This is a genomic window from Thermoanaerobaculia bacterium (genome assembly GCA_035593605.1).
GTDB lineage: Bacteria > Acidobacteriota > Thermoanaerobaculia > UBA2201 > DAOSWS01 > DAOSWS01.
Map to the genome: position 1 here is coordinate 57,672 of DAOSWS010000005.1, position 57,671 is coordinate 115,342.

40 protein-coding genes (2 of these 40 cut by a window edge) are annotated in these 57,671 nt (G+C 53.8%); 13 read left to right on the plus strand and 27 right to left on the minus strand.

Annotation, left to right across the window (positions count from 1 at the left end; genetic code table 11):
- From PLD04_03605 to PLD04_03645, 9 genes are all read right to left on the minus strand, one after another.
- On the minus strand, window positions 1-767 hold the 5' portion of the coding sequence (locus tag PLD04_03605; protein HXK67403.1) for a hypothetical protein. It extends 1,258 nt beyond the left edge of the window; 767 of the gene's 2,025 nt are visible here — the first part of the coding sequence; it begins with the start codon at window positions 765-767; its stop codon lies off the left edge, out of view.
- Between the two features lie 78 nt (window positions 768-845).
- Window positions 846-4,046, minus strand: a complete 3,201-nt coding sequence (locus tag PLD04_03610) for a S41 family peptidase (protein HXK67404.1) — start codon at window positions 4,044-4,046, stop codon at window positions 846-848.
- A 92-nt stretch (window positions 4,047-4,138) separates the two neighbouring features.
- Complete coding sequence (locus PLD04_03615; GenBank protein HXK67405.1) at window positions 4,139-4,720, minus strand: peptidylprolyl isomerase; 582 nt, start codon at window positions 4,718-4,720, stop codon at window positions 4,139-4,141.
- A 250-nt stretch (window positions 4,721-4,970) separates the two neighbouring features.
- Entirely contained in the window at window positions 4,971-5,894 is a 924-nt protein-coding gene (locus PLD04_03620; GenBank protein ID HXK67406.1) for a hypothetical protein, read from the minus strand.
- Window positions 5,881-6,303, minus strand: a complete 423-nt coding sequence (locus PLD04_03625; GenBank protein HXK67407.1) for a hypothetical protein — start codon at window positions 6,301-6,303, stop codon at window positions 5,881-5,883. The genes PLD04_03620 and PLD04_03625 overlap by 14 nt, the downstream gene beginning before the upstream one ends.
- 180 nt (window positions 6,304-6,483) lie before the next feature.
- The gene (locus tag PLD04_03630; protein ID HXK67408.1) at window positions 6,484-6,981 is read right to left on the minus strand and encodes a TlpA disulfide reductase family protein; all 498 of its coding nucleotides are present in this window, start codon (window positions 6,979-6,981) and stop codon (window positions 6,484-6,486) included.
- Window positions 6,982-7,015: 34 nt separating this feature from the next.
- Window positions 7,016-7,765, minus strand: a complete 750-nt coding sequence (locus PLD04_03635; GenBank protein ID HXK67409.1) for a TIGR01458 family HAD-type hydrolase — start codon at window positions 7,763-7,765, stop codon at window positions 7,016-7,018.
- Window positions 7,749-8,648: a hypothetical protein gene (locus PLD04_03640; protein ID HXK67410.1), complete on the minus strand. Its 900-nt coding sequence runs from the start codon at window positions 8,646-8,648 to the stop codon at window positions 7,749-7,751. Before PLD04_03640 ends, PLD04_03635 begins: the two co-directional genes overlap by 17 nt.
- Window positions 8,636-10,480, minus strand: coding sequence for a M1 family metallopeptidase (locus PLD04_03645; GenBank protein HXK67411.1), 1,845 nt, complete (start codon window positions 10,478-10,480; stop codon window positions 8,636-8,638). Before PLD04_03645 ends, PLD04_03640 begins: the two co-directional genes overlap by 13 nt.
- A gap of 57 nt (window positions 10,481-10,537) precedes the next feature.
- Here PLD04_03645 and PLD04_03650 point away from each other — a divergent pair, with 57 nt between their 5' ends.
- Together PLD04_03650 and PLD04_03655 are read left to right on the plus strand one after the other, a co-directional pair.
- A complete protein-coding gene (locus PLD04_03650) occupies window positions 10,538-10,972 on the plus strand; it encodes an NfeD family protein (GenBank protein ID HXK67412.1) in 435 nt (144 codons plus the stop codon).
- Between the two features lies 1 nt (window position 10,973).
- Window positions 10,974-11,924 (plus strand): SPFH domain-containing protein, encoded by a 951-nt coding sequence (locus PLD04_03655; protein HXK67413.1) that lies wholly within the window; start codon window positions 10,974-10,976, stop codon window positions 11,922-11,924.
- A gap of 105 nt (window positions 11,925-12,029) precedes the next feature.
- On the opposite strand, the gene PLD04_03660 is transcribed toward PLD04_03655, so the two are convergent.
- The 4 genes from PLD04_03660 to PLD04_03675 form a co-directional block, all read right to left on the minus strand.
- A complete protein-coding gene (locus PLD04_03660; protein HXK67414.1) occupies window positions 12,030-13,481 on the minus strand; it encodes a nitronate monooxygenase in 1,452 nt (483 codons plus the stop codon).
- 287 nt (window positions 13,482-13,768) lie between these two features.
- Window positions 13,769-14,206, minus strand: a complete 438-nt coding sequence (locus PLD04_03665; GenBank protein HXK67415.1) for a YciI family protein — start codon at window positions 14,204-14,206, stop codon at window positions 13,769-13,771.
- A gap of 155 nt (window positions 14,207-14,361) precedes the next feature.
- Window positions 14,362-15,237, minus strand: a complete 876-nt coding sequence (locus tag PLD04_03670) for an arginase family protein (GenBank protein HXK67416.1) — start codon at window positions 15,235-15,237, stop codon at window positions 14,362-14,364.
- Window positions 15,238-15,305: 68 nt separating this feature from the next.
- Complete coding sequence (locus tag PLD04_03675; GenBank protein HXK67417.1) at window positions 15,306-16,574, minus strand: transglutaminase domain-containing protein; 1,269 nt, start codon at window positions 16,572-16,574, stop codon at window positions 15,306-15,308.
- A gap of 118 nt (window positions 16,575-16,692) precedes the next feature.
- Between PLD04_03675 and PLD04_03680 the strand changes: the two genes are divergently transcribed.
- Window positions 16,693-17,811, plus strand: coding sequence for a BamA/TamA family outer membrane protein (locus tag PLD04_03680; protein HXK67418.1), 1,119 nt, complete (start codon window positions 16,693-16,695; stop codon window positions 17,809-17,811).
- Window positions 17,812-17,832: 21 nt separating this feature from the next.
- Here the strand turns inward: PLD04_03680 and PLD04_03685 are convergent, their stop codons facing one another.
- The 3 genes from PLD04_03685 to PLD04_03695 are packed head-to-tail and all read right to left on the minus strand — an operon-like array spanning window position 17,833 to window position 21,474.
- Window positions 17,833-19,266 carry a sodium:solute symporter gene (locus PLD04_03685; protein HXK67419.1) on the minus strand — a complete coding sequence of 478 codons (1,434 nt, stop codon included), beginning with the start codon at window positions 19,264-19,266 and terminating at the stop codon, window positions 17,833-17,835.
- Between the two features lie 31 nt (window positions 19,267-19,297).
- Window positions 19,298-20,635, minus strand: coding sequence for a hypothetical protein (locus PLD04_03690; protein ID HXK67420.1), 1,338 nt, complete (start codon window positions 20,633-20,635; stop codon window positions 19,298-19,300).
- 50 nt (window positions 20,636-20,685) lie between these two features.
- Window positions 20,686-21,474, minus strand: a complete 789-nt coding sequence (locus PLD04_03695) for a hypothetical protein (GenBank protein HXK67421.1) — start codon at window positions 21,472-21,474, stop codon at window positions 20,686-20,688.
- Window positions 21,475-21,702: 228 nt separating this feature from the next.
- Between PLD04_03695 and PLD04_03700 the strand changes: the two genes are divergently transcribed.
- Window positions 21,703-22,497, plus strand: coding sequence for a hypothetical protein (locus PLD04_03700; protein ID HXK67422.1), 795 nt, complete (start codon window positions 21,703-21,705; stop codon window positions 22,495-22,497).
- A 57-nt stretch (window positions 22,498-22,554) separates the two neighbouring features.
- Here PLD04_03700 and PLD04_03705 read toward each other — a convergent pair whose 3' ends face one another.
- From PLD04_03705 to PLD04_03740, 8 genes are all read right to left on the minus strand, one after another.
- The gene (locus tag PLD04_03705) at window positions 22,555-24,162 is read right to left on the minus strand and encodes a carboxyl transferase domain-containing protein (protein HXK67423.1); all 1,608 of its coding nucleotides are present in this window, start codon (window positions 24,160-24,162) and stop codon (window positions 22,555-22,557) included.
- Window positions 24,149-24,550, minus strand: coding sequence for a Zn-ribbon domain-containing OB-fold protein (locus PLD04_03710; GenBank protein ID HXK67424.1), 402 nt, complete (start codon window positions 24,548-24,550; stop codon window positions 24,149-24,151). Before PLD04_03710 ends, PLD04_03705 begins: the two co-directional genes overlap by 14 nt.
- A complete protein-coding gene (locus tag PLD04_03715) occupies window positions 24,547-25,707 on the minus strand; it encodes a thiolase domain-containing protein (protein HXK67425.1) in 1,161 nt (386 codons plus the stop codon). Before PLD04_03715 ends, PLD04_03710 begins: the two co-directional genes overlap by 4 nt.
- 14 nt (window positions 25,708-25,721) lie before the next feature.
- Window positions 25,722-26,777 carry a hydroxymethylglutaryl-CoA synthase gene (locus tag PLD04_03720; protein HXK67426.1) on the minus strand — a complete coding sequence of 352 codons (1,056 nt, stop codon included), beginning with the start codon at window positions 26,775-26,777 and terminating at the stop codon, window positions 25,722-25,724.
- 116 nt (window positions 26,778-26,893) lie between these two features.
- Window positions 26,894-27,400 carry a DUF99 family protein gene (locus tag PLD04_03725; GenBank protein HXK67427.1) on the minus strand — a complete coding sequence of 169 codons (507 nt, stop codon included), beginning with the start codon at window positions 27,398-27,400 and terminating at the stop codon, window positions 26,894-26,896.
- A gap of 37 nt (window positions 27,401-27,437) precedes the next feature.
- Window positions 27,438-28,505 (minus strand): thioredoxin domain-containing protein, encoded by a 1,068-nt coding sequence (locus tag PLD04_03730; protein ID HXK67428.1) that lies wholly within the window; start codon window positions 28,503-28,505, stop codon window positions 27,438-27,440.
- Between the two features lie 178 nt (window positions 28,506-28,683).
- Complete coding sequence (locus tag PLD04_03735) at window positions 28,684-30,192, minus strand: DnaJ domain-containing protein (GenBank protein ID HXK67429.1); 1,509 nt, start codon at window positions 30,190-30,192, stop codon at window positions 28,684-28,686.
- On the minus strand, window positions 30,189-31,025 hold the full coding sequence (locus PLD04_03740; GenBank protein ID HXK67430.1) for a universal stress protein: 837 nt from the start codon (window positions 31,023-31,025) through the stop codon (window positions 30,189-30,191). Before PLD04_03740 ends, PLD04_03735 begins: the two co-directional genes overlap by 4 nt.
- Window positions 31,026-31,249: 224 nt before the next feature.
- Between PLD04_03740 and speD the strand changes: the two genes are divergently transcribed.
- The 3 genes from speD to PLD04_03755 all read left to right on the plus strand — a co-directional run bounded on the left by speD (window position 31,250) and on the right by PLD04_03755 (window position 33,199).
- Complete coding sequence (speD, locus tag PLD04_03745) at window positions 31,250-31,630, plus strand: adenosylmethionine decarboxylase (protein HXK67431.1); 381 nt, start codon at window positions 31,250-31,252, stop codon at window positions 31,628-31,630.
- A gap of 3 nt (window positions 31,631-31,633) precedes the next feature.
- Window positions 31,634-32,527: a polyamine aminopropyltransferase gene (gene speE, locus PLD04_03750; protein HXK67432.1), complete on the plus strand. Its 894-nt coding sequence runs from the start codon at window positions 31,634-31,636 to the stop codon at window positions 32,525-32,527.
- A gap of 147 nt (window positions 32,528-32,674) precedes the next feature.
- Window positions 32,675-33,199 carry an FHA domain-containing protein gene (locus PLD04_03755; protein ID HXK67433.1) on the plus strand — a complete coding sequence of 175 codons (525 nt, stop codon included), beginning with the start codon at window positions 32,675-32,677 and terminating at the stop codon, window positions 33,197-33,199.
- A 24-nt stretch (window positions 33,200-33,223) separates the two neighbouring features.
- On the opposite strand, the gene PLD04_03760 is transcribed toward PLD04_03755, so the two are convergent.
- Window positions 33,224-38,869: a PAS domain S-box protein gene (locus tag PLD04_03760; protein ID HXK67434.1), complete on the minus strand. Its 5,646-nt coding sequence runs from the start codon at window positions 38,867-38,869 to the stop codon at window positions 33,224-33,226.
- Between the two features lie 140 nt (window positions 38,870-39,009).
- Here PLD04_03760 and speB point away from each other — a divergent pair, with 140 nt between their 5' ends.
- From speB to mutL, 6 genes are read left to right on the plus strand one after another with little or no spacing between them, the layout of a single operon-like run.
- Window positions 39,010-39,825, plus strand: coding sequence for an agmatinase (gene speB, locus PLD04_03765; GenBank protein ID HXK67435.1), 816 nt, complete (start codon window positions 39,010-39,012; stop codon window positions 39,823-39,825).
- The gene (gene recO, locus PLD04_03770) at window positions 39,826-40,569 is read left to right on the plus strand and encodes a DNA repair protein RecO (protein HXK67436.1); all 744 of its coding nucleotides are present in this window, start codon (window positions 39,826-39,828) and stop codon (window positions 40,567-40,569) included.
- A complete protein-coding gene (locus PLD04_03775) occupies window positions 40,566-41,423 on the plus strand; it encodes a glycine--tRNA ligase subunit alpha (protein ID HXK67437.1) in 858 nt (285 codons plus the stop codon). The genes recO and PLD04_03775 overlap by 4 nt, the downstream gene beginning before the upstream one ends.
- Entirely contained in the window at window positions 41,398-43,491 is a 2,094-nt protein-coding gene (gene glyS, locus PLD04_03780; GenBank protein ID HXK67438.1) for a glycine--tRNA ligase subunit beta, read from the plus strand. Before PLD04_03775 ends, glyS begins: the two co-directional genes overlap by 26 nt.
- Before the next feature lie 10 nt (window positions 43,492-43,501).
- Window positions 43,502-46,192 (plus strand): pyruvate, phosphate dikinase, encoded by a 2,691-nt coding sequence (ppdK, locus tag PLD04_03785; protein ID HXK67439.1) that lies wholly within the window; start codon window positions 43,502-43,504, stop codon window positions 46,190-46,192.
- A gap of 42 nt (window positions 46,193-46,234) precedes the next feature.
- Complete coding sequence (mutL, locus tag PLD04_03790) at window positions 46,235-47,935, plus strand: DNA mismatch repair endonuclease MutL (protein ID HXK67440.1); 1,701 nt, start codon at window positions 46,235-46,237, stop codon at window positions 47,933-47,935.
- A gap of 72 nt (window positions 47,936-48,007) precedes the next feature.
- On the opposite strand, the gene PLD04_03795 is transcribed toward mutL, so the two are convergent.
- Together PLD04_03795 and PLD04_03800 are read right to left on the minus strand one after the other, a co-directional pair.
- The gene (locus PLD04_03795; GenBank protein ID HXK67441.1) at window positions 48,008-53,662 is read right to left on the minus strand and encodes a hypothetical protein; all 5,655 of its coding nucleotides are present in this window, start codon (window positions 53,660-53,662) and stop codon (window positions 48,008-48,010) included.
- Between the two features lie 404 nt (window positions 53,663-54,066).
- Window positions 54,067-57,671 carry the final stretch of a hypothetical protein gene (locus PLD04_03800; protein HXK67442.1) on the minus strand. Its footprint extends 5,866 nt past the window's final position, so only the last 3,605 of its 9,471 coding nucleotides appear in the window; the start codon falls outside the window, past its right edge — the gene reads right to left on this strand; the stop codon is at window positions 54,067-54,069.

Below are 57,671 nucleotides of genomic sequence, written 5' to 3' on the forward strand. Positions count from 1 at the left end.
ATCTTTTGCCGGGCGAGACCCTTATCGTCGGCATACTGGGCTTTCAGCTCATCTCTTAGGCCCCAGTGGGAGATCAGTTTCAGATCCGCCGGAAAGAGAGATTTACCGTCTTCGGTCCGGAGGTTCCCCATGTAGATGTTGTAGTCCGCAATATAGGTGTCCGCGTCTGTCGTGACCTGGGAGATCTTCTGGTAGACCTCGGCGGGTACCCGGGATATATACTCGTCCCCGACACGGGCATAGGCCCAGTCCAATCGTGACCATTTGGGATACGTTTCAGATTTTTCCTCCAGGGTCATGAAGGGAAAGTTGAGAACGACCATAAAGGCAATCTTGTTCTGGAAAAGATCCTCGGTCAGATGGGCGGCCGGGTTGTACTGGCCGAAGAGCATATCGATCGGAAGGATGTCTCCCGTATCCAGATGAAGAGGGATCTTAAGATCGAGAAGCATCTTGTTAAAGTGGCCGCTCAGGACCTCCTCATGCTGCTGAAGGTGGAGGAAAGTCTGTTTCAGCTGATCTTTATCGCCGATGAAATTTTCCGAACAGAAGGTTACAAAATCATCAGGAGTTCCATCCTGCTCCCGCCAGAGGGCCGCCACACCCTTCACTCCCTTTTGGATGCGCGCCGATTCTGCAGGGAAATGACTTACAATCGTGTTCATGGCGCGCAGAATCGTTGCGTCATCCACGGCGGAAGGCCCTCCGAAGAGAGGAATCCAGGTCAGCGTAACGAGTAGAGAGACAATGAACATGGTTCGAAACATGGGTCACCTCGAAAATTGGGTTCATTCGTGCGAGTCGATGCATACCGTTCACTCAGAAATACGATGGAATCGTCCTCCCTAAAATACGGGTCCGGGATTCGCCGCCACTTCCGTAAGGAGAACGTCGACCGCTTTATCCACCTGCAGATCCTTGTGATCCTTACCCCAGATTTCAGGAGGGTTCACTACGATGTAGTCGGGAACCGCCCCGTGGTCCTCCATGTTGATCCGGTCCTTGTATGTGTACCAGCCCCGTGTGGGGATCCGGAAATAGGAGCCGTCGAGCAGGGCTGTGCCGTCGGTGGAGATGACGGAGCCGTTGGTTTCGACACCGACGAGTTTGGCAAGTCCCAGGGTTTTGATTGCGTGGGAAAAGATCTCCGCGTTGGAAAAGCTGTCCTGGTTGCAGAGAACGATAAAGGGTTTTTTCCAGGTAAATATTTGTTTGCGTTCGATGTCAGGGTATCCCTTCCCGCCGCCGCGGGGAATCGTTACGGCATGGGGTTTCTGAGCCAGATGGTTTAATACCAGATCGGTTGTCCATCCACCGCCGTTATTTCGCACGTCGATCAGGATTCCGTCCTTGTCATAGGCTTCCGCATAGAGCTCGGCGCTGAAAAGGTCAAGATTATCCTGGTCCATGTAACGCATGGCGATATATCCAAGTTTCCCGCCGGATTTATCATGGACGTAGGCTCTCATCTGGTCGACGTAGTCCTGAAAGAGAAGTTCACGCAGAGCACCGGAGGAAATCGGGATGAATGCCATCATGAGTTCTTTCCCGTCCCGCTGAACGCCAAGGGCCACTCTCTGCCCGGCTGTTCCCTGGAAGGGATGGAAGAAATTGTCTTCGGCTGTGAAGGTGTGATCGTTGACTGAGGTGATTACGTCACCGGCCTTCAGGGGGGATACGGGATCATCTGCCGGAGATTTGGGAAGGACGCGAAGAATTTTGAACCCGGCACCCGAATACGCTGGATCAAGGTCGATCCCCAGATATCCAGTCCCGGGATAGGGACTGTCGTCATCCGGCGGATAGATACCCAGATGGGAAGCGTTAAGTTCCCCCAGCATATGCAGCATGACGGTGTCGAAGTCCCTTCGAGCCACGGCCTGTCGTGCCAGGGGAAGGTACTTCTCCAGCATCGCCTTCCAGTCCACACCGTGGAATTTTGGATCATAAAACCAGTTATTCAGAATCGACCAGCCCTCTTTGAACACTTCAGCCCGTTCTTCGGGAAGGTCGATCATCATTCCCGCTTTGAACGCGATCGATTCGTTTTTGGAACCGTCTGCGGAGATCTTGTTGATGGATCCGCCCTTGGCGAGAAAGTAGATGAAGCTGCCGTCCTTCGTGAAGGCCAGGTGAGACGGCTCTTTTCCTCCGTCGGTGAGTTTTTTCTCGTTCTTTCCGGTCCGGTCGATGATGTATAAATCCTTCTTGCCGTCGTTGTCGGAAACGTAGGCAATCTTTTTGCTGTCGGAAGAGATCGCAATGTCCGTCTCTTCGCCGGGAGTTTCGGTCAGCCGACGAACGCGTTTCCAGATATCGTCTTTGTCTATCTTCACTGTGACAGCGGGTTTTTCATCTTTCTTTTCCTTATCTTTATCCTTGTCTTTTTTCTTCTTGTCCGTTCCCTTTTCGTCGTCTTCTTTGGCAGGTTTGGACTTGGCGGCTTCTTCTTCATCCAGCCTCTGTTCTTCCGTCTTGATGTCTTCTTCCTTCGTCAGCCAGACGTAGAAGACATCGTATTTATAGCCATAGCGGTTTGAGATGAAAGCAAGGTACTTTCCGTCGGGGGACCATCGGGGTCTGGAGTCGTACGCGGGATGGCGGGTCAGGTTGAAGGGGGTTCCATCTCCCTCGACCGGAAGGATGAAGATATCTTCATTAAAATCATTGTCTTCACGTGAAAAGGCGATGAACTTTCCATCGGGAGACCACGAGAAGGTTTTCACGTTCCAGCCGTCGACGAGGCGCCGCTTGTTGGCTCCGTCCTTCCCCATCACCCAGAGTTCTCCCGTACCCACAACGTAGAGGATCTTCTCCCCATCGGGGGAAAGGAGAAAGGAATGGTCGTCGTGGTCTTCCTCGGTAAGCGCTGTGGTTTTCGTCTTCAGGGCGTAGGCCAGGCGGGGTTCTTTGGGATCATCCGAGGTCATGGCGTAGATGTTCTGGGAGCCCTCACGGTCCGAAACGAAGTAAAGGGTCTTTTCATCCGGGGAGAAGGCGACATCATCATCCCGGGTGGATGACGCGGTCAGGCGCTGGGTCTTCGCGTCTTCGAGTAGTCGTTCTGCAAAGATATCACCCCTCACGCTGAGTGCGATCTGTGTTCCTTCTTCTCCAATCGCAAAGGAAGAGGCCTCCGATGTGAAGGTTTTGTAGATCTGCGGATTTTCTCCCGGATCTCTTCCTACCGTGACGTTCAGGGGGCGGGTCTCTCCGGAAGCCGTGTCGAAGAGGTGGATCCCCCCTTCGTATTCATATGCGATGAGTGAGCCATTTCGCGCGATCCGGGGAAAGGTGATATCCCCCGTTGTATAAAAAGTTTTCTGTGTTGTGGTTCCTGACGCGAGATCCACAAACCATAGGTTGGACACGCGGTCGTGGTCGCTGATGTAATAGAACCCGGAGCCGTCAGGAAGCCACATGGCATGGACATCATCACCCTTCCAATCGGTAATTCGACGGTGGGTACCCGCGGATCGGTCCCACATAAAGATGTCCATCTGTGCAGCCCCCATGTATCCCTTGGTGAAGTAGTAATTGGTTCGGGGTACATAGGTGATGGTGGAGGAGGTCGGCCCATAGGTGGCATAGGCTCCGAAGTCCTGGAGAATTCGAAACGGAGTCCCGCCCCGGACATCGACTTCATAGAGGCTGGGCTGCCAGTGGTATCCGAAATCTCTCCAGGCATAAAAGAGCAGGTTCTTTCCGTCCGGAGACCAGTCGCAAAGCAGATCACGTGAAGAAGCAAAGGTGTGACGCTTCAGCTCCAGGCCTTCCCTGCTGATGGAGAAGAGATCGTCGTTCCCATAGCGATCGGATGAGAAAGCCAGGCGGGAACCGTCCGGGGACCATACGGGATTTGAATCGTACCCCGGGTTGGACGTCAGACGGACCGCCGTTCCACCTGCCGCATCCACGATCCAGAGATCACCCCGTGCGGAAAAGGCGATGGCCGTACCGTCGGGTGAGGGTGCGGGGAATCGAAGGTAGTCCGCGTAAGTTGCGGTAGAGAGAAATAGAATCACCAATGCCCTGAGTACATTCATGCAAAACCTCCTCTTTCAGGGAGTCGTCGACTCCTTCTGTTCAGGGTTATACGTTGAATAGGGGGCCGGGGTTCCGGCCACAGGATCGTCAACTATTGTGTAGCTGCCGCCTTTTTGGACACCGTTACCTTCTTGATGATGACCTGCTCCACGGGCCAGTCACTGTGGGGGCCATGGTTCCCGGTCTTCACCTTGGCGATCTTGTCCACGACGTCCATGCCCTCGACGACCTTACCGAAGGCCGCGTAGCCCCAGGTTCGTCCCGAGTCTTTGGACTTATGGTTCAGAAAGGTGTTGTCCACCAGGTTGATAAAAAACTGGCTCGTGGCGCTGTGAGGGTCATTGGTGCGAGCCATGGCGATCGTACCCCGGGCATTGGAAACACCATTGTCGGCTTCGTTTTTAATCGGAGCATGGTTTTCCTTTTCGACGCCCTTCAGGTCGAATCCGCCGCCCTGAATCATGAATCCATCGATGACACGATGGAAGATCGTATTATCGTAAAAGCCCTCCTTCGCATAGGTAAGGAAGTTCTTCACCGTTTCGGGAGCTTTATCGGGGTAGAGTTCGATGACGATGGTGCCCATACTGGTCTCCAGCGAAACTTTCGGGTTCTCGGCAAAGACGGCTCCGGCGACGAGAGAAAAGGCGAGGAGAAGCAGAAATACTTTCATGATGACCTCCAGAAATAGTGGATGGGGAATAGTGTATCACTTGTTGCCTGCAGGGGGAAGAAAGGAATGGTGTCCGACTGTTCTGTGGGGGAAATACCTGGACTATTTTTAGAACTGGCGGCAATCCTTTCAAGATTTGTCAACATTCAGTTTCCGACCCCGTTCTCTACTCAGACCCTTCTACAAGGATTAACCTTCCTCACCTGACAGTTCCACAGTCATAGCGAATGTTCCTGAGAATTGCTGACGGTTATGGTTTATGGAAGGGTATATCGTGCTTGTGATTGACCAGTTGGAATACAGATATGTGTGGATCATAGGGAATATATAGAAACGCATATACTCGATCTTCTTGAGAGTTATACACCAATCTTGACCCACTCATGTCATCTTTGGACTGCACAATCTCGATTAAATACTCCCAAGAATAGTTATGAAAGAGAAGAAGATGCAAAGTTGTGACGTATAGGATACCTCCGTGTGCTGGTGAAAACACGCTTGCGAAATACTGATTGATAGGCGTACTCGGAGGATCAATTTCTGTCCATGTTGCTCCATCCCACATCCAGACATCAAATGCAGTGGGACCTCGTGGCAGAATGCATTTGTCAATAATGGGATCGTAGGAAAAAGCGGGATTTTCAGGTATTATAGTATCGAGATAGGTTGTAAGTATGGAAAGATCGTACTCCCATGTTTGGTAATAACCTGAATAGCCCATTCCGGGAAGAATATATACACCTCTATTTGAATCATATGCTACTACTTGTCCGCTTAGAGATAATTCCTCATGCAGTATCCAGTTCAATGCCTCATAATCCCAAATTAATACGTGGGTTTTAGCAATGGGATAAAGAGGACGTGAGCGGAAATCTACCATTGTCTGAAGCGTGGGATCAAAGAACATAGACATATCCAGCATGTCGTATCTGACAGAACCGCTATTCAATAGTGTCAACCTTCTTCCTTCCAGCATCCATGTGTCCACTCCGTCTGTACCATTCTGCACAGTAAGAATAAAGTGATTTTGGGCGGGATTAAACGCAACATGAAATCTGCCTGACTTCACCATGGAATCACTTCCGAATGTGGTTACCTGCTCCCATTTCCATTCAGCAGACAGGAAGGTAGAGGCTAATAGGAGGATGATTAACAGAATCTTACGGTTGAGCATTCTCTTCCTTTTTCCGTTTCCTATATTCTAGCCAAGATGTAACCCAGTATATGACTGCAGTGATACCCAAGATGCAGTAGAAAATCGGATTCAGCAGTGCTCCGTCTATTATCTGAAGGTTTTGAAACATTATAAGAAAGGCTATGGAAAAGAATATAGCACCTAATAAGTAGAAGGAGAGGAAGTTACCTTCACTGATATCCCCCCAATAGCGAAGAGGGAAATATAGCATCAGGTAAATTCCTGCCATGATGATAAACCCACCATACGGGGTTGACCCAGTAACCATCTCTTTAGGAACAATGTTCATCCAGTGCAGAATCATCAGTGCCAGCCCTGGGTAACAAAGGACAAGACAGAAAATCAGGATTATTCGAACTTGTTTGTGGGTATGAATTTCTTCTCCCATGGCAGGTCAATGATATCAGAGTCTCGTTTTTGATCTACAATTCCGGCGACACGATACCTATTTCTTGGATTTTCTTCCTGTGGCTATTGCTGGGTCTCTTCGAATCCAGTTTCCATGGTTGGGGTTCATCCTGCAGTTTACTAATCTGGCTGCCCCGCTGGAGTGCTGGATCTCCTGATTTCAGACGGTGGTCTTCTTTGACTCCAGGTGGCGTTCGATCAGGTAGACGAGCTGGTCTTCCATCGTCGAGTCATAGCCGGAGAAGGTCATGATCAGAGAGCCCTTTGAATCCTGAACAAAGGTCGTGGGCAGGCTCTCAACACCTGCGGAGGAACTTCCCTCCATCAATCGATAGGCAGGCAGGGCTTCCAAGTCCTTCTTTTTAAGAAATTTCGTCACCACGGAAGATTTCGCGTCAAGACTGATGGTGATGAGCCGGACACCCCGGTCCCTGTAACGTTCGGCCACCTTCATCAGGACCGGAAGCTCCACACGGCATGGAGGGCACCAGGTGGCCCAGAAATTTACGATGGTGATCGTTCCCTGGAGATCCTCCAGCCGGTAAGTTTTCGTACCGTCCAGGTTGATCAAACGCATGCCGTTCAGGTTTGACGAAGCGCACAGGGAGGAAAATACGAGGAAAATCGAGAGTGTAATCAGAAGAATACGATGACGCATGGAGGAATTATAGCACGGGGCCATTTGCGCGGAGTCAGCCCAGAAGGTCGACGATTCCGCCTACCGTGGGAATCACATGGTCCGGCCGGACTCCAGATTTTATTACGCGTTCCTCCCTGTATTTCCCGGTCTTGACAAGGATGCCGGTCATCCCCAGCCGCTGTGCGGCGCCTACATCGCTTTCGATATCGTCCCCCACCATGGTGGTAGTCTCCGGCGTTCCTCCGAGGAGGTCCATTGCGATTTTGAAATAGTCCGGGGAAGGCTTTCCAACGATTCGAGCTTCTGTCTGCGAGGCATATTCAAGGAGGGAGACATAGCCGCCCAGATCCAGATGAAATCTTCCGCCCGCCTGCCAGTATCGATTCTTATGGAGGGCGATCAGAGTGGCTCCTTCGAAGAGAAGGTGAAAAATTTCTGTCAACCTCTGATGAGTAAAATCGCTTTGCAGATCGGCCAGTACAACCACCTCCGGAGGATCGGTTTCGCAGATCCCTGAAAAATCGGGTCTGAGGTTGTCCGGGATATAGAGCCTGCATCGCTTTCCATTTTCGAGCAGGAGCTGCCTTGCGACACGTCCGGGCGTCACGATACGATCACGGGTAATGCCCGGATCGATCGGCCTCAGACGTTCCAGGATCTGCTCCGTGGAGTAAAGGGTTGTATTGGTCAGATAGAGAAAGGAAATACCTTTCTTTTTGCAGGCGGCAATGGCATCCTTCGAACCGGGAATCGGAGCCCAGTCCTCCAGGAGTACGCCGTCGATGTCAAAGAGATAGTTCATCCAGAGAGCGGAGAAAGGTCAAACCCTTCCACCATGCCAGGGTCATCCATATCCTTAGAATCATGAAGACCTCCTGTCCTGCAAAGCCAAATCCCGTCATTTCCAGAAGCTCCCGGCTGAGGGACCAGAGGATGTGGAGACCTGTCACCAGAAAAAGAATTGTGGCCAGGTAGAGGAGGGCCGAAGGGAAACGGCGAAAGGACGTTGCGATTCCATCCACGGCCGACACCCAGAATCCGTGGCTGTCGGGAGAGGCAATCGCCACGCGGGCAAAATCGAGTATGATTTTCAGCCATAGCATCAGGAGGAGGAAGAGAATCACGGGAATCCAGTGGAAGATGAGGTAGAGGAATTCCGTGGGTGCCGGGTCAAAGAGGTTTGAAATCAGTTCTCCGCCCCGGATCAAGACAATCTGGTAAAGAAGAATCAGAAGAAAGAGCTGCAGCAGAAAAATGAGAAAATATGACGGAAAGAGACGCATGCAGTCACACCCGAAGTCCTTCAGGTTGAGCCGGGTTCCACGTTGCCAGTGTCCGAGGATTCCACCAAGAATAAGGGCCCAGAAGATAAGGTAGAGGACTACGGTCACCGCTATGGAAGAAGGAATGGTTCCGTTGCGGAAAAAATCCCCGAGTACCTGCAACCCCTCAAAGGAGAGAAACTGCTGGAGAGGTTCCAACGACCCCAGTGCCTGTGGATCCCTGTCCATCATCAGGGAAAGGGTGTCACCGTTGACCTGGGTTCCCGGGTGGGGAGCCAGAGTGTGATGGGCGTAGGCGTTCCAGAGGAGTGCGGGTACGGCGGCCAGGAGGATGTTACCCACAAGGACCAGGAGGATGAAACGGACTTTGAATGCCAGGAGGATCTCTCTCAGAATACGCATGAGGCAACCTCCATGACGTTCTGGACGGTAAAGAGGATCCAGCGGGTAAAGGTGAAGCCTGCAATTCGAGCCGGTCGGAACCTCTGGGAATTGTTGAGAGGATTATCATCCAGAAAGAGTATTCCGTCCGGGTCGATTTCGACACTGTGAAACGTCGCGTCGCTGTTGAGGCGATACCGTATCCACCGTGCCTGTCCGTTCCACCGTTTCTTAATTCTTCGTCCGTCCGAGAGCGTGAAGGTGATGTCCACGGGTAATGTGATATCGCCCGTTCTCACAATCAGGGCTTCCGTCGGTTTCAGATCTTCCACCCGGAGATCAAACCCGTTCCTTGAACTCACGAGGGTGCGGAACAGTCTCGCCCACGAGTTTCCGGCCTTTTCTCCAACGATCCGGATGAAATCTTCCGGCGCAGGATGGGAAAAAGCGTAGCGTTGCGCGTAGGTGGAAAGAATGTCGATCATTACCTCTTCGCCTGCGAGGTTTTCAAGGGTCCGCAGGGCCATGGCCGGACGATTGTAAGCATTGGCACGGTAGGAAGGCCAGTTGGCCATCCTGAATCCTGAGGTGTCCATCGTGTCGGTTTTCGGATCTTCGTAATATCTGGAATTGATACGCCGGAAAGGGTGCATGGGAAAGGCAGAAAAGGATACGGGGAATTCCCAGATTCTCAATGCGGGGGTGAGTTCCGGTTTCAGGCTTTCCATCAGCCGGGCTGAGGTGTAGGTTGTCAGTCCTTCATCCAGCCAGGGATGTTCCACCTCATCTGAACCCACGATGCCATAGAAATATTGATGTCCGAACTCATGGGCCACGACATAGGCAGGATCCAGGTTTCCTTCCGACAGAAGATGACGGGTGGCGGCAATGATCATGGTCGGATATTCCATTCCGCCGCTGCCCCGTGTCGCGTGCCAGGGAGGAACCACAATGGAGAAGTGATCGTATGGATAGGGACCGACCCAGCGTGCATAGTGATCCATGCTGGCTTTGATGGCCCGGATGTACTCCTCCTCCTGGTAGCGGTACTCTCCCGGCATCAGGAGGGTGATTAGAATTGAATGCCCGGATAGGGGGGCATACTCGAGGGAGGTGGTTTCCAGACCCTTGCCGCATACCCATGCAAAATCATGGATGGAATCCTGGGCGATGGTGACAAGTTCCAGCCCGGACTCCCCTGAACTCCGGCCGGTCACCTTTCCGGTAGCCGCCAGAACGTAGTCTCTGGGGATCTGGAGTGAAACCTGATAATCGGCATAGTCAGCAAAGAATTCGGTGGAAATATGGTACTGGTGACAATTCCATCCCTGATCTGAGAATACTCCCATTTTGGGGTACCACTGGGTGACCTGAAAATAGTCCTTTGCGTACCCGGAACGAAGGAGAATGGATGGCAGGACTGCGGTCCACTTGATATGCAGGGAAATTGAATCTCCAGGCAGAACCGGACGGGGAGGGATGACTTCCATGACGGTTCGATCCGCTGGATTTCCATCGTCGGGTGAAATGAAACTGTATTCGAGGGGGTCGCCTTCCGTCTGTCGAACCTCATGAAGATCAATCCTGCCAAACCTTACGGCTCCGTGAGCTCTCATGTCCAGCCATGAGCCAGCCTCGACAGCCATGGTCGATTCGCCGTCGGCAAAGGCGTTCAGGTAGAGGTGAAGTCGAAGCGTTCTTGCCGGAATTGTGGCTGTGTTTGTCCAGACAATCTCTTCGTCGCAATCGAGACTATGAGAATCGACGTCGAGCCGGGCGTGAATCTCGTACGAAAGCGGGAGGATGCTGGACGCGGCCATAAACAGGAAAAGAGAGAATAGAGCCCGTACCATAAGCGTAGTGTAACACATGGAGTGCAATGATCGTGGAAAAATTTCGGAGGTGAATTCATGAACTACACCCTTTGGGGCTGGTTGATCCTGGCCGCGCTTTTCTTTGTCGCGGAGATGTTCACGGCCGGGTTCTTTCTTGCCTGCTTTGCCGTTGGATGCCTGGGGGCGGCGGGATTGGGAGCCCTGGGAGTCGGGCTCTGGTGGCAGGTCGGCGCCTTTGCCGTTCTTTCGTTGATCACCTTCTTCTTTACCCGACGGATTGCGGAGAGGGTCACCGGTGATCAGCCGATGGGAGTTGGCATTGACCGTGTCCTGGGTAAGCAGGGGCTGGTCCTCGAGACGATTGACACCGTGAGGGCAAAGGGAATGGTCCGTGTCGATCGAGAAGAGTGGCGCGCAATTACTGAAGATGGGAGTGTGATCGAAGCTGAATCGGTCATTCGGGTTACCGGCGTTGACGGTACCAAGCTTGTTGTCAAAAAGGAGGAATAAGATGCCTGTCATTTTCGCGTTTGCCCTATTCGTCATTTTCTTTGTCATGATGGGGGTCCGGGTTGTGAAACCCTTCCAGAAGGGTGTTGTAGAAAGGCTCGGGAAGTACAGGAGAACCGCACATCCGGGAATTACACTGCTCATTCCGATCTTTGACAAAATGCATAAGATAGACATGCGGGAGCAGGTGGTGGACGTTCCGCCCCAGGAAGTCATCACGAAAGACAACGTTGTTGTAACCGTGGATGCCGTGGTCTATTACGAGGCCACCGACCCGGTCAAGCTGGTGTATAACGTCGCGGATTTTTATATGGCGGCTACAAAACTTGCCCAGACCAACCTTAGAAATGTTGTGGGTGATATGGAACTGGATCAGGCCCTCACCAGCCGGGATGCGATCAATACGAAACTGAGAGAAGTCCTGGATGACGCCACCGATAAGTGGGGAACCCGGGTTGTACGCGTCGAGATTCAGCGTATCGATCCTCCGGGAGATGTCACCCAGGCCATGCACCGCCAGATGAAGGCCGAGCGGGATAAACGTGCCCAGGTTCTCGAAGCGGACGGTGAAAAACAGGCGAAAGTCTTGCGTGCTGAGGGAGAAGCCGAAGCCATTCGAAAGGTCGCAGAAGCCAACCGTTTCAAGCTCCTTACCGAAGCCCAGGGTGAAGGGGAGGCGATCACGACGGTTTTTTCTGCTATTCGAAAGGCGGAACCCGATGACAAGCTGATTGCGATCCGCTATCTCGATGCCCTGAAGGTGATCGCGGATGGAAAAGCCAATAAGCTTTTTCTCCCCTATGAAGCTTCAGGGATCCTGGGAGCCCTGGGAGGAGTCAGGGAGATTTTTAAGGACCAGGATGAAGGAATGCCGACTCCTCCTGTACCTGAAAATAAGGGACAGCGTCAGAAGAAAAGCAGGGAAAGCTACAATTTCGAAGGGGAAAGTTGATTCAATCGTCAGGCAAACACCGAACGGGGCCGCCGTGTGCGGCCCCGAATCGTTTCTGCCTGCCGAATGGTTAAGAAGGAGAATTGCCCGTCCGGGAATTCGGATTTATTCTTTACCCGCCTGAATCGGGTAGGGGGATAGAAGAAAGTCAATTACATCAGAGGCGGAATATGTGTATTCGCCGGGCCGGACAAGTTGCTGAATACTGGAAAAATCTTCTCCGCTCGTAAGCAGGGGAAGCTCGTCCTTATGGTCTTCCCGGACCTGTGCCATTCCAATGTTGGCCATGAGGCCATTGCAAAGGCACTTTCGTCCTACCGTATCTTCTCGCCTCCCTCCCTTGCGGACATAGGACTCAGGATCTTCGGCCGGGCAGCGCCATACCAGCGTTCCATCCGGAAGCTCGATGGCCTCCCGGAGGTAGCCCAGATCGCAATGACGATAGCGCTTCTGGTAGATGTTTGATTCAGAGAGGGTACCCTTCAATACGAGAACTTTAAAGGGAAAGCCTGCCGGGGATGCGATAGGATCCGTAAAGACCCGGAGTTGTCCCTGAAGGGCTCTCTGTATGATGTCGCGTTTAAGATCTTCTCGTAAACCGGACTCCTCACAGAACGCAAAGAGAAGACCTACCTGAACTCCACTGGCACCTGCAGCGGTGGCTTCCTGAAGTTTTCGCGGGCTTCCGTAGGAACCGGCAAGCCAGAAGGGAAGTTCCAGAGACTGGATCGCTGTGAGGTCGATTTCATCCCGGACCCCGTATACGGGCTCACCCTCAGAACTGAGCTTTGGATGGCCTCGCGGCGGAGCGTTATGACCACCCGCTGAGGGCCCCTCAATGATCAAGCCGTCCACCTTGCCCGAGCATTTTTTTATCAGCATGTTGGCCAGGGTGACCGAAGATAAAATGGGGAAAAACCCGGGGCGTCGTAAAGAAGGCACAGGACCGTCGAAGAAGCGTTTCGGATCAAACGTCATGGTGTGTTTCTGTTCGCCCTCCGCACCCCTGACAGTAAGTTCCAGGCTCGCTGACTCCAACCGGCACAGGTTATCCAGGATCCCGGGAATTGCAACAGGAATTCCGGCACCCACGATGATATAGTCAACCCCTGCCAGAATGGCTCCGTAGAGGGAGGGTAACAGCGGTGTCTGAATCTTGTTCAGATAGTTGATCCCCACAACGCCATCATGACCCTCTTTTGCGAGATAGACCTCCACAAAGTTTGCGGCAACCAGTAACTCCTCCAGGTGACGGCCAGGTTTAAGACCCACCATGGGTTTGCCTGCAAAAGGTTGATCGGGAGCCTTCCCTCCGGGAATAAAATATTGATCGAGGATGCGCCGGGCCACATTGGGATCCGGAAGAGCGGAGAGGGCACGGCGCATATGACCGCCAGGGTCGCCTAACTGGAGGCGCCGGGTCAGGATTAGATCGATTACCGTTCCTGAAACCACACCCAGCTGACCTCGCATGGAAACCGCACGGGCGAGCTGCCAGTTTGAAACTCCCGCCCCCATCCCCCCCTGAATGATTCTCGGGAAAATTCTGTCTACCATAGACAGGGATTGTCGATACCCGGAGTGTTCGCTTCGACCGTTCTTCTGCTCAAGCGAAAAAATTTAATGGATTGTGCAGATTCCTTTTGAATACAGACACAGTCCTGTCGTGTACAAAGGATCGTGGGGACATTTCGGTGAGTGCACCTCCCATACCGTAACATGGATTCAGTCTACCGATGGGAGTGCAAGAAGTCAATCTGTGATTGAATTTCAGGGCCAGGGTTCGCCTCCTGAGGTCCATTATTTCTGGCTAATTCAGATGATGTTAATGGAGTCCTTTTCTGTCAGTCCTGAAGACTCCCCTTCACCGGCGTGCCCATGAGGGCGACCCTGTAAGGGTGGAGTCTGGCGAGAAAAAGGCCGCTTTTCACCGCAGGATCTCCCTCCATGATGGACCGGGCTTCCTCTTCGGTCTCGACGTTCAGAAGAACCAGCCCCATCGACTCCGCATCCTGTGTGCGTCCTGCGAGAATTAAAAGCCCCGCGGCCTGGAGTGACTTAAGGTAGGTCACATGCTGTTCCACGGTCTGGATCTGAGATTCGGTCCATGCCGACTCGTCAAGGGGGTCAACCGTGGAGGAGAGCACGATAAGGTACTGGATGGGAGGCCTTTCGGCTTCACCTTTTACAATACCCGGCTTTGAGTCCGGTGGGGAGTCGATGCATAACAGCGGAAACGTAACCATCAGGATAAAAAGAAAAATGAATGTTGCTCGCAGCATGTCCATAATCTCCCGTAGTGAAAATTCAGTTCTGCGCTTCAATGAAAGGTAACTTACCTGAATCCTTAATATTACCACTTGCAGGTGTTTCTATCGGCTCGAAATTGAATCATGGAAGGGCGCGTGGATCAAAGGACCCGGAAATGGATCCCGTGTCAGTGTCGAAGAGTCCCGATAGCTCGTGAAAGCAGGTTGGAAATCTGAATTCCTGCCTTCAGGTTACTGTCCATCCTGGGGTGATAGCAGGTCACATCCATGCCGAGAACTCTTCCCGAGCAGAGAATTATTTTCATAAAGGTTTCGGCTTCGTCAAAGGAAAGCCCATCAAGCTCCGGAAAGCAGACCGGGACCAGCCGGGGGTCCAGGACATCGACATCGAAGTGAAGCCAGATATTTTCGTTTTTGTTGGAAAGGAAATCCAGTGCCCTTTCAGCGGCTACCTCAACACCATCCATTTTCATTCTGGCACGGTCTAGAACGGCAATGGAAGTACGGTCGACAAGATCTCTCTCCCGGATTCCGGCAATCACGATGTCACTGTCATCCAGCAGAGGGAAGTGACCCGGCCAGAGATGGCTCTTCGCCGGACCTCTTCCCGTAAGTAAGGTGGTGATAAGTTCTGCAGCCTCTCCCGAGGGGGAGAGATCCGGCATTCTGCAATCAGCATGAGCGTCAAAATAGACCAGTCCCGGTTTCCGATCCAGGAGAGCCAGGCCGGCTATGATGCCGTAGAGAATAGCGCAGTCGCCTCCCAGAATGAGAAGAAAGTCATCTTTTTTCATCAGACGGGACGTTTCCTTGGCCAGATGTTGCGAAAATTTTTTCCATGCGCTGACGTGGAGGATTCTGGAATCAGGATCCCTGAATCCATCGCACTCCGGAACGGAGAGGTCTCCTTCGTCAATCACCGTAAGATCTTCTCTCTCGAGGTATTTCAGAATACCTGCCTCACGGAGTCCATACGCTGGATTTTCCTCCCTGGGTGATGTTCCATCACTGTTAAAGGGTGCGCCAAAGACTCGAACCTTCATGATCGCCTCTCCTCGGTTGAATTTCAGCCTGATCCCTGTCTATATTGTGCCCGCGGCCTGGTTTGAAGTCAACTTCCGCCGGACGGATAGGTCAATAGAGCTTCGTAGAGATTCCCGGGACGAAACTTCGCATAAACCGTAACGTCGCCGGAAGTGAGGCGGACTTTCCCCTCGAAGAGTTCTCCACGCTGAACCAGAAAATGCCGTTTTGCCCCGGAAAGGACGATAACTTCCATGGCTTCGGGAATAAAAATCTTGAAGTTTTGAGTTGTGTGGCCTGCCAGAGGAGCAAAGAAAGGAGAAATCAGCCGGGCCGCATGGGTGTGAAATGGCTCGAAATCCAGGGGAAAACGGCGATCTGCTGGTTTATCCGGGGAGGCTTCGATCCGGTAGTCCAGGGTCCATTCAAGGATACCGGAACTGTCCCGGGGGCGTGAGAAGATGCGCAGGGTAAATACTCCGACATGAGGGGGGAGAACGTGAATATCGTAGCCATCCCGGTTCCTCTGAGAAAAGATGTACCCTCGAGCCACTTCCCGATCTCCGGAGAGAAGAGAAGAAGTCAGGATGATTTCTTCGGGTACGCGAAGGTGTAATAAGAGCTGGTCCGAAACGCGGAGACTGGCTGAAGTATGACTGTCCAGTTCAATCCCGTAATGAAATAAAGGTGGTTTGACATAGACAAAGCGCTCAAACTCCTCCCTTGTCACGGGGGGAGTAAGGAGCTGCCATGCCGGATCTTCGGGAAAGTGGGTCAGGATGAGGGCTTCCGGTCTGGCAAGAAAATAAAAATCTTCAAATCTCCGAACATAGGTTCCCGTTTCATCCAGATACCCCGATCCCCATGTGACATCGATGAGCTTCCAGGCTCCATCGATTCGAACGGCATTCCAGGCGTGGTTGGTCTGGTCTTGCGTGGATTGTCCGACCTGGTATCCGTACCCCTTGGAGAAGCCTCGGATCGTAACGGCCTCCAGTCCTGCCTCCGTCGCCAGGCGCTCAAAGAGATTTGCAAAACCTCCACATACAGCTTTGCGCGTCTTCAAAACATCCTCAGCAGACACAGGCAATCTCTGTGAATGTAACAATCCCTCCAGGTCATAGGAAAGGTTGTTCGTGATCCATGTGTAAAGGGCCCGGGCCTTTTCATTGTCGTTTTTTGCCGGAGTGATCAGGTAGAAAGCAAGGCTGTCAATTCTCCGGGTAACTTCGGGGGGAGTCCCGGCGGCCCACTGGTCGATCGCCTGATACTCTCCGGCAGGAAGAGATCCTCCCCACATGATGATCAGGAGGATCATTCCTCTCAGGATGTAGGACATCGTCTTTTCCGCCTGCATTCGCACCTCTGTTCCTGCATTACTCTTTCCCGGATTGACATTGAAATGTCCGGGAAAAGAAATCTGTTATCATCCGCAAGTTCTTAATGAGCCAAGTTCAGAAAGTGAGGTTCTTTTCATGAAGATTATACGGTACACCCCCCTGGCCTGGTTTCTTGCCCTTCTGCTGGGGCTGCCTTCCCTGCCGGTCCTGGCCGGGATGTCCGACCCTGCTGAAGAAGAAATCACGGAAGAAAAGAGTTCAAGCTGGATCGTTCTGCCTGTCCTTTTTCGTACTCCCGAGACGGGTTTCGCGGCAGGGGTCATGGTAAACCACATCTTTCGCCTCTCACCCGCATACACGGACGGAAAACCCTCCTCTATGTTACCCATGGTCATTTACACGGAAGAGGAGCAGATGATCGCCCAGATGTTTGCGAATCTTTACCTGGCCAATGACGCTTATTGGATCAGGGGGCATGTCGGATATTATGATTTTCCCTCCCTGTTTTACGGGATCGGAAATGATACGGAGGAAACGAACGAAGAAGAATATACCTACCGCACTCTTCGGCTGGAGATGTCTTTTCAAAGGAGATTCGCGGACGATCTCTATCTGGGCCTGGGGTTCGATTTCAAAGATCACGAACTGCTGGATGTTGAGCAGGGGGGCATTCTGGATCAGGGGGATATCCCCGGTTCGAATGGTGGAACCATCGGTGGGCTTCTTGCCCTGATGACCTATGATTCCCGCGATCATCACTTCTTCCCCTCCCGGGGCTTCCATGTCGAATTTCGTGCGGGACTTTTCGATTCGGCTCTGGGAAGTGATTTTCATTACCAGGAGTACAGGCTGGATGCCAGATCCTATCAAACTCTCGCGCCAAGGCATGTCCTTGCACTGCAGCTCTTTTCGCAAAGTCTCCATGGTTCTGCTCCATTCCAGGAGTACGCTGAAATCGGTGGCCAGTTCCTCCTGAGAGGAATCTATGGAGGACGGTTTCGAGACAGGGCATCCCTGGTCGTTCAGGCGGAATATCGCCTTGAACTTGGAAAACGGTGGGGTCTTGCGGCCTTTGCCGGTGCGGGCAGGGTGGGGGAAGATCCAGGAGATCTGTTCTCCGGGGATTTAAAGATCGCAGGAGGAGGCGGAGTCCGTTACATGGTGAATCGGAAAGAACGAATGTATCTCCGCCTCGATGTCGGATTCAGTGAAGACGATACCGGTGTCTACCTCTCGATCGGCGAGGCCTTCTGAATCTTTATCCCGATTCCCGCATCATTCCGGTTTTCCGGGGGCGATCAGGGAAATCACCGGGCAGGCCAAAAGGGAGATCATCATTCCGATCGTTCCGGCTTCGGGTGACGGCATGCCCTGAAAATAGAGGATCAGGCAGGTAGCCAGGGCCGCCAGGGAACCCAGGGTGGCTCCTGCACGGCTTGTTTTTTTCCAGAACAATCCCCAGAGAAAGGGCCCCAGGAAGGCCGACCCGATGGCGCCCCAGGAAATCCCCAGGATCGCAACAATGGTTGCGGGCCGCATATAGGCAAGGAGAACGGAAATCAGAATAAAAAAGGCGCTGGCTGCTCGCATGAGGCGGGTCAGGGACCGGTCGGATACCTCAGGATTCACGAATCCTGCATAGATGTCTTTGGCGACGGATGAGCTTGAAATCAGGACCAGCGCGGCGAGAGTGGACATCGATGCGGAGAGGATCAGAAGAAGAATCACGACGGAGAGGGAAGGATGGATGACGTTGGCGAGCAGTTCCGGCATCAGAGCGTCATATACGGGTTTCCCTTCTGCAAAGGCAGCGGGGGCGGTTTCCGGGCTGAGCAGGACCCGGGTTGTTGCCCCGGTAAAGTAGGCAACGCCGCATACCAGAAGGGCAAAGGCGGTGGAAGCCGACATACCAATCCGGATCGCCCGTTCGTCCCGAATGGCGTAGAATTTCTGAATCAGCTGAGGCATGGCCATGGGGGCCACGCTTGTAAGAAACACAAGGGCAAAGAGCGGCCAGATGCCCGGAGGTCCCACCCATGATGAAAGGTCAGGATGGATGGCGGTCAGGGAAGAAGTTATCGATGCTACGCCCCCCGATTTCTCCACGGTACTCCAGAGAAGCACCAGTACACCCACAGACATGATCATCCCGAAGATGACATCGATCATCGTCATCGATCGGTATCCCCCGAGGACGAGGTAGATGGCGGTAAAGAGCCCCATGGAAATCATGGCCGCCCCATACTCGATTCCGAAGGTCGAGGTGAAGAGAAATCCCAACCCGATAAAAACCGCCGCACTGTAGGGAACGAAAAAGACAAAGATACAGAGCGGAGAATAGAGTTTTAGAAACCGGCTCTGGTACCGCTTTTCGAAGAACTCGGGCATGGTTGTGACGCCGTATTCCGATACCATCCTGCGGACGCGGGGAGCGATGGCCCACCAGACGAGAAGCACCCCGATAAGCGTATTGCCCAGGGCGATCCACAGGCCGGAATATCCGAAATTCCATCCGATTTTCCCGGCGAAGCCGATGAAGAGTACGGCGGAAAAATAGGCGGTTCCATAGGTGAAGGCGGTCATCCATGGTCCCACCTTCCCGCCTCCAAGAAAAAAGTCGGAAAAGGTGCGGGTTTTTCTCAGTCCCATGATCCCGATTACGATAATCATGAGGGCGTACACTGCAAGGACGATCACTTTCAGGGCCATGGGGCACTCCTTAGCGGAAGGGTATGGATGCTTAGAATTTCAGGAGACATTCAAAACGGAACCAGTCGTACCCGTCGGCGTCCTGGAAATAATAGTTGCCGGGGGAGAATCGTTCCCACAACAGGTGGCCGGTAAGATTCCGGGAAAAGGTCAGGTTAAGCTTTGTAATGAAAAGATCACCGCGCGTATGTCCCGAGCCCCCGGGAAAGGCCTGATCGGGTGGCGCATCTTGCGGCGCGCGGAGATGGTGATAGGTGAAATCCAATCGGGCCCGGGGCGTGAGTGAGAAGGTCAGTGAACCATAGAGGGAGGCAAAGTTGCTCCAGTAAGCCACCCGGCCGTTGTATTCCCGAATGAACGTGTAGATATAGGATTCACTCCACTTCGGCCAGCGGCTGAAGATTGGATCCCAGCCCTCCCAGTCCGCTGTGGCAGGATCGTCACCGGACAGATAGATCAATCCAAGGGAGAGCCTGGATGGCCGGATTCCCTTCCTTCCCGTATCCCACATGAGAGTGGAATAGCCCCCATAGGCTTTACGGTCCTGCTCTCCCAGAGACCCAAACTGGGCGGCCGTCTCGGTCGTCCATGACAACGAGGAAGACAGGGGATGAATCCACCGAAGGCCTAATGTGGAAAAATCAGAAGAGAGGGTGTCCGGTTTCCCCTCATCCACCCATTTCTGGATCAGGTACCCTTCCAGCTTTCCATTAGCCAGGGTTCCAGAATAGTAGGCGCCCAGACCGCGCTCCGGCTGCTCAATCAGAGGTTGGTCCTGCTCATTCAGCAGAGGCAGCTGATCGTCGGTTTCGGTCTGATCCATGTAGAAAAAGGTCAGGGTGTGGTTACCCTTCTGATCAAGGTGCGCATCGACCCTGGCCGCATTGAAGTAGATCGATCGAGAGCCGTCGAGGGGATGGCCGTCCATGACCACAAACCCCTCTCCAAGAATGAGATTCTGCCTTCCCAGCGTCAGGGTGAACGGCAAACCGGAGGGCCTGTTCCAGCGGGCGTACAGGTTGTCAATGAAAATCTCATTGAACGTGAAATCGCGGTTGTCGGGTTTTATGTAATACCGGAATTCGTTGGTTACCTTCAGGAGAAACTCAAACTTCTCCGACGGCTTCCAGCGGCCCGCAAGGCTGGTAAGGGTCCGCGTGAAGGCCGTATCGCCCTTGGCGCCGGAGTCCAGCATGACCGCATTATCCCAGCGGGTCAACCGTACACGTTCCACCAGGTTCAGGGTGAAGGTCGGCGAGGAATAGAGTGCGGGCGGAGCCTCCGCCGTGAGAAGTGCAGGAATCATACCCAGAAAAAGAGTCGGAAAAATAAGGCATATCTTGTTAAATATCAGTTCTTTAATTTTCATGTGAAAACCGTAACATAGCCTTTCCTCTTTGTAAAGATGGGAGACAGATGTCACGATTCAATCAGCCACAGGCCGAACTGTTTGATCCATGCTCGATACCGGTAGAAGGCCCAGGTGAATCCCAGAGTCAGAACCGAATAGAAAAAGAAGAGCTGAGCGACAACCGAAAGGTCGACGCGAAGATAAATTTCCGCAAGCTGGCTGAAGTCCATCCAGTGCCCGCCGCCTTTCGCGGCATTTTCATAGTAATCCCTGAACTGCTCACTGTTGATGAGATCGTGGGCGAAGATGAAGTTCTGGATGTAGAGAAACCATCCACACATTCCGTAGAGGGGGCGTTCCAGGGGGACCTTGATCCCGGAACCGGAGAGAGCACGATAGAGGAAAAGGCTTCCAAACAGAATCTCCGTGCCGTGGCCCATGAAGAGGATCAGGGCGTCATGAAATCGTGAGAGGGAAAGGATAAGATGCAGAACGGCCAGGATCGTCAGGGCTCCAAGGAGCCTGCGGAAGGATCTCAGCCCATACCCTGCCCCGACATAGACTGCAGCAATCAGAAAGAGGAGGATTGCGCTGCGGCCATGGTGGAAGGAGAGGCCTCCGCCGTATGAAAAGTCAAAGGCAGGAAATGCGGGATAGCCGAATAGCCAGAAAAAGACGGTATGCCCGAGCTCATGGATCAGGGTGTTGAGATAGTGAAGAATGAATCGAAGGGGAGGAATTGCGGACACAATCACCGCAAGAAGAAACCCTGTTCCCAGGGCCTTCAGACCGTCCACCGAGAGGGGAACGGTCCTGGCCTGAAACGAATCCTGAGCAGGAGAGGGGAAGCGGGTCACACGTTCAGTATAGGTAAGCCGGTGGGGCTGCGTCAAATATCGATGCTTGGGGAACTAATCAACTTTGAAAAGGTCTTACAGTGTATGGAAGGTAACAGGTCCTTCATTCATACGAGTCGCCCGCTGCCGATTCTACTGCTGACGGTAGTGATTGTTCTGGTCTGGATTATGGTACGAGGATTCATACAATCGGAGCGAGTCACTGGAGAATGGGAGGCATTTGTTTCTATGGAGGGTGGGCATGTGGACCACTTTGTCTTTTCCCTCCGCCCATCCTGGAGAGGTTTGAAGGGGATTGTGCTCAGCTACCGTGATGGCCGGCGGATGCCGGACACCATGGTAAGCCGTATCCAATTCCACGACGATGTTGTGACCTTTCGGGTTCCATCCAGTGGTGTTCGTTTTAAAGGAACACTGGATCAGGAAGAGGGTCTGATTTCCGGTGTTCTTTTCAACCCGGACGGATCTTCCCGCCCATTTGATCTCATGCGGGTTAGGACCGTCTCAGGAGACCAGACAGGCAGGATCGTCGATTCCGCACCTCCTCCCGGGTATGAAACGCCCATGTTTCGGATTCGGACCCTCACACCTGCCGATGCGGAAATCGATTATTTGGCGGTTATGAAAAGCCGCGGCAGGATTCGTCAGATTCTGGGAGGTGACTGGCCTCCTGAGGATTTTTCCGTGCAAAAAAATCGTCGGGAACTGTCCCGGAAAATGAAGGACATGGAGGAGGGTAGAGCCTATACGTACACCGTGATGACACCGGATGAGAGCCGGGCTCTTGGTTGCATCTACATTATCCCGGAACGGTACGGCAATGTGGATGCCCACATCTTCTTCTGGGCCGAAGAAGGGGCGTGGCAGGAGGGAATGGAACCCATCCTGGAGGTGGCCGTAAGGGAGTGGCTGGTCCAGTCCTGGCCCTTTGAAAGAATTGACTTTCCCGGCCGCCATGAAGGAGTGATTCACCTCCGAGACCAGGACATTCCCGCGGCGGATCGTCTTATCCCCGTGCGATAAAAAACCGCCCCCGGAAAGGGGGCGGTGAAGGTTAATCAATTAATCGGAAGACCTTACCTACATCCGAAAGATGCCAAACCTGTGGTCCGGAATGGGGGCGTTGAGACTCATCGCGATAGACAATCCCAGAACATCCCGCGTTTCCACCGGGTCAATGATCCCATCATCCCACAGACGGGCGGTCGAATAATAACAGGAGGATTCGTAAGCATATTTATCCAGGATGGGTTTGCGGATCTCCTCCATCTCCTCCGGAGCCAGTGTCTTGCCCTTTGCTTCCAGTTGCTGCTGTTTGACCTGGGCCAGGACGTCTGCTGCCTGCTCGCCTCCCATGACGGATATTTTTGCCGTGGGCCACATGAAGAGCAGACGGGGAAGGTAGCCGCGGCCGCACATGGCGTAGTTTCCGGCACCGTGGGATGCCCCCACGATTACGGTGAACTTGGGTACCTGGGCCGTCGCAACGGCATGGACCATCTTGGCGCCGTCTTTTGCGATCCCCCCGTGCTCGTAATCTTTTCCCACGATAAAACCGGTGATGTTCTGCAGAAAGATCAGGGGAGTTTTACGAACGGAACACATGGAAATAAAGTGAGCGCCCTTCTGGCTGCTTTCGGAAAAGAGTACCCCGTTGTTGGCAACGATGCCCACGGGGTATCCGTGGATTCGTGCGAAGCCGGTTACCAGGGTGGAACCGTAGTAGGGTTTGAACTCGTGAAAGTAGGAGCCGTCGACGAGGCGGGCAATCACTTCCCGAATGTCGAAGGGTTTTCGAAAGTCCCTTGGCATGATCCCGTAGAGTTCCTCGGGATCGTAATAGGGATCTTCCGGCTCTTCACGATGAAGAGGAAACTTGATCGCCGGAGGGAGGTTCTCGATGATGTTCCGGGTGATTTCCAGGGCGTGCTCATCGTTCAGGGCATAATGGTCGGATACACCCGAGATCTTGCAGTGCACGTCGGCACCGCCAAGTTCTTCGGGGGTGACGTCGACACCGGTGGCAGCCTTTACCAGAGGCGGGCCCCCGATGAAGATGGTCCCCTGTTCCTTCACGATGACTGCCTCGTCGCTCATGGCGGGAAGATAGGCCCCTCCCGCCGTACAGAATCCAAGAACCGTGGAGATCTGCGAAATGCCCAGGGAAGACATTACGGCCTCATTGTAGAAAATCCTGCCGAAGTGTTCTTTATCGGGAAATGTGCCGGCCTGTTCGGGAAGGAAAATACCCCCGGAGTCTACCAGATAGACGCAGGGGAGGCGGTTTTCCTGGGCGATTTCCTGGGCCCGGATATGTTTTTTGATCGTCTCCGGAAAGTAGGTTCCGCCCTTGACCGTCGCATCATTGGCAATCACCATGACTTCGCGTCCGTTCACGAATCCGATTCCTGTAATCATCCCGGCTGCGGGGGCTTCGTCGTTGTACATGCCATTCGCGGCCAGAGCCGAAAGTTCGAGAAAGGGGGTACCGGGATCCAGTAATCGTTCAATTCGGTCCCTGGCCAGCAGCTTTCCCCGGGAAATGTGTTTTTCCCGATGATGAGGCGGTCCACCCTCCCTGGTTCGGTTCAGGACCTCCAGGTACTGAGTTCTGCGTTCCTGATAGAAATCCCGGTTCGCCCTGAATTCGGCGTCCGAGGTGTTGACGGTTGTCTTAAGCCGAAACATCGGGAACGAACTTGTACCCGTAGCAGAGAACTCCGGATAATCCGGCCTGCTGTATTTTCCGGAATTCGGTCTTCACGGCCATTCCGATAGCTATGGAGTCGGGATCCACATCAACGAGCTGTGCAAAGATCCGGGCTCCATTTTCCAACTCCACTACAGCCATGGCATAGGGGCTTTCATCGTCAAAGGCGGTGGGTGGTGTATGGATAACCGTAAAGGTCACAACCTTCCCTTTTCCGGGAAGAGAGGTGGGCGTGAACTCGCGGCCTCCACAGGCGGAACAGACCAGGCGTGGAGGAAAGAATACCTTACCACAGCCCTTGCAGGCATTGGCTTCCAGTCTGTACCTCTGGGGCTTTTCTCTCCAGATCCTTGCCGAAGTTGTCATGCGTTCACCTCCAGAATGTGTACGACGGCGCTTCCACCCGAGCCTCCCATGTTCTGGGCCAGGGCACGCCTGGCTCCCTGTACCTGGCGTTCGCCTGCTTCTCCCCGGAGCTGGGTGACGAGTTCGCAAATCTGGGCAATGCCGGTCGCGCCGACGGGATGTCCCTTCGATTTGAGGCCGCCCGAAGTGTTAATCGGTTTTTTCCCGCCGAGTGCGGTGTGTCCTTCGAGCTCAAAGGTGCCGCCCTTTCCACGTTCCGCAAAACCGAGGGCTTCGATCACCATGATTTCTGCGATCGTAAAGCAGTCGTGCACTTCCGCGAAATCGATATCTTCTGGGCCGATCCCGGCCATGGTGTACGCCTGCTTCGCGGCCTCCTCTGTCGCATTAAGCCAGAGAAGGTCATCACGCTGATAGAGGGCGATCGAATCCGTAGCCTGACCCGATCCGGCAATCGTCACAATGGGTTTTTTGCAGATTCTTTTTGCGTTCTCCAGGGTGGTCACGATGCAGGCCGCCGCACCATCCGTGATCGGGGAACAGTCGAAAAGGTGAAGAGGATGGGCTACCAGCGGGGAGTTGACAACCGTATCTTCGTCGATCGCAAGGCGATACTGGGCCCTGGGATTCTTCAATCCGTGGGCATGGTTTTTTATCGCAACCCTTGATAGCATTTGACGGGTCGTCCCGTACGCCGCCATGTGGGCGGTAGCCATCATGGCATAGAGTCCCGGAAAGGTAACCCCAAGGAAGGACTCGTAATCGGCATCCGCTGCCGTTCCCAGGGCGAAGGTCGCGTCTCCTCCGGAAACGTCGGTCATCTTTTCAACGCCGCCCGCTAAGACGATTTCATGCATGCCGGATGCAACGGCGGCGGCCGCACAACGCAGGGCTGCGCCGCCTGAAGCGCAGGCGGATTCCACTCGTGTTCCGGCAATATACTTTTGCCCGAGGTAATCGGCCATAAGGGATCCGATGTGCTCCTGGTTGTTAAAGAGTCCCGGGCTCATGGATCCGACGTAGAGCGCATCAACGTGATCGACGCCCGCATCCTTTACGGCTTCCAGGGAGGCTTCAACAAACAGGTCTCTCAGTGATTTTTCCCACAGTTCTCCGAACTGTGTCATTCCAATTCCGATAATGGCTATATCTTTCATGACTGTATCCCTTCCTAGCTCTCGTTGGCCTTACGGATCTTGTGACGGAACTTTGCATAGGATCCGTAGTCGAGATAGATCTGTCCCTTATCCAGGTAAAACCGGGTCGTCAACGCCTTTTTCTGGACAGCAGGAAGTTTATCTGTGGCGGTAAAAATGAACCCGTCGCTACCGGCACCGGAGCCGAACGAGGCCATGAAGATCTTGTCCCCGGGCCTGGCAACATCGAGAATGGCTGTCAGTCCAAGGGGTGAGGCTCCCGAGTAGGTATTTCCAAGGAGAGGCACAAGCCACCCGGTTTCCATCTGTTCCCGGGTGAAGCCGAGCATTTTTCCAACTCGCATCGGAAATTTTCCGTTGGGCTGATGAAATACGGCATAGGCAAAATCTGAAGGTTTCATTCCCGATTTTTCCAGCAGGGCTCTGGCGCAACCCGTGATGTGGTGAAAGTAAGCGGGTTCCCCGGTGAATCGGGCTCCATGCTGGGGATAGTGCTGATACTCCCTTCTCCAGAAATCGGGTGTGTCCGTCATGTAGGAATGGGTAAAGTCCACGGACGCAAGAACCCCTTCGCCTTTTCCGAAGATGAAGGCGGCCGCACCGGCTGCGGCTGAGTATTCAAGGGCATCACCGGGCGCTCCCTGACTGGTATCGGCTCCGATTCCCAGGGCAAAGTTCATCTCACCGGACTTAACGTGGGAATAGGCAATGTACATGCCTTCCGATCCTGCTTTGCATGCAAATTCAAGATCGGCACAGTGTATGTGGGGCGTGGCTCCGATAGCATCTCCCACGACTGTTCCCGAAGGCTTGACAGCATAGGGGTGAGATTCCGATCCGATGTAAATCGCACCGATGTCGGCAGGGTTGATTCCCGCCCGCTTCAGGGCGTTCCGCGCGGCTTCCACGGACATCGTGATGACGTCCTGATCTGGTGCAGGAACCGATTTTTGAGTAAGGGCAAGCCCACGTTTGTAGCTCTCCGCATCCGCACCCCAGACCTTGGCAATTTCGTCAGCCTTGATCCGGTATCGGGGAATATAAGAGCCGTAACCTATGATTCCGATCATGTACACCTCCTTAGATTGCTTGCATTTCCCGAGTTGGCAAACTCAAAGGACAGTGGGCAGAGTATAGCATAGCCCGACGGGGGATTTGCGTTGTTCTTTGATTCGTATTTCCAGTTTCAAGCTCTTCCTTTGCTTGCACCTGCACCGAATCCGCCGGCGATAAGATGCGCTGCCCGCAGTGCCTCCGGAATATGACCGCAAAGGGTTATTTCTGGAATAATGGATGCGATTTCCATTTCCTGTAATCCCGCCGTCTGAATGTAGAGCGGACCGACACGAAGGGGGATGCCCGCCCTTTCTATGACTTTATATCGGGCGGAAGGGCGGGAGAGGTTTCCGAGTGCGGAGCGAATGGATGCAAAGTCGGGTTTCTTGCGCATCGTGACAAGGACCGGCTTTCCGGTCATTCTGTGAAGGGTGTGGATGTCAACGATATTGAAACCGGCAAGGGTGATTCCATCGAGTACGACCAGGTCGATCTGGTGAAAAAAACGGCGGCCAATCATGGCCGCCAATTGTCTGGTTGCGTTCCATCCATCCTGGGTGATCGTGGTTGTAAGGACACCTTCCAGATAGTCACGTCCTCGATAGAGGGCACCCACGACCAGGACGTTGCGCGTCACGTCCCGTCGAAACGGGGCATCATCGATGCCCAGGACTCTAATTTGCTTTCTGTGCGGCGAATTCAAGCTCCTGATCGATGATCTCCTTGAACTGTTCCAGCGGCTGTGCGCCCCTCAGCAAACGACCGTTAATGAAAAAAGAGGGGGTTGCCGTCGCTCCAAGTATCTGAGCCTGTACGACATCGGCATCGATCTGGGCGGCGTATTTGTGTTCATCCATGCATTTTGTGAAGGCGTCGACATCCATACCCAGAGAACCCGCATACTCCTTGACTCCATCGGAATTCAGCTTGCTTCGGTTCTGATACATCCAGTCATGAAATTCCCAGAACTTTCCCTGATCCTTGGCACAGAGTGCGGCTTCAGCGGCAAATCGGGCGCTCTTGTGGAATTCGAGGGGCAGGTTTTTAAAAACGTGGAGAATCTTGCCGTCATAGTCTTTGGCGACCTGCTCGAGAGTAGACTGAACCCTTCCACAGTAGGGGCATTCGAAGTCGGAGTATTCCACCAGGACGATGGGTGCATCGGCCGGACCTTTTTTAGGGTCGTTCTCTGTAATCTTGACATCCAGGCGGGGAGGCTGGATAAAGGTTTTATACTTTGCCTTCGAGAGCAGCTCATTCTTGAAGATCTCCTCCTGCTGCTGAATCTTCTGGCCATCAAGGAATTCCATGACTTTCTGTCGGGCTTCCTTCTCATCCTGGGGAAGGCGGGACCGATATTGATTCAATGTCTGGGAGATCTCTTCTTCCGTCGGTTTGCCGGCTTTATCCGTTACGTTCTGCTTGTAATATTCTTCAACGGAAATGTTGAGAGCCGCAGCCTCTTTCTCCTGGAGCTTTAGAAAGATGTAATCCTTTAGACCTGAAGAGAGGATCTGATATTCCTGCTGACGGATCTGTCCCAGGGCGGGACCGAGAAATTCCTCCAGCTCAGACCGGGTAATGTCGGCGCCATTGAGTACGGCGACGCGATTGTCATTTGCCTTCTGAGCGGGAGTTTTTTTCGCGGCAGCGGGAGCTGCAGGCTGAGCCGTCTGTGTGACTGTAGAACAGCTGACACAGAGGAAAAGCATAAACATTCCGAAAAGACTTAGTACTTTCATCAAAACAACCTCCTGTGGTGCTCTGGCATGGGGCACATCATATCGGGTTTACCCATCCTTTGCAAGGATGACGGAACAATGGAAGGATCACCTCATACCCCGGACAGAAACGGATTCAGGGGGATGTCATTCCTTTGCTCCGATTGCAGGTACGTTCCGTCACATTGTACGGATTCGATCACATAAGCGTTGCCAGGCCAATTCCTAAGAGCAATCCCCCGAGAAAATAAAAGATCTCTTTCATGGGCAGGGTGCGATCGCTGATCTGAAGATATTGCCAGAACTTTTGAAGCCTCGTATTCGATGGATCGATGGAAAAGGCCTGTCTCATCGTCGTGTTGGCCTTGGCCTTCATCCCGTTTTCCCAGTAAAGAGAAGCAAGATCCGCCATGATATCTGTGCTCAGCGGGTCGAGATCCAGGGCCCGGCGATAGGAAAGTTCAGCCTCTTTCTGCTTTCCAGGAATTCGGCGCAGGATCTGTCCCATTTTGAAAAGGTAGAATGAGTTACCCGGGTCATTGTCTACGGACATCTGGATGGCCGTCATAGCATCGGCCAGCTTCCGATCGCTCAACATCCGCAGGGCATACTGGTAATTGGTCGACGCGGTCTTCAGCTTGACCTGGGTGTCTGAAGGGCTGTCAGCGGGTTCCTTTGAAGATTCTTTGGGGCGGGGTGCTTCCTTTCGGGTAAGGATATTGTAAGCACGGGTCAGTTCGAGGAAGATGGCTTCCAGCTGATGGGTCAGGTCGGTCAATGTTTCCTTAGAACTCTGATCGGGGTGGTAAATGGATAAGAGTGTCTCATACTGTCGCCGGATGTCTATGGGAGTAAAAGTGTCAGGAAGTTCAAGGAACTCATTGGGTTCCTGAATACCGATGTGATGGAATTTTTCGACAACCATTTTCCGGGTCAGGGTGAATTCTTCTCCCTCAGCCTTCTGCGGGATCGACAGTGAATCCCGGGCGGGAGGCGTGCTGGATACTTCAAGGAGGCCGGCCATGACCAGGCCGAAAATCGTTTTCAATAGCTGGAAACGATCGATTTGAGGATTGGATTCCAGAATCTGCTCGATTCGAGGGCCTTTATCGGCGTGGTGCAGGATTGTCTTTTCCAGACGATTGGTGCTGGCCTGCTGATAACGCAACCGGACATCCTGGCTCAGGTGGAGGAATTTCTGCGGGTTGTCGATAACTCGGTCGATGGCCAATGGAGAGTCGATGGCACGGGAAGCTGCAAGAATCAGGTCCGCAGTTGTTTTTGAAGGCAGAATCTTCCAGCTTACGACCTGTACTTCCGGTCGGAAAGTGACATCGACTTTACGGGATTTGAAAAGCTGGACGAGGGTCTGTTCGAGTTTTCGGTTCAGCTGGTCTATGATCATTTCCTGCTGAGCCAGGCCCATATCAACCAGGAGACTGCCGAGAGGCCTTCCTTTTGTCGTATCAACCGCTTCCTGGGCCAGCTCGACATCCCAGGGGCTGATCAGGCCGGATTTAATGATCAACTGGGAGAGGGATTCCTCCGAGTTGGACGAAGAAAGGGCCATAATTCTTCCTTTGTCCAGGATGAAATTGTACGTTGTATCATCATCTTTGACCTCCACCTGGCCGCTTCGTCCTTCAATGTGCAGCTTGGAGAGGATGAGAGGGAAATAGGGAGTCGAACTCTGTTCAAAGATTTTCATGGTACACAATATACAGGAATCTGGGTTCGGTTGACGACAAATTCGGCTGTCGATCCCAGGAGAAGCTCCCGAATGCGGCTATGGCCACGGAGCCCCAGAAAGAGCATGGAGGAAGGCTGGTCAGCAATGAACTCTACGAGACTTTCTTCGACAGGTCCCTTGAGAAATTCAGCTTGAATCTCCAGATGATAAGGTTCAAGGTAGGAGGAGGCTCCTTTCAGAATATCAGGAGCCTGTCTGTCATCTTCCCCCGCATGGACCACGGTAAGGGGAACATTCAGCTTTTCACCAAACCTTGCGGCGTGAGATAGTGCTTTATAGGAAGAATCTGATCCATCGTAAGCAACGATAAATTTCTCCGGCGGCGATGCTCGATCCGGGACAATAATAAGGGGGCGTGATGTCCGTCGAAGGATATATTCTGCGGTCGATCCCATACGATCGGGATGAAATGCCGCATTCACTCCCTTGCGGCCAAGAATCAGCAGGTCCACTTTACGAGAGGCTTCCAGGAGAGAGGTTCCAACGGTTCCAATTACACTGCTCACCGAGCACGACACTGAAAATCGTTCACAGAAGTCGATAAAATTCTGTACGATAAGATCTCCAAGATCAGAAAGAATTTTCTCTTCCTGAGCGGCGTAATTACCAAATGGCTCGAAACCCATGGATCCCGCAATATCAGCCATATACTCGGCCTTCAGGTGCGTTGTGTCGACAACGTGAAGGGCGTCCACCTTCGCCCCCCATAGATCGGAAACCCAGAAGGCAAGGTTGCTCGCATTCCGGGCAATTTCACTTCCGTCGATCCCGAGAAGAAGATGCTTTATCATGTCGCCTCCTCCATAGTTCGTACTGCAGGCGTACCTGTTCTCCCTGGTTCGAAAATAATATGCTGTTTGTCATTATACAGGACTTTCAAAGCCCCGGGATAGTTGATTCGGAATTACCGGGAATATTTTTATTCATGCCATGTTTTCTTGATCCGGGTAACCGTGTATAATATGCGCTCGTGATTCGGTGCCAGGGCAATTGTCCGGCAGAGAGGAGGTGAATATTGAAAGCGTTAGGCCTGCATCTGTTGATTGAACTCCATAACTGTGATTCTAAGCTTCTCAACAATGAAGCCATGTTGAGAAAGATCCTTTATACGATTGCGCGCCGAAGTGGCATGACCCCGTTGAAAGATTCTTTTCATGCCTTTACGCCCCACGGAGTGTCAGGTGTTGTACTCCTGGCGGAATCCCACGTCTCTGTCCACACGTGGCCGGAACTGGGTTACGCGGCGGTAGATTTCTTCACCTGTAATCTTGAGACCGATTTGTCCCTTGTTGAGAGGATGATGCTTGAATCCTTCAAGCCCTCTCACCATGAAGTGATTGTCCAGGATCGGGGTGAGCATGTTCACGTGCCCCAGCGTGTGATCTGCGCTGACTGATTCATGAACTCTTCCCCTCAAAGACATCAGGATATCTGGTGGTCTGATATCGAAGGACCTGGAATGAAGGTTTCGATTCGGGTCAGAAAAGTTCTTCACCAGGAAGAGACTCCGTTTCAATCCCTTCTGATTTTTGAGTCTCTCGATCTCGGGAATGTGCTGGTTCTGGATGGAGCCCTGCAAACGACGCAGAAAGATGAATATTTTTACCATGAACAGTTGATCCATCCGGCGATCATGGTTGCACCGGATCGAGGGTTGGATGTTCTCCTGATCGGAGGAGGGGATGGGGGAGCGGCGAGGGAAATTCTCAAGCACCCCTCCATTCGAAATCTCCATATGGTTGAGATCGATGAACGGGTCGTCACCATGTGCAGAGAGTACTTCCCTGAATTATGGAAGGATGCCAGGGGTCAGGACATTATGAAGGATCCCCGGTACAGCCTGACCATCGGAGATGGTCTCGAGTGGGTAAGAAACATGAAGAATACGGGACAGAAGGTCGATATCGTCTATGCGGATGTGTCCGATCCTACGGGGCCGTCCCTGAGCATCTTCGGAACTGAATTTTACAGAAATGTTCAGGCTGTGTTGCAGGAAGACGGTATCTTTGCGTTCCAGGCCGAGAGTCCTCTCGGCATGGGATCGGTTCACGAACAGATTCTTACCTGCGCACGCAGTGTTTTTGGAAAGGTTTTTCGCTATACCGGTCCCGTTCCAACCTATCCGGGAGGGATGTGGTCTTTCGGATTTTGCAGTTCGAAAAATCCTTTACTGACGTCCCCACAATCCTTTGCTGAAGTCGTGGACCGCTATGAAGCCTTATTGGAGAGAGGAATCTCTTTACGTTTTTATGATCCGTGGTGGCATCGCCACGCCTTTACAGACTTTGTGTGAAATATATTTCACTTGAAGTGAAAAGTTTTTCATTTTAGTTCTTCGGGTAGGATTCGGAAAACGCCTTTCCTGGTTCATCCTGTTTTGATGGAAGTGATTTTTCCCCTCATAAAAAAACCTGGCATCTTTCTTGCTTAGTTCTTCAACATGTGGACATTGATCTGCAGGGCTCCCTCGGGTGAAAAGCACATTTATCTCGAGAATGAAGAGTACGCCATTGGATCAGACCCGACATGTGACATCTATCTTCCATTTCCCGGCGTACGAAGAGTCCACGCGCTCCTGACTCGAGATACACACTCATATTTTATCCACCCGTTGAAGGGTGTCGCAAAGCCCATGCTGAACGAAAAGGCGATTCATGATCCTGTTTCCCTGAAGGATGGGGACCGGTTCAGCCTTGGTGACGTGGTGCTGGAAATTCAAATGAAAAAAGCAGAACCGCTGGCCATGGAGTCTCTGTGGCTCAGCGCGCTGGCGAAGATTCTGGAGCAATATGTGAGTGTCCTGGGTGTTCTGGATCTTGAAACGTTACTGGACCTTGTCCGGCAAATCGCTCTCAAGGAGTCGTTGAAGAGGACAAATGGCAATATCCGGGCGGCTGCTGATCTTCTTGGCATATCCAGAAACGGACTGTACCACCTGATGGATCGACTCGACATTCATCGTTAGGCCGAGAATTTCGAAGGAAATAATTTAGTCGAAGAGAATAGTGGAAATGTCAAATTGCTTCACGAAATCAGCAGCATCTCTGGCCGTCAGGGGACGTGAAATATGGTACCCCTGGGCATAGTTGCATCCCAGATCTTTTAGCGCACGGATCTGCTCGGCCATCTCGACGCCCTCTCCCATGACCTTCATATTCAGGTGATGGCCCAGCGAAATAATAGTAGATACGATTTCCGAACGGTCTTTGGGAGACTTCATCTTCATAATGAAAGATCGATCAATTTTCAGAAAATCCAGAGGAAACTGATGCAGGTAACTCAAGGATGAATATCCAGTGCCAAAATCATCCACCAGGAGCTTGACTCCCAGTGCCTTCAGCTGAAACAGGGTGGATGTGACATCTTCTACCCGTTCCATGATCATACCTTCGGTGATCTCCAGGCCAAGAGAGTCGGGAGAAAGGTTGCATATGCGGAGGGTTTCACCGATGAATTCGGGAAGGTCAGGCTGGTAGAGAATGTGGTTGGAGAGGTTAACGGTGCAGGACAGATCTGCGCTTTCCTTCGTGAGGGATTTCCATTCCGAAAGTTGCCGGCATGTTTCTCCAATGACCCACCGATCAATCTCCGCCATATAGCCGGCATCGGTTGCGATCGTAAGGAAGTCATCAGGTGTCATCAATCCCCGCTCCGGATGCTTCCATCGTATGAGGGCTTCAAAACCGTGAACTTTGGACAGATCCAGGTTAATAATCGGTTGGTAATGAAGGTTGAATTCCTTCCGGTTTAACGCGGATCGGAGCTCGTTCTCAAGCTTGAGGATGGATACGGCCCGGGCATGCATGCCGGCTTCAAAGATGGCGTAGGAGCCTCTGCCCAGAACTTTTGCCTTGTACATGGCTGATTCGGCATCCCGGAGATAGAGCTCCGGGCGGCTGTGAGCGATATGACTGAAGGAAATTCCGATACAGGCTGAGGTGTAGATTTCATGTTCGCCAATCGTGATGGGAGACTGGAAAGAGGTCAGGATCCGATCTGCCAGACGCGTAACCTCGGAAGGATCTTCAACATCCTCGACCAGGATGGCGAACTCGTCTCCTCCGAGCCTTGCAACCGTGTCTCCGGGAAGGAGGCTGCCGCGGATTAATTCTCCGGTTCGTATCAACAGACGATCTCCGATGAGGTGCCCCAGGCTTTCGTTTATCACCTTGAATCGATCCAGATCGATGTGCAGAACAGCAAATGTGGTTTCTTCACTGCGACGGGTGCGCTCGATCGCCTGACCGAGACGGTCGGTGAAAAGTGCACGGTTGGGAAGAAGGGTCAGTGCATCGTGAAACGCGTCATGGAGAAGCTGCTCCTCTGCTCTCTTCCGATCGGTGATGTCGGTCTGGGACCCCGCCATTCGTATGGGACGGTTTTCCTCATCCCGCACGGCCATGCCCCTGGCAAGAACCCAGCGGTAGGTACCATCCCGATGGACGATTCGGAATTCTCTTTCAAAATGGGGCTCGAGGCCAGCCAGGTGAGCCTGAAAAGCACTTTCCACTTCCAGCCTGTCATCCTCATGAATCCGTTCCAGCCATTCTCCAGGTTTGCTGCTTATCTCTTCCTCCGCAAATCCAAGCATCGATTTCCACCGGGGTGAATAATAAACCGTGTCATGCTTTAAATCCCAATCCCAGAGGCCGTCGTTGGCGCCTTTTGCAGCCAGTGCATAGCGGAGTTCACTTTCCTGAAGAGCCGTTTCAGATTTTTTCCGGTTTGAAGATTCTACCGCAAGGGAAACAAGGTCGGCCATCGATGCCGCGAAGAGTTCCTCATCAAATTCCCACGCTCTTCTTGGGCCAATATGTTCATGACAGAGGATCCCGATCACTTCTCCGCCGATACGGATCTGGGCATCGATCATGGAGGAAATGTGGTTTGGTTTCAGGTAGCCATTTGCAAATTCTCGCGTTCGGGGATCGGTGAGCACGTCGTCGGTGGCTATCGTGCGGGATTCCCGGATCGATTTAAAATAGACCGGGAAATCCGCGACGGCGAGCTGGATACCGGAATCGTGAAAATCATCGCTTCGCGAATAGAGGTCAATACAGTCTAATTGTTTTCCGTCGCCCGAGAACATCCATACACTGACGCGCTCGACATCAAGGGTCTCTGCGGCTTTCCGGGTAACCTGACGGATGAAAGCAGGGAGATCGCCATGGGAAAGCTCGGCGCTTTTCGTCAGATCCAGCAGAACCCTGTTCTGGGTTCGAAGACGGTGATCACTGTCGCGAATAATGCTCTCCGCCCTTTTTCGATCCGTGATGTCGCGGCCGATTCCCTGTAAGGTTCCATCGGGTAGACGGACTGCGGAGATTTCCACGGGGAATTCCGTTCCATCTTTTCTTTTGAATGTCCGCTCAAGAAGGACCGCACGCTTTTCCCGTAAAGACGGTATCTGAAGGGGAAGGCGTTTCAGATCTCGCTCTGGAATCAGTTCAGTGTACAATTTTCCGATTAATTCTTCCTTTGAATACCCTGTCATATTGCATGCAGCCTGGTTGACCTGGAGAATTCGGGCATCGTCACTGACAATGTAGATGGCATCGGAAGCCTGTTCGATGAGCGTCCGATAACGTACTTCACTTTCGATCACTGCACGCTGGGATTTGACGATCGATGTAATATCTTCCACGGTTCCATCGTAGTACAGTACTTCTCCGGCGTCGTTCCGAACGACAGTCGAATTTTCCCTGACAAAGAGAGAGGAACCATCTTTCCTTTTCCACTCCGCCTCAAACCCCTGAATCGTTCCTGAAGCATGGATGACTTCCAGAAATTCTTTTCTGGTGCATGCATCTTTGTATCCCGATTCTCGGACATCGATGGAAGAGAGGTCCTCAAACGATGAATAACCCAGCATGGAAACCAGCGCAGGATTCGCCATCAATACCTTTCCGTCAGGCGAAGTCCGATAGATCCCGATGAGGGCGTTTTCATAGAGGCTTCGGAATCGTTCCTCCGATTCACGGATTCGTTCCTCCGAGAGCTTCTTTTCCGTAATGTCATCTTCGATCCCGATCATGTGCGTGATCGCGCCGTCATCATCTTTCAGAGGAGAAACGGTGAGGTGGACCCAGAATAGTTCACCGGTCTTTTTCCGATTCACAAGTTCTCCAGACCAGACGTCACCTGCTTTCACCGTTCTCCAAAGGTTCTCATGTACCTGCGGATCGTGATAGTCGGATTGAAGAATATCCGGTGTCTTCCCGATTGCCTCTTCTCGCGGCCAGCCGGTCACCTGGACGAAACGCTCGTTTACGTACTCGATCGCCCCTTCTGGATTGGTAATAATGATAATACTGCCACTTTGCTCCACGGCACTGGAAAGCATGCGCAGTTGAGCCTGTGTCTTTCTTTCCCGGGTCGTATCTCGAATCGTTCCAAGGGTGGCAGGGGCGCCCATGTACTGGATTAATCCTGCTGTGATGTGACAGTAAAGACGATGGCCCTCTTTGTGAATGAGGCGGATGTCATATTCAGAGGGAATGCTTTCCCCTGCCTGCCTTCGTGCATATCGGTCCAGCACCATCTCCTTGTCTTCGGGCGCGAGGATGTCTTCGTACGACACGGCCATAAACTCGGGGTGGGTGTAGCCCAGCATTTCGGCAAAGGCCTCGTTGGCGAAGATCATCTTTTGCCCCTGAAGGAGAAAAACGCCGTCGTGGATGTGCTCCACCAGAGTGCGGTAATGTTCTTCCGATTCCTTCAGCCTCTGTTCTGACCGCTTCTGATCCGTGATGTCTTTCAGGGTTCCCAGGCTGGCCACGCTGCCTTTGTAATTCAACAGACCGACGTGCATGAAAACATGGACGCGGGAACCATTCCGGTGGAGAAGCCTGAATTCGTATTCATCCGGAACGTCCTCTCCAGCCTGGCGTTTTGTGTACCGATCCACTACCCAGTCGTGGTCCTCCGGGGCGATGATGGAGTCGAAGGGGAGGGAAAGCAGGTCATTGGAACTCATTCCGACCATGCGGGCGAAAGCTTCGTTGACGTATTTGAAAATGTTGTCCTGGATTAGAAAGACACCATCTTGGATGTTTTGAAGGAGAGTCCGGTAGTGTTCCTCCGATTCCCGAATTTTTTCTTCCGCCTGCTTCGACTCCGTGATATCACGTACAATTCCGCAGATGGAGTGAACCCTGTCCCCTTCCATCTCCAGAGGGACCTGTACGGTATGAAAATAGTGGATTTTTCCACCAATGGTCAGTTCTCGAATTTCATCGACGATCTCTCCGCTGAAAGCCGCATTATCGACTTCCCGAATAATGGTGGCCGCTTCCGGAGGAAAGAGATCTTCAGGACACTTGCCCAGAAGCTCTCTCTGGGAGACTCCAAAGAGACGGGCCATGGAAGGATTGACAAAGGTGTACCTGCGGTCCATGTCCTTTATGAAGATGGAGTCTCGCGCGGTTTCGGTGATGGCTCTAAACCGCGCCTCGCTCTCTTTTACCTTCTTTTCGGCCCTGCGAAGTTCTTCAAGGTTTCTTACAAGAGCGACGGCAATGGGTTCATTTTTTCCCGTGCGCAGAACTTCTCCGATTCTCCGGAGGCGGACTTCCACGGGAAACTGCGTACCGTCGGCTCTTTTTGCCATCCATTCCACATCGACGGATTCCCCGTCCAGGGCTCGTTTGACATATTGAAAGGCCTGCTCCTTTGTGCACCCGTCTCCCATGAACTGTTCGGGATCGTTCTGAAGGATTGCATCCTTAGAACATTGATACGCCTTCAGGACGTTGGCATTGACGTCGATCAGGCGTCCATCCGCTCCGTGGATAAAGATCATGTCGGGGGATGCATCGTAAATCGCCTGGAGAAAATCTCTCGCTTCCCTCAGGGATTCTTCCGCATGAACTCTCTCGGTCACATCCTCACCCGATGAGAGGGTGTGCGTGATGAACCCGTTCTCATCCCGGAGGTAGGTGTTGCGCCATTCGATCAGCCGCTCATCCCCCTTCCTGGTCCGGACCGGGTTGGCGTATTCAGTGAAGGCCTGGACCTGCCCGTGGATCAGGGATTCAAATACTCCCTTCAGCTCTCCCGCCATCCGGGAGGGAATAAAGGAGTCAAACCAGTTCTTTCCCACAATTTCAGAGACGGAATAGCCAAGAATTTCAGCACCCTTCCTGTTGATATGGACAATTTGTGCCTGTGGATTCAGAATTAGAAGGATTACGTTTGCGACATCAAAATACTTCTGAGCCAGGTCGCGCTGGTGTTCCAGCTCCCGGATGACCGCGATCCTCTCGCTAATGTCTCGAAAAAGTCCCAGAACATGGGTCTTTCCCTCAATTACGAGATTTTTTGCGCTGATTTCGACCGGGATGCGCTTTCCGCTGGAATGAACCACTTCCAGCGGCTCGGATATCGCTTTCCCTAAAGCCTTATGATCCTGGAAAATCTTTCTGTAGCGCTCCCGATCTTCGGGCGGGTGCAGTTCTGACTGATGCTTTCCCAGGATCTGGTCCCGGGGCAGTCCGAGCAGTTCCTCAGACCGGTGGTTGATTTCTACGATCACGCCCCTGTCGTCGGCGATAAAAATGGCATCGTTCGCACTGTCCAGAAACGAACGTGCTTCCTCCGGCAGATGGAAGATTCCTGAATCAGACTCAGGGTCCATTGTACTTTAACCGCGGGTTGAGAATTTCATGTGCGCACATCCTGAACACTCGGGCCAGTATAGCACAGTGAGATGGCTTTCAATCCATTGCCGGGTACGGAACGAGTTGATATACTGGCTGAAACAAACGGGGGTGCTCGATGCAATTTCTTCCCGAGATTTCTTTCGAAACGTTCCAGTGGGTAATCCTGCCTGTTCCCTTTGAAGCGACCACCAGCTACCTCAAGGGAACCGCCCGTGGGCCGGAGGCCATCATCGAATCCAGTGCGCAACTGGAGGATTTTGACACCATGGCCGGCCGTGAGGCAATACGGGACCATGGATTTTATACAGACGATACATGGGAATTTTCCGGGTCATTGATAGAGGTGGGGAAACGCGTAGAGTTCTGGCTGGAAAAGGGAAAAAAGATCCTGGCTCTTGGAGGAGAGCACTCCATCACGATTCCGATCGTACCGGCCTACAAAAAGTATTATCCCGACCTTGCCGTCGTTCACTTTGACGCTCATGCCGATCTTCGGGACGCCTATGAAGGATCCAGCCTCTCCCATGCCTGTGCCATGCGCAGGGTACTCGATCATGTTCCCATTTATTCTCTTGGATTGAGAGCCTATTCCCAGGAAGAAAAGGACCTGATCCTGGAGCGCTCGATACCCGTGCTTCATGCCTGGGAAATGGATGATACAAGCCGTGTTATTGAGTTTCTGGATCAGGTTCCCCCGAATGTCTATATATCCTTCGATGTAGATGCCGTCGATCCCTCAGAAATTCCCACTACGGGAACGCCTCAGCCTGGAGGAATCTCGTTTCGGCAGTCGATTACAGCGCTCGGCCACCTTTTTGAACATCGTAATATCGTCGGGGCCGATGTAGTCGAAACGAGGCCGATCGCAGGGCTGGAATATGGTGTCTTTACCGTGGCCTCACTCTGCCATTTCATGCTTGGCAGGGGATAAGTGGGTCTCGTTCGGGATCAGGCCATTATCCTGGCGACCTATCCCATAGGGGAAAAGGATCTCATTGTTGTATTGTTCACCCGATTCTCCGGGAAAAGAAGGGGCGTAGCGCGGGGTGCGAGGGGGAGGAGGAGCCGCCTGGCCAGTGCGGTAACAACTCTGAACGAAGTCACTCTGACGTTTTACGAATCGGAGGGTCGAGATCTGATCCAGATCCGGGACATGGAGGTTCAGCACTCCTCCATGCCTCTGGCTTCCAGGCTTTCCTGTCCAATGGTTCTTCCTTTTCTTACCGAACTTTCTGATCGTTTTTTCCATGAAGGACTGGCTTCGGAAAGGGGATTCAGGTTGCTGGGCCACGTCCTTTCCGGGTTACGCGGCGGAAATCATGAAGGGATTACGGTTCTTTACAGTGCCCTGTGGATGCTTGTGATTGCCGGAGTCTTTCCTTCCATACAACTTTGCACGAGTTGCGGCAGGGCTACCGCTGCGATCGATTTTGAAAAGATGGCGTTTCTTTGTTCTTCCTGCGCGGATCCCAACTCTTTTCCCGTAAGCCCCGATGTCCTGGATCTGGTGACAACGATGCTGCATGCTCCCATTGACAGCATAGCTCTTCCGCAATCCGGGAGCACCCTTCGAGATATGGACCGGATCCTGGCGGGATGCAGAAGTCACTACCTGGGGTCTGAACTAAAAACCTACCGTTTCCTCTCAACGTGTGATAAACTCTTTTCTCCATGAATCTGCAGGATATCGTGAACGGTCTCCAGGCCTACTGGAGCCGCCAGGGATGCCTTATTGTCCAGCCCTACGACCTGGAAGTAGGGGCGGGAACCATGCATCCTGAAACCTTTTTCAGGGTATTGAAACCAGCGCCATGGAGAGTTGCGTACACTCAGCCCTCGCGCCGACCTGCCGATGGAAGATATGGCGACAACCCCTTCCGTCTCTACAAGCACCTTCAGTACCAGGTGATCCTGAAGCCCTCTCCCGAGAACGTTCAGGATCTCTACCTGGGGAGTCTGGAGCAGATCGGAATCGATTTAAAACGTCATGATATCCGTTTTGAAGAAGACAACTGGGAAGCCCCGACACTGGGAGCATGGGGGGTTGGTTGGCAGGTTATGCTCGATGGAATGGAAATCAGCCAGTTTACCTATTTTCAGCAATCAGGCGGTGTGGAATTGAACCCCATTTCCGTGGAACTGACCTATGGCCTGGAACGGATCACCATGTACCTGACCAAGAGCCAGTCCATCTATGACATCCCTTACAATGATACCGTTGCCTATCGGGATGTCCGGTTATGGGAAGAGCGGGAAATGAGTGCCTACTATTTTGACACTGCCGATGTGGAAGAGCTGTGGCATCAGTTTTCATTCTGGGAAAGGGAGTGTGAAGCCTGTTTAAGCGAAGAGCTTCTCTATCCGGCCTATGAAGGCGTGTTGAAAATGTCGCATCTTTTTAATGTCCTGGATGCGCGGGGGGTCATATCGGTTACACAGCGTGCCTCCGCCATAGGACGAATCCGAAACCTTGCCGTGCAGTGCGCCCACAGGTATCTGGACCGTGACAACGCAGACACTGGTTCTTGAACTCCTCCTGGAGGAGATGCCTGCAGGGGTCGTGACCCCTGCATCGAAGAATCTGAGCGATTCGATCGCACGGCAGCTTTCGGAATTTTCAATCCATTATGAGAGAATTCGGGCCATTTCCACCTCCCGTCGACTGGGAGTCATGATCGAGGGTCTCTCGGATCGTCAGGAGGATCGGGAGGAACTCGTTACGGGTCCTCCGTGGGATCAGGCGTTCGGTGAAGACGGTACACCGACGAGGGCGGCAGAAGGATTTGCCCGGTCCCGCCATATCGATGTGAGCGAGCTGGAAAAGGTCGAAACAGACAGGGGACTGTACGCGGGAATCCGTTGCCGGTCCACCGGGAAGATGACATCTGCGCTCCTGCCCGACATTCTGACCCGGGCTCTGTCAGGACTTCGATTCCCGAGAGAAATGCGCTGGGGAGCGGGGGTCGGACCTTTTGTAAGGCCGGTTCACGGTATCCTGGCCCTCCTGGATAGAGAGGTGATTCCCCTTCAATTCATGAATAAGGAATCGACCCGTTCCACTGTCTCTCATCGCCAGAAGTCATCACTTCCGCTTTCGATCGAATCAGCTTCGGATTACCCGTCTGTTCTTCAGGGAGCAGATGTGCTTGTATTTCATGAAGACCGAATGAAATCATTTCTGGACCAGGTTCGGAACCACGCCTCCTCAGCAGGAGCCCAACCGCCGGAAGGGGATCCGCTTCTCGAGGAATGGGCTTCCATGGTGGAGTATCCGGGGCAGGTCCGGGGATCACTGAAAGAAGATCTTTTTACGCTCCCGGTTGAAATTCTGGAACAGACCCTGCGCCACCATCAGAAAGCGATACTTCTGCGAAATCCGGAAGGAAAGGCTATACCGGTTTTTCTGGCGGTCATGGATCGCAGGGAAGATCATGAGGGAGTCGTGCGCCAGGGGCAGGAATGGGTGATCCAGGCCCGCCTGGAAGATGCCGGATTCTTTTTCCACGAGGATCGGAAGTTGCCCATGGTCGATCGTGTGGAAGGTCTGAAGGCCCTTTCGTTTCATGATCGAGTGGGGAACTACCTTCAGAAAACCGGGCGGATCCAGGAACTTTCAGAATTTCTTGCTCATCAGGTAGGTCAGGGAGATCTTGTTCCCCTCATTCTGCAGGCGGCCCGCCTGTGCAAGGCTGACCTTGCCACACAGATGGTAGGAGAGTTCCCCGAGCTGCAGGGCATCATCGGAGGAATTTACACGCGGGATGAAGGTGTCGATGAACGGGTGTGGAAGGCGATCTACCAGCATTACATGCCCCGTTTCCCGGAAGATGCCCTCCCCGATGGTCCGGTAGGAGCCATCGTGGCCCTGGCCGACCGTATGGATACCCTGGCCTCGCTCTTTGCCGCAGGGGAGATACCCACGGGCTCCCGGGATCCCTTCGGCCTCAGACGCATTGGGAACGGTTTGATCCAGATTTTAATGAAGTTCGCGTATGATATTGACCTCGACCTTGTTTTCGCGCGATCGCTCCAGCTTCTGGAGACATCAATTTCCGTAAGCGATGAAGTACACAGGGAACTGCGGTCCTTCATGGAAGAGCGACAGGCCTATCTGATGGGACAAAAGGGGTTCTCCGAGGACGAGATCCGCTCGGTGCTGGAAGTCCGTGCCTCCCATCCCGTGGACGCCCTTGCGCGTCTGACCAGCATCCATGAGTTCAGGGATCAGCAAGATTTCCTGAAATTCATTCTGGCCTTTAAGCGATTGCGTAATATACTGGGTGATCGGGTCCCGTCAGATATTGACGCCGGCCGCCTGGTGGAGGATGAGGAAAAAAACCTCTACGCGGCCTTTATCCAGGCCAAGGAATCGTATTTGAAGTACCTCAACGAGAGAAACTATACCGGAGCACTTCGTGTCATGGAATCTCTCAGCAATCCTTTGGATGTTTTCTTTGACAAGGTGATGGTAATGACCGAGGATAAGAGTCTCCAGACAAACCGTTTGGCTCTTCTGGGTCATCTCTATCGAGAATTTCTGAAAATCGCGCAATTTTCTAACCTTCAGGTAGAAAAAGCTCAATATCGGTCCACATAAGGAGGTCTTCATGTCCGATCACGTCTATTTTTTCGGAGGTGGCAAGGCGGACGGCCACGCAGGCATGAAAATGGTTCTGGGAGGCAAGGGAGCAAACCTGGCGGAAATGACCAATATCGGGATTCCCGTTCCTCCCGGATTCACAATATCCACGGCGGTCTGCACCTATTTTAATGAACACCATGGATCCTATCCCACTTCACTGCCTCAGGAAGTGGACAAGGCGCTTTCCAAGCTGGAAAAGCTACAGGGGAAGGGCTTCGGTGATCCGGAAAACCCGCTGCTCGTATCGGTTCGATCGGGTTCTGCTTTTTCCATGCCCGGAATGATGGACACGATTCTAAATCTGGGGCTGAATACCGACACCGTGCGTGGATTGATCATCCAGTCCGGAAATGAACGATTTGCATGGGATTGCTATCGCCGGTTCATCCAGATGTATGGAGACGTGGTGCTTGGAGTTCCTCATGCAAAGTTTGAAATCATTCTGGAAGAAGCCCGCGAAAAAGCGGGTGTCGAAAGCGATGCGGATCTTCCGGCCGATTCTCTCAAGAGAGTTGCGAACCGTTACCTTGATCTCGTGAAAAAGGAAACCGGAGAGCATTTCCCTATGGATCCGGAGCGTCAGCTCTGGGGGGCCATCACCGCAGTCTTTAAGTCCTGGAACAACAAACGGGCCGTTGAATATCGCCGACTGCATCAGATCCCCGATCACCTTGGCACGGCCGTGAATGTCCAGGTCATGGTCTTTGGAAACACAGGGAACGAAAGCGCAACCGGTGTCGCCTTTACGCGCAACCCGGCCTCGGGGGAGAACGAATTCTACGGCGAGTTTCTGATCAATGCCCAGGGTGAAGATGTGGTTGCCGGTATCCGGACTCCCAAGCCGATGGTGGAACTGAACGATTCAATGCCGCAGGTGTACAAGCAGCTTGAAAACGTGCGGCACAAGCTCGAATCCCACTACAAGAACATGGAAGACCTCGAGTTTACCATCGAACACAAAAAGCTCTATATCCTGCAGACCCGCCACGGGAAGCGGACAGGGCAGGCTGCGATCAAAATTGCCGTCGACATGGTCAATGAATCACTGATTGAGCCGAAGGATGCGATAAGGCAGGTGGATCCGGCCATTCTGGTTCATCTTCTCTCCCCCGTATTTGATCTCGATGAAAAGGAAAAGGCCCTTACGGAGGGAAGGCTGCTCGGGAAGGGATTGAACGCCGGCCCGGGAGCTGCTGCCGGGAAGATTGTCTTTACGGCGGAGAAAGCCGTGGAAATGGCGGCAAAGAAGGAGCAGGTCATCCTCGTACGCACCGAGACATCACCCGAGGATATTGCGGGGATGAATGCGGCTCGCGGAATCCTGACTTCACGGGGCGGCATGACCTCACACGCGGCCGTTGTTGCCCGGGGAATGGGGAAACCCTGCGTTGTCGGGTTTGGAGAAATGGATGTTGACGAAGAGAAAAGAGTAGCCAAAATTAAGGGTATTACCCTGAAAGAGGGAGATTCCATCTCCATCGACGGCACTACGGGTGAGATCCTCAAGGGAAATATCAAAACAAAGCCGAGCGAAATCCTTCAGGTTCTGGTTCACGGAACGCTTAAAGAAGAAGATGCACCTCTTTATCAGTACTACAAGACCTTCATGGAGTGGGTGAAAGACAACCGGCGGCTTAACGTTCGGACCAATGCCGATACGCCCTACGACTCCGACGTGGCCCGCAGGCTGGGAGCCGAAGGAATTGGTCTTTGCAGAACAGAGCACATGTTTTTTGCCGAAGACCGAATTCAGGCTGTCCGTGAAATGATCCTTTCGGAGACGACCGAAGACCGGGAAAAGGCGCTCGCCAAGATTGAACCGATGCAGGAAGAGGATTTTATAGGGATTTTCAAGGCCATGGACGGTCTCCCCGTGACGATTCGTCTCCTGGATCCGCCATTGCACGAATTTCTGCCCCATGAACCTGAAATCGTGGCCAAGGTGGCCAAAGAGATGAAGGTAAAGGCGGAAGAAGTGGAAGCCAAGGTGGAACAGCTGGCGGAAATGAACCCGATGCTGGGGCATCGGGGATGCCGTCTGGGCGTCACCTTCCCCGAGATCTACGCCATGCAGGTCCGGGCCATCATCCGCGCGGCCTGCAAGGTCCAGAAAGAGGGCGTAGCCGTTCTCCCTGAGATTATGATTCCCCTGGTCGGGATCCGCAACGAATTTGACGTTATGGCGGAAATGACCCGTGCGGTTGCTTCGCAGATTATGGATGAAGAGCAGGAAAAGGTCGCCTACCTGGTGGGTACGATGATGGAAATCCCGCGTGCCTGCCTCGTTGCGGACCAGATAGCGCGGAAAGCCGAGTTTTTCTCCTTTGGAACCAATGACCTCACGCAGATGACCTTTGGATTCTCCCGGGACGACATCAATAAATTCCTTCCGGATTACCTCGATAAGGGCATCCTCCTGCAGGATCCCTTCGCCTCTCTGGATCAGGAAGGTGTCGGTCAGCTTGTGGAAATGGGAACCACCAAAGGAAGGGAGGGCCGGGAAAATCTGAAGGTCGGTGTCTGTGGAGAGCATGGGGGAGACCCGCACTCGGTCTATTTCTTCCATAAAGTCGGGTTAAACTATGTTTCCTGCTCTCCATACCGGGTTCCTGTGGCTTTACTGGCCGCGGCCCGTGCCCATTGCGAGGAATCGTAATCCAACGGACGCCGGAGTATTTCCTGAGGTAGAGGGGTAGATATGGGTAATATACGTCTACTTCCTGACCATCTCATCAATCAGATCGCAGCCGGGGAGGTTGTGGAACGGCCTGCCTCGGTCCTGAAAGAAGTCCTGGAAAATGCCGCGGATGCGGAAGCCTCCTCCATTACGATCCGATTCAGCCAGGGAGGGCGATCCCTGATCCAGGTCGAAGATAACGGGACCGGTATGGGCAGGGAAGACGCTCTGTTAGCCCTGGAACGGCACGCGACAAGCAAAATTACTTCGGTTGATGACCTGCTCCGGCTGGCAACGCTGGGCTTTCGTGGAGAAGCCCTTCCCTCCATCGCTTCCGTGTCTCGAATGACGCTGCTGACGAGTGACGGATCGGGAGAAGGGACGCGAGTTCAGATCGACGGCGGCCGGATTACGAGTGTCGAACCCGCGTATCGTGAACGGGGAACCACCGTAACCGTCAGGGATCTCTTCTTTAACTTACCCGGCAGGAGAAAGTTCCTTCGGAGTCCCGCGACGGAGACCCGCCATTTGTGGCGAATCATCCAGGGAGCCGCCCTGCCCAACCCTCAACTGGGATTCAAAGTCTACGATGGAAACGACCTTGCGGCGGATCTTCCTGCGGCGGAGTCTCTCCAGACCCGGATGTCGGATCTTTACGGGGAAAGTCTGTTCAAGGATCTCGTCACCCTGGAATCAAGCCAGGGCCCCTGCTCCGCCGTCCTCTTTACCGCGAGAGAGCATTCCCAGTTCCACGGAGCTCACATCCAGTTTGCCTTTGTGAATCGGCGTCATGTGAGGGACCGCTTCGTTACCGGAGCCCTTTTGTCCCGGATCAAAAAGGTCTTTCCCCACCACCCTCAGCCGGTCTATCTGCTCTTTCTCGATCTTCCTGCGGAAGAAGTTGATTTCAACGTCCACCCGGCCAAGCTGGAAGTCCGGTTCCGGGATACTGCGACACTTTTTACTCTCATGGATCGGTTCGTAGAGGGAAAAGTCGGTCAGATTACCGCACCCGGCCCGATTCCGGTGGTTCAGGGGCCAAAGGCGGGATTCCATGGGATACCTTCGTCTCGATCCACCTCAGTCCCTTCCACTCCCGGCTTTCGCTCCGCCATGACCCGATTCGGGGAAGAGCTGAAAGAGCACTTTCAACACTCTATTTCACCGGACCTTCCGTTCCGGTATATCGGATCCTTCCGCGATGCCTTTCTCCTCTTTGATCATGAAAATGAACTGAAACTGGTCGATCAGCACGCGGCCCATGAGCGTATTCTCTATGAACGGTTGCTCCGGGGAATGGCAGACGGAGAAACAGGGAAGCAGCATCTTTTGCCTCCTGTGACCATTGAGCTCCTTCCTGAGGAACGGTCTATGGTTAAGGAAGCCACTGACGACCTGACAGAAATGGGGTTTGAAGTCGAAATATTCGGGGATCGAACCCTGAGCCTGCGTGCCCATCCAATCGGAATGACAAAGAGCGAATCGGTTGAGTTCATTCGAGCCTATCTCCGGGAATCGAAAGGGGACAGAAATACCCGGACAATTGCTTCGCTTGCCTGCCGGAGCGCCATCAAGATCCATTCTCCGCTTGCACCGGAAAAGGCCATCGAGCTCTACCGGAACCTGCTGGCCTGCGAGGATCCCCACCACTGCCCGCATGGACGGCCGACCATCCTGGTTCTAAGCCAGGACCAGCTCTTCGCCTACTTCAAGCGCACCTGATCTTTTCCCATCACTAGAGATAAAAAAAACACCCCGGCATTGCCGGGGCGTTGAAGTTTAATGATCTGGAAGTCAATTACAGGTAAAGGTGACCTGTATTTTCCAGGTTCCCCCGTCGTTGTACTTGTTGAGATAGATCGTGCAGTTCCCGACGAGCTCGTAGAAAACCAGCGGCCGTCCGTTGTCGGTCAGAACAGTAGGATCCGGGTCGACGTAGGGTGAGGTGATATCGGCGGCGTAAAAGTCGTCGTCATCTTCGGAGCCGTTGGCTTCCATCATCGAGCCTTCCCCTTCGTCGGCAACCATGTTCGCCCCGGAGGGATCAAGGGCCGGGTCAGCAGGATGGGTCTGCACAAAGATCGCGTTCAAGGCTGTGGAGAGGGGATTCGTAGAAGCAATCTCGTCATTCCGGAGAAGGTCGGGAATCGGGATCGGTCCCGAATCGGGATCTAGGTAGTCGGGAATCCCGTCGTTATCCTGGTCGTCATCACTCCAGTCTCCATTCCCGTTGGTGTCCTCCTCCGAGGTGTCATAGCCGTCCCCGTCGTCATCCACATCCTGAAAGTCGGGTTTCCCGTCCGTGTCGGTGTCCTGAAGGGTCGCCGGGGTCGTCTCGTAGGAGTCATCCAGGCCGTTTCCGTTTGTGTCGGTAATCGTGTCGATCTGACCGTCGCCATTCGAGTCCACGACCGTCGTATTGTCGTTCACGCCGTCATGATCCGCGTCGTTCCCCTCGATCAGGTCTTCCACCCCGTCTCCGTCGGCATCAAGGTCCTGAAAGTCCGGGCTGCCGTCCCCGTCGGTGTCGACGGGCTTGGTTCCCAGATCACTGTCTCCCGCTTCGTCCGCGTCGGGGATCCCGTCGTTGTCACAGTCCAGGTCGAGGTAGTTGGGTACTCCATCCCCGTCGAAGTCTCCGAAGGATTCGTCCTCGTCGGAGATCGTGTCCCCGTCGGAGTCCAGGTCCAGGTAGTTGGGAATTCCATCCCCGTCCGGGTCGCCCAGGCCTTCCTGACCGTCCGAGATTCCATCATCGTCGCTATCGGGGTCCCTGAAGTCGGGGATCCCGTCTCCGTCGGTGTCCACCGGGGGTGTGTCCGGGTTCCCGTCGCCCCCTTCCACGGAATCGGGGATCCCGTCGTTGTCCGAGTCAAGGTCCAGGTAGTCGGGAATCCCATCGCCATCCGTGTCCCCCGCACCCTCATCGCTGTCGTAAATCCCGTCCCCGTCACTGTCCAGGTCCTGGTCGTTGGGGATCCCGTCTCCGTCCTGGTCATCCAGCGGGGCCGAATTCTCCGTCACGTCAGGAATCCCATCGTTGTCACTGTCCGTAAGGGCGTCGGGATCCAGAAAGTCGGGCTGTGTATCCCCGTCGCCGTCTCCCGTCCCTTCAATCCGATCAGGAATCCCGTCGTCATCGGAGTCCGGATCCAGGTAGTTGGGAATTCCATCACTATCCGTGTCGTCCCCGATCGGGCTCGTGTCTCCCCCGAAGCGGTCGTATTCGTTTGCGGTGGGGATCCCGTCGTTGTCATCGTCAGTGTCAAGGAAATCGGGATTGCCATCATTGTCGCTGTCCTGCAGTGCCGCCGGTGTCGTCTCATAGGTGTCATCCAGGCCGTTGCCGTTCGCATCGGTGATCGTGTCGATTCGGCCGTCGTTGTCGGCATCGGTCACGCCGGTGTTGTCATTGGCGCCATCCTGGTCGGCATCGTTCCCTTCGATCAGGTCCCACACGCCGTCGCCATCACTGTCCAGGTCGAGGTAGTTGGGAATTCCGTCTCCATCAAAATCTCCCGCTCCCTCCGCTGCATCCGGAATCCCGTCGTTGTCACTGTCAAGATCGAGATAGTCCGCGACGCCGTCCCCGTCACTGTCCCCCGATCCTTCTGTTACGTCAGAGATCCCGTCCCCGTCGCTGTCCGTTGGTACGTCGGGATCCAGAAAGTCCGGCGATCCGTCTGTGTCGGAGTCCGCCGTACCCTCAATCTGGTCCGGAAGTCCATCCGCGTCGGAGTCCAGGTCCAGGTAGTTGGGTATGCCATCCCCATCGTAATCATCGGTCCCGGTTCCGCTGTCTTCCACGCTGTCCGGAATCCCGTCGCCGTCGGAGTCGGGATCCAGGAAATTGGGAATCCCGTCCCCGTCGATATCCCCGGTGCCTTCGATACTGTCGGGAATGCCGTCCCCGTCGGAGTCGTCATCGATGTAGTTCCCCAGCCCGTCTCCGCCATCCGCTGTGTCCCCTGTATGTTCCGTAGCGTCGGGGATGCCGTCGCTATCGGAGTCGAGGTCGAGGTAATTGGGGTTCCCGTTGGAGTTCGTGTCATCATCTGTGGGATCGCCGTTCCCGTTGGCGTCTTCGTCCGCCGTGGGGATGCTGTCCCCGTCATCGTCCGGATCGAGATAGTCAGGGAGGGTATCGCCGTCGAAGTTCTGCGTAACGGCCGGCGTGCCTCCTTCGCTGGGGTCGTAGTGGTCGTCCCACCCGTCTCCGTCTGCGTCGGTGATTGTGTCGATCCTGCCGTCATTGTCCGCGTCGGTAACTGCATAGTCGGTAACACCGTCAAAGTTTGCATCATTGCCTTCGATAAGGTCCCACACTCCGTCGCCGTCCGAGTCCAGGTCGAGGTAGTTCGGAATTCCGTCCCCGTCGGCATCTCCCGTTCCTTCCACTGCGTCCGCAATCCCATCGTTGTCCGCATCCAGATCTGGAGTGTCGGCAATTCCGTCCCCGTCGGTGTCAGGTTCCAGTACGAAGTCATCCATGGCGGCCGCGTCCGGATCCGTTGGGGAATAAAGGGGCGGGATCGGTGCCCCGGTGGGATAGATCACTGCGTGCCAGGTTCCTTCCGAGCCCAGGCTCGAACCGTCGACGCTCGTCGACAGCTCACCTGATCCGTTGGTGATCACGGTCTGGGTGAGTACGAGGGTTCCGTCTTCATCGTAGTACACCACCGTATACGACGTTGTGGGCAGGAGGGGACTTCCGTAAAGATAGATCGTATCGGCCAGCGTAAAGTAATCTTCAGGGTCGGTCCAGGAGGCATCGGCGTAGGAAGCCAGGGCCGTGCCCACCGGGATGGGGAAGGTGGCCGTGGCGATCGTGTTGTCGCAGGACCCCAGCCAGTAGACCTGAATCGTGTAGATTCCCTCTACCGGGAAGGATACGTTGTTGACCGAGACTGTCTCCGTGGCCGAATCGCCCGCTGCAATCGTGTGGGGCAGGGTGATCCTTGTGAACAGGGCCGAATCATAGGAGGAAAAGGTCCCGGAGGAAGTAAGGTATTGTGTGCCATCCGGGTTGATGACCCGGTAGCGGTATGTGGTGTCGTAATAGACGGCTCCCGTGGATGTGTTATTGAATGTAGCCGTCACGGTGAGGTTGTTGCCCGTCAGGCTGTACGAGGCCCGGTTCGTCGTGATCGGACCGATTGTCGACGGTGTGGCGGCAGGGTCAAGGGTGATGAGAATCGTGTCAAGAAGCGTGCCGGACTGGTAGAGTCGAACCGTCCAGGTACCCAGCGTGTCTGTCGAGGTGAAGGTGTACTCGTCCAGGGCGTCCCCGCTTCCGTCCGTCGGTACCGTGTGGGACTGGATCGCCGTACTCGAAGAGGGGGGGAAGATGTCGATCCGGTATGTGGTCGTCGTCGACAGGGTCAGCGATGCCCCCTGCAGGTATACCGTGTCACACCGGGCAAAGAAGGTCTGGGAGATCGTGCGGTTAGGATCAGCATACGCGGCAATGTAGCTGACCGTGAGCTGGTCCGTGACTGCCGCCGTGGCTCCAGTGCCCGACGTCGCCGTCACTGTGGTCGAGTTCTGCACGGGATAACTGGTCGGGGCCAGATCGGGAACGATGATCTCCACCACAAGGTCCATTTCCCCACCATACGCAGGAAGGGAAAACGTACCTGTAATCTGGTTTCCATCGGACGGGTTTCCGTCCCCGTCCGGATCGGTGTAATACCGGACCGTCCATCCCTGCGTCGAGGTCTGGCTCAGCGTGATCGTTTCGGATGTAATCCAGGAATTGATCAGCGTGTGGGCAAAGAAGACCGAACGGCTGTCCCCGCTGAACTTGTTTGTGTTATTTGAAAAGAGGTAGGAAGGGGTCAAGGTCAGACGGCTCCGGATCGTTGTCGTGAGCTGAGCGTCATCCGACGTGCCGTAAATGTCGCCTACGGCTGTAACGGAGGTTACATCCACGTCGTTCAGAGTTCCTGAATAGACCCGTACACGGAAGGTTACCGGTGTGCCGTTGAAGACCGTCCCGAAATCGGGATAGCCGTTACTGTTCGTGTCATATCCGCTCTGGATCGATTCAAAGCTCCCGTCCCCGTTTGTGTCCTCCGCGACAAGGGCCCCGCCTCCGGTGTAGATCTGCAGGCGGTAGCCGAGAGACGAAAGGACGTACAGATCAAAAACGTCGTCCAGACCGTTATTGGTCAGCGTCAATGTGTACTCGGCATATTGCCCCACGGCGGCTGCCCCTGTCTGGAGTGACGGCTGGAGTGTAACCTGGCCAATTCCTGTGATGTCGGTGACTGAATCGTACGAGTCCAGAGGCTCGGTCAGCGAAATTGCGGTAAGGATCGTTGTGTCGATCACGTCCGTGATCCCGGCCGCGGCCGTCAGTTCCAGGCGCAGGGAAAAGGTGTTTCCGGGAGAGGCCGTTGTCAGAATCGGCGTGTCGGGGCGTGTGTCCCCCGTTCCGGAATCGCTGTTATACACAGGGTTGACGTAGTCCCAGTCCCCGTCTCCATCGGTGTCCGAGGCCATCAGGGTGTTCGTGCCGTCATCGTAAAGATCGGCCGGAAGAGCCAGGCTGGAGGAAATCTCAAAGTTGTACTCGTCGTCCAGCGTGCCTGTGTTTTTGCAGGTATGGTAATAGGTAATCGTTGCGGGATTCCCCGGCGCCACCGTCTGGGATTCGTTGTCATAAAGATCCACCAGGTAAAAGGCGAAGGAGCCGATCCCTCCGTCTGGACCGCCGAGGTTGTCGTCAATCTGCGCCGGAACCGTGCCTCCGTTGGAATTGTTGCTGGAGGAAACGTGAAAGTAGACCGGCGTCCCGGCGGGGACCCCCAGGTTTGTCCAGGGAAGGCGGCATTCGAAGCCGCGGCCGTCGGCAAAGCCGCCGATTGTGTTGGTATAGATCGTGACAGGAGGATAGGGCGCCTTGGTGTAGAGTGTTCCCGGCAGTGTATAACCGTCAGCGTACCCGGAGGCATCCACGAGGCTGTCCCCGTTGGTGTCATCCACGGCGTTATAGGTGAAGAGGTACGCTTCCGTGTTCCGGTTGGAACCATTAAGGACAACCTGAAAGACCTTTTCCCCGTCGTTCATACGCTTGTTCCGGCTGGTATCGCAGTAAAAATAGTAGGTCTGCGTGTTGGTAGAACTTCCGTACCGGGATACGTACATGTAGATATTGGAGCCGTCATATGTCCAGGCAAAACGGTTCAGGTCCCGTCCCGAAATGTTTGTATTATTCGTGCAGTCCCGGTCCAGGGGCGGAACGTTGCACTGTGGAGAAAACTCTCCGTCGTTCGTCACCTGGAGCGGATTGGAAAGGATCGGAGCCCAGTCCGTTGCCACGCCATCCACGGTGATCGTCTTCAGGGTCGGTCCGGCCGCAAAGAGTGACAGCGCGGTGAGAATCATCAGAAGTACAAAAACCGAACATCGATACAAAAATGCGCCTGCCAGTACATGTGATTTCATAAAATTCATCCTTTCGTAACAGCCTTAATCTGATAGACCGGACTGAAGTCTTTGGTTGTCCTTTGTCTCGAATTGTCGAGATTGAATACTCCAAACAACTTCGCAGTAAGGAATATTTCCTCTTTTCCCGAGTCTTGACACCTTTCGGCAACGATAAACCGGATAGATATCAAAACATATAGTTATGCAATACGTATGCCATATTGGGGATTTAGTCAGGATAAGTGCAGGAAACAAGAAGAAAAATCTTGGAAAATTGATCAGGTAAGTAGTATCGAAAATGGCGTTTTTGAAAAACGCCATGGGTAGTAACTACTCACTTTTCTGGGTTCCGGTCAGACGATCTCGTTTTAAAAAAAACGCCCCGGCAAAGCCGGGGCGCTGAAGTTCTGCGGGAGAAAAGATCAGTTGTAGGTAATGACGACCTTTCCGCCGGATTTGGTGACCATGACCGTATCCAGACCCTTGGTCAGTTCATAGAAGATCAACGGCTCAGCGCCCGGGTCAAGGTCATTGGTTTCATTGGGAAATGGATCGTTGGATAGGAATTGGGCCTTTTCCAGGTCACGCCCGGGGTTAAGACCGGGGTCGCCGGGGTAGGGCCGGAAGTTGAAGATCTCGGCGAAGGTTAATGTGGCTGCATCGTCGTTACGCAGGAGCCAGACGTCATCGACCCGAACCGTCTTGGTATCTGACGTGACACATCCGTGAACGTCCGTGAACGTATAGGTAATGACGAATGTACCAACTCCCGCCAGAGTTGGACTGAATGTACCCAGTGAGCCATTGGTGATCCCGGTTCCAGACCAGATTCCTGACGCGGGAGAAGCGCCGCTCAGGTTGAAGGGATCGGCACCGAGCCACGTAATCTCATCGGCTCCCGCTTCGGTCGTGGTGTAGTACCACTGGCCGGTTGACGCCAGGGGATCCATATTGAAACAGGCCCCCGAAGCCGTGCCGCGGTCGGTGACCAAACAGTTGTAGGTGTGGGTTTCCGCGCCGCTGTGGGTTACGGAAAGAACGGTGTTGACCGACATGAAGATATCGGATATGTCCGCAACTCCACCGCCACCACATCCGCTCAGTTCAAAGATGTAGAGCTTGTAGTTCCCGGGACCGTGTGCCGGATCGTTGTAGAAAAGGGTGATGTCATAGGGTGCGGCTGAAGGAACGCCATAATCCTTCAGGACGATTCGATCCAGGTTTGGGGCTTCCAGTTCAATCCGCACACAGTTAAGAAGGTCGGTGGTTCCGCCAAGGATGTAGTAGACCCTGGCGATGTCGGCAGGCGGTGCGATGGTAAAACCGTTCAGGGTAAAGGCCTGTCCACCCGAGAGATCGTTATCCACGATGCCTGCCTGACCGGCTCTCCATGCTGCTTCTCCAGCTTCTCCGGGCATGTCTGAGCCGTCTTCCTGCCACTGGGTGGTGTAAATTCCCGTCCCGCCCGTGGCGCGGACGATGAAGTCCAGGTACTCATCATAGCAGGTGGATGTCGTGGCGTTGGGTGTGACGTCAACTGAGACGCCCGTCACAACGGTAACGCTGGTGGTTTCGCTGTCGGAACATCCGTATCCGTCTTCCACGGTCAGGAGGTACGTTCCGCTGTTGGCTGTCGAAGCTCCGACGATCGTTGGATTCCTGTCAAAGGAGTCGAATCCGTTGGGACCGGTCCAGTGGTAGGAAACCATTCCGTCCGGGCCGCCGAATAGTTCGATGGTTTCACCTTCGCAGTAGGCGCCCGTGTTTGTAGCTGTGGCTACCGGGTCGGAGACTCGCACGTTCTTTGTGTCAGCGTTGAAGCAGGTACCGTCGAAGATCGTGTAGGTGAGGGTGTGAATCCCGGCTCCAGCCACGGCAGGGTTAAAGGTACCCAGGCCGGGGTTTGTGATTCCCGTACCGCTCCAGACTCCGCCCGCAGGAGAAAAGCCGGTCATGTTGTAGGGCGGAGTGTTAATGCAGACATTATCATTGGAGCCTGCATCGACGGCCGGAAGCGCATTGACGATAACGGTGGTTGATGTGCTGGCAATGCAGCCGTTGCTGTCTGTTACCGTCAGAGAGTAAGAACCGGCCTGTGCCAGGGTGATTCCCACGATCTGGGGGCTCTGTTGTGAACTCGTGTATCCATTAGGTCCTACCCAGCTGTATATGGACATACCCGCGGGGCCGCCAGTAAGCTGGAGGATTCCTCCTTCACAAACCGGACCGTTATTGGAGGCGGTCACGGCCGGTGGAGCATTAACTGTTACCGTTGTCTGGGCCTGATCGGTGCAGCCTGCAGCATTGGTCACGGTCAGCGTGTAGACGCCATTATGAGAGGAAGTCGTTACGAGAATGGTTGGGCTCTGGAGTGAACTCGTGTATCCATTCGGTCCTGTCCAGCTGTAGGAGCTCATACCGGCGGGACCGCCGATGAGTTGAACCGGAAATCCCTCGCAGACCGGGCCTGTGTTGGAAGCCGTGGCTGTGGGAGATGCATTAACCGTAACGGAGGTCGTCGTCTGATCGGTACAGCCATTGGCATCGGTTACTGTGAGCGTGTAGACACCCGCAGCCGCGGATGTGGCATCGGCAATGGTCGGGCTCTGGAGAGATGACGTGAAGCCATTCGGTCCTGTCCAGGCATAGGAAGCCATGCTGTCGGGTTCACCGGTCAGGTCGATCGTATCACCTTCACAGTACGGTCCGCCGTTGGAGGCGGCAGCTGTTGGAGGTGTATTGACCACGACGGTCGTCGTATCCTGTCCGGTACATCCTCCGGAATTGGTTGCGGTCAGCGTGTAGTCTCCACCCATCGCCGCTGTTGCGGCCGGGATTGAAGGATTCTGTTCACTGGATGTAAATCCGTTCGGGCCGGTCCATGCGTAGGATGCCATGCTGTCCGGTGAACCGTTCAGCTGAATCGTGTCCCCCTCACAGTAGGGTCCGGTGTTCGAAGCTGTAGCCGTGACGCCAATATCGACAGTTACCGAAGTTGTTGCGTCATCGGTGCATCCATCGGCATTCGTTACGGTAAGAGTATATACACCGGCCATTGCGGTTGTCGAAGAGAGAATCGAAGGACTCTGTTCACTGGAGGTATACCCGTTGGGACCTGTCCATGCGTAAGAGGACATCCCATCCGGACCGCCCGTGAGCTCGATGGTCTGGCCTTCGCAGTAGGGGCCGCCGTTGGAGGCCGAAGCCACCGGTGCGGTATTCACCACCACCGTGGTTGTGTCCTGATTCGTGCATCCATCACCATCGGTGACGGTCAGCGTGTAGTCACCCGCCATGGCGACCGTTGCGGAGAGAATGGAAGGACTCTGTTCGCTGGATGTGTACCCGTTCGGACCCGTCCATGCATAGGTTGTCATGCCGTCGGGAGCACCGGTCAGCTGGATCGTGTCTCCTTCGCAGTAGGGACCGCCGTTCGTGGCCGTGGCTGTCGGCTGTGTCCATTCACCGGTGTTGCTGGTCAGGTCGGACGTGGCGCAGCCGGAGGTGGTGCCCAGGTCGCTGATGAGGCAGTTGTAAGCGTGACTCTGGGGCGTGGAGTAGGTGAGGGTCAGCTTGTGGTTGACCCCCATGAAGATATCGGAAATGTCCGCAGAACCGGTGTCGCATCCGGAAAGTTCCAGGACAATCAGATTGTAGTCGCCGGGGCCGTACGTATTGTAAAACCCCGTGATATCGAAGGGGGAAGCTGCGGCAACGCCGTAGTCTTTCACCACCAGACGGTCAAGCGTGGGGGCTTCCAGCTCGATCCGGACACAGTTCAGCAGGTCGGTGGTCCCGCCCAGTGTGTAGTAAAGTTCGGCAAGATCCGCAGGGGAAGCAATCGTGAAACCGTTCAGGGCAAAGGACGCACCGGCGGGATCGTTGTCGATCAAACCGGTAGCTCCCGTGTTCCAGGCGGCTTCACCCGTCTTGCCCGCCAGATCACCGCCATCTTCCTGCCACTGGAGACCGTAGATTCCCGATCCGCCGGAGGCAAAGACGTTGAAGGTGATGTTTTCATCGACGC

What these genes read in the sequence shown, in the direction of transcription:
- PLD04_03610 (HXK67404.1), bottom strand. Translation starts at nt 4,046, where the DNA reads ATGAATGTACTCAGGGCATTGGTGATTCTATTTCTCTCTACCGCAACT.
- PLD04_03615 (HXK67405.1), bottom strand. Translation starts at nt 4,720, where the DNA reads ATGAAAGTATTTCTGCTTCTCCTCGCCTTTTCTCTCGTCGCCGGAGCC.
- PLD04_03620 (HXK67406.1), bottom strand. Translation starts at nt 5,894, where the DNA reads ATGCTCAACCGTAAGATTCTGTTAATCATCCTCCTATTAGCCTCTACC.
- PLD04_03625 (HXK67407.1), bottom strand. Translation starts at nt 6,303, where the DNA reads ATGGGAGAAGAAATTCATACCCACAAACAAGTTCGAATAATCCTGATT.
- PLD04_03630 (HXK67408.1), bottom strand. Translation starts at nt 6,981, where the DNA reads ATGCGTCATCGTATTCTTCTGATTACACTCTCGATTTTCCTCGTATTT.
- PLD04_03635 (HXK67409.1), bottom strand. Translation starts at nt 7,765, where the DNA reads ATGAACTATCTCTTTGACATCGACGGCGTACTCCTGGAGGACTGGGCT.
- PLD04_03640 (HXK67410.1), bottom strand. Translation starts at nt 8,648, where the DNA reads ATGCGTATTCTGAGAGAGATCCTCCTGGCATTCAAAGTCCGTTTCATC.
- PLD04_03645 (HXK67411.1), bottom strand. Translation starts at nt 10,480, where the DNA reads ATGGTACGGGCTCTATTCTCTCTTTTCCTGTTTATGGCCGCGTCCAGC.
- PLD04_03650 (HXK67412.1), top strand. Translation starts at nt 10,538, where the DNA reads ATGAACTACACCCTTTGGGGCTGGTTGATCCTGGCCGCGCTTTTCTTT.
- PLD04_03655 (HXK67413.1), top strand. Translation starts at nt 10,974, where the DNA reads ATGCCTGTCATTTTCGCGTTTGCCCTATTCGTCATTTTCTTTGTCATG.
- PLD04_03660 (HXK67414.1), bottom strand. Translation starts at nt 13,481, where the DNA reads ATGGTAGACAGAATTTTCCCGAGAATCATTCAGGGGGGGATGGGGGCG.
- PLD04_03665 (HXK67415.1), bottom strand. Translation starts at nt 14,206, where the DNA reads ATGCTGCGAGCAACATTCATTTTTCTTTTTATCCTGATGGTTACGTTT.
- PLD04_03670 (HXK67416.1), bottom strand. Translation starts at nt 15,237, where the DNA reads ATGAAGGTTCGAGTCTTTGGCGCACCCTTTAACAGTGATGGAACATCA.
- PLD04_03675 (HXK67417.1), bottom strand. Translation starts at nt 16,574, where the DNA reads ATGCAGGCGGAAAAGACGATGTCCTACATCCTGAGAGGAATGATCCTC.
- PLD04_03680 (HXK67418.1), top strand. Translation starts at nt 16,693, where the DNA reads ATGAAGATTATACGGTACACCCCCCTGGCCTGGTTTCTTGCCCTTCTG.
- PLD04_03685 (HXK67419.1), bottom strand. Translation starts at nt 19,266, where the DNA reads ATGGCCCTGAAAGTGATCGTCCTTGCAGTGTACGCCCTCATGATTATC.
- PLD04_03690 (HXK67420.1), bottom strand. Translation starts at nt 20,635, where the DNA reads ATGAAAATTAAAGAACTGATATTTAACAAGATATGCCTTATTTTTCCG.
- PLD04_03700 (HXK67422.1), top strand. Translation starts at nt 21,703, where the DNA reads ATGGAGGGTGGGCATGTGGACCACTTTGTCTTTTCCCTCCGCCCATCC.
- PLD04_03705 (HXK67423.1), bottom strand. Translation starts at nt 24,162, where the DNA reads ATGTTTCGGCTTAAGACAACCGTCAACACCTCGGACGCCGAATTCAGG.
- PLD04_03710 (HXK67424.1), bottom strand. Translation starts at nt 24,550, where the DNA reads ATGACAACTTCGGCAAGGATCTGGAGAGAAAAGCCCCAGAGGTACAGA.
- PLD04_03715 (HXK67425.1), bottom strand. Translation starts at nt 25,707, where the DNA reads ATGAAAGATATAGCCATTATCGGAATTGGAATGACACAGTTCGGAGAA.
- PLD04_03720 (HXK67426.1), bottom strand. Translation starts at nt 26,777, where the DNA reads ATGATCGGAATCATAGGTTACGGCTCTTATATTCCCCGATACCGGATC.
- PLD04_03730 (HXK67428.1), bottom strand. Translation starts at nt 28,505, where the DNA reads ATGAAAGTACTAAGTCTTTTCGGAATGTTTATGCTTTTCCTCTGTGTC.
- PLD04_03735 (HXK67429.1), bottom strand. Translation starts at nt 30,192, where the DNA reads ATGAAAATCTTTGAACAGAGTTCGACTCCCTATTTCCCTCTCATCCTC.
- PLD04_03740 (HXK67430.1), bottom strand. Translation starts at nt 31,025, where the DNA reads ATGATAAAGCATCTTCTTCTCGGGATCGACGGAAGTGAAATTGCCCGG.
- speE (HXK67432.1), top strand. Translation starts at nt 31,634, where the DNA reads ATGAACTCTTCCCCTCAAAGACATCAGGATATCTGGTGGTCTGATATC.
- PLD04_03755 (HXK67433.1), top strand. Translation starts at nt 32,675, where the DNA reads ATGTGGACATTGATCTGCAGGGCTCCCTCGGGTGAAAAGCACATTTAT.
- PLD04_03760 (HXK67434.1), bottom strand. Translation starts at nt 38,869, where the DNA reads ATGGACCCTGAGTCTGATTCAGGAATCTTCCATCTGCCGGAGGAAGCA.
- speB (HXK67435.1), top strand. Translation starts at nt 39,010, where the DNA reads ATGCAATTTCTTCCCGAGATTTCTTTCGAAACGTTCCAGTGGGTAATC.
- PLD04_03775 (HXK67437.1), top strand. Translation starts at nt 40,566, where the DNA reads ATGAATCTGCAGGATATCGTGAACGGTCTCCAGGCCTACTGGAGCCGC.
- ppdK (HXK67439.1), top strand. Translation starts at nt 43,502, where the DNA reads ATGTCCGATCACGTCTATTTTTTCGGAGGTGGCAAGGCGGACGGCCAC.
- mutL (HXK67440.1), top strand. Translation starts at nt 46,235, where the DNA reads ATGGGTAATATACGTCTACTTCCTGACCATCTCATCAATCAGATCGCA.
- PLD04_03795 (HXK67441.1), bottom strand. Translation starts at nt 53,662, where the DNA reads ATGAAATCACATGTACTGGCAGGCGCATTTTTGTATCGATGTTCGGTT.